49 protein-coding genes and 4 tRNA genes (1 of these 53 running past the window's edge) are annotated in these 56,052 nt (G+C 70.5%); 12 read left to right on the top strand and 41 right to left on the bottom strand.

Annotation, left to right across the window (positions count from 1 at the left end; genetic code table 11):
• Positions 1-74: 74 nt before the first annotated feature.
• Both H4F90_RS02285 and H4F90_RS02280 read left to right on the top strand, forming a co-directional pair.
• The gene (locus H4F90_RS02285) at positions 75-1,124 is read left to right on the top strand and encodes an extracellular solute-binding protein (RefSeq protein WP_182661096.1); all 1,050 of its coding nucleotides are present in this window, start codon (positions 75-77) and stop codon (positions 1,122-1,124) included.
• A gap of 195 nt (positions 1,125-1,319) precedes the next feature.
• Positions 1,320-1,658, top strand: a complete 339-nt coding sequence (locus H4F90_RS02280) for an H-NS histone family protein (RefSeq protein ID WP_182661094.1) — start codon at positions 1,320-1,322, stop codon at positions 1,656-1,658.
• Positions 1,659-1,715: 57 nt separating this feature from the next.
• Here H4F90_RS02280 and H4F90_RS02275 read toward each other — a convergent pair whose 3' ends face one another.
• The 16 genes from H4F90_RS02275 to rpsB all read right to left on the bottom strand — a co-directional run bounded on the left by H4F90_RS02275 (position 1,716) and on the right by rpsB (position 17,280).
• Positions 1,716-2,498: a TrmH family RNA methyltransferase gene (locus tag H4F90_RS02275; protein ID WP_182661092.1), complete on the bottom strand. Its 783-nt coding sequence runs from the start codon at positions 2,496-2,498 to the stop codon at positions 1,716-1,718.
• Positions 2,495-3,172, bottom strand: coding sequence for a ribonuclease HII (rnhB, locus tag H4F90_RS02270; RefSeq protein WP_182661090.1), 678 nt, complete (start codon positions 3,170-3,172; stop codon positions 2,495-2,497). The genes H4F90_RS02275 and rnhB overlap by 4 nt, the downstream gene beginning before the upstream one ends.
• A gap of 16 nt (positions 3,173-3,188) precedes the next feature.
• Positions 3,189-4,319: a lipid-A-disaccharide synthase gene (lpxB, locus tag H4F90_RS02265; RefSeq protein ID WP_182661088.1), complete on the bottom strand. Its 1,131-nt coding sequence runs from the start codon at positions 4,317-4,319 to the stop codon at positions 3,189-3,191.
• Between the two features lie 44 nt (positions 4,320-4,363).
• Entirely contained in the window at positions 4,364-5,152 is a 789-nt protein-coding gene (gene lpxA, locus H4F90_RS02260) for an acyl-ACP--UDP-N-acetylglucosamine O-acyltransferase (protein WP_182661086.1), read from the bottom strand.
• Between the two features lie 23 nt (positions 5,153-5,175).
• Positions 5,176-5,613 carry a 3-hydroxyacyl-ACP dehydratase FabZ gene (fabZ, locus tag H4F90_RS02255; RefSeq protein WP_182661084.1) on the bottom strand — a complete coding sequence of 146 codons (438 nt, stop codon included), beginning with the start codon at positions 5,611-5,613 and terminating at the stop codon, positions 5,176-5,178.
• A gap of 2 nt (positions 5,614-5,615) precedes the next feature.
• The gene (lpxD, locus tag H4F90_RS02250) at positions 5,616-6,785 is read right to left on the bottom strand and encodes a UDP-3-O-(3-hydroxymyristoyl)glucosamine N-acyltransferase (RefSeq protein ID WP_182661082.1); all 1,170 of its coding nucleotides are present in this window, start codon (positions 6,783-6,785) and stop codon (positions 5,616-5,618) included.
• A 31-nt stretch (positions 6,786-6,816) separates the two neighbouring features.
• Complete coding sequence (locus tag H4F90_RS02245; protein ID WP_182661080.1) at positions 6,817-7,332, bottom strand: OmpH family outer membrane protein; 516 nt, start codon at positions 7,330-7,332, stop codon at positions 6,817-6,819.
• Complete coding sequence (bamA, locus tag H4F90_RS02240; protein ID WP_407926151.1) at positions 7,332-9,587, bottom strand: outer membrane protein assembly factor BamA; 2,256 nt, start codon at positions 9,585-9,587, stop codon at positions 7,332-7,334. Before bamA ends, H4F90_RS02245 begins: the two co-directional genes overlap by 1 nt.
• A 101-nt stretch (positions 9,588-9,688) precedes the next feature.
• Positions 9,689-11,071, bottom strand: a complete 1,383-nt coding sequence (rseP, locus tag H4F90_RS02235) for an RIP metalloprotease RseP (RefSeq protein ID WP_182661078.1) — start codon at positions 11,069-11,071, stop codon at positions 9,689-9,691.
• A gap of 16 nt (positions 11,072-11,087) precedes the next feature.
• Positions 11,088-12,272 carry a 1-deoxy-D-xylulose-5-phosphate reductoisomerase gene (locus tag H4F90_RS02230; protein WP_182661076.1) on the bottom strand — a complete coding sequence of 395 codons (1,185 nt, stop codon included), beginning with the start codon at positions 12,270-12,272 and terminating at the stop codon, positions 11,088-11,090.
• Between the two features lie 26 nt (positions 12,273-12,298).
• On the bottom strand, positions 12,299-13,162 hold the full coding sequence (locus H4F90_RS02225) for a phosphatidate cytidylyltransferase (RefSeq protein ID WP_182661074.1): 864 nt from the start codon (positions 13,160-13,162) through the stop codon (positions 12,299-12,301).
• A gap of 13 nt (positions 13,163-13,175) precedes the next feature.
• Positions 13,176-13,946 carry a polyprenyl diphosphate synthase gene (gene uppS, locus H4F90_RS02220; protein ID WP_182661072.1) on the bottom strand — a complete coding sequence of 257 codons (771 nt, stop codon included), beginning with the start codon at positions 13,944-13,946 and terminating at the stop codon, positions 13,176-13,178.
• Between the two features lie 58 nt (positions 13,947-14,004).
• Entirely contained in the window at positions 14,005-14,565 is a 561-nt protein-coding gene (gene frr, locus H4F90_RS02215; protein WP_182661070.1) for a ribosome recycling factor, read from the bottom strand.
• 19 nt (positions 14,566-14,584) lie between these two features.
• A complete protein-coding gene (gene pyrH / locus H4F90_RS02210; protein ID WP_182661068.1) occupies positions 14,585-15,295 on the bottom strand; it encodes a UMP kinase in 711 nt (236 codons plus the stop codon).
• Positions 15,296-15,472: 177 nt separating this feature from the next.
• A complete protein-coding gene (gene tsf, locus H4F90_RS02205; RefSeq protein WP_182661065.1) occupies positions 15,473-16,369 on the bottom strand; it encodes a translation elongation factor Ts in 897 nt (298 codons plus the stop codon).
• 167 nt (positions 16,370-16,536) lie between these two features.
• Positions 16,537-17,280, bottom strand: coding sequence for a 30S ribosomal protein S2 (gene rpsB, locus H4F90_RS02200; RefSeq protein ID WP_182661063.1), 744 nt, complete (start codon positions 17,278-17,280; stop codon positions 16,537-16,539).
• Positions 17,281-17,717: 437 nt separating this feature from the next.
• Between rpsB and H4F90_RS02195 the strand changes: the two genes are divergently transcribed.
• From H4F90_RS02195 to H4F90_RS02185, 3 genes are read left to right on the top strand one after another with little or no spacing between them, the layout of a single operon-like run.
• Positions 17,718-19,133, top strand: coding sequence for an amidase (locus H4F90_RS02195; protein WP_235971912.1), 1,416 nt, complete (start codon positions 17,718-17,720; stop codon positions 19,131-19,133).
• Complete coding sequence (locus tag H4F90_RS02190) at positions 19,130-20,407, top strand: NAD(P)/FAD-dependent oxidoreductase (protein WP_182661061.1); 1,278 nt, start codon at positions 19,130-19,132, stop codon at positions 20,405-20,407. Before H4F90_RS02195 ends, H4F90_RS02190 begins: the two co-directional genes overlap by 4 nt.
• Positions 20,404-21,945: an NAD(P)H-hydrate dehydratase gene (locus H4F90_RS02185; protein ID WP_182661059.1), complete on the top strand. Its 1,542-nt coding sequence runs from the start codon at positions 20,404-20,406 to the stop codon at positions 21,943-21,945. Before H4F90_RS02190 ends, H4F90_RS02185 begins: the two co-directional genes overlap by 4 nt.
• A 33-nt stretch (positions 21,946-21,978) precedes the next feature.
• On the opposite strand, the gene rnr is transcribed toward H4F90_RS02185, so the two are convergent.
• The gene (rnr, locus tag H4F90_RS02180) at positions 21,979-24,525 is read right to left on the bottom strand and encodes a ribonuclease R (protein ID WP_182661056.1); all 2,547 of its coding nucleotides are present in this window, start codon (positions 24,523-24,525) and stop codon (positions 21,979-21,981) included.
• A 26-nt stretch (positions 24,526-24,551) separates the two neighbouring features.
• Between rnr and H4F90_RS02175 the strand changes: the two genes are divergently transcribed.
• Positions 24,552-24,636 (top strand) — tRNA-Leu (locus H4F90_RS02175).
• 256 nt (positions 24,637-24,892) lie between these two features.
• Here H4F90_RS02175 and H4F90_RS02170 read toward each other — a convergent pair.
• From H4F90_RS02170 to parC, 22 genes are all read right to left on the bottom strand, one after another.
• Complete coding sequence (locus H4F90_RS02170; RefSeq protein ID WP_182661054.1) at positions 24,893-25,492, bottom strand: MarC family protein; 600 nt, start codon at positions 25,490-25,492, stop codon at positions 24,893-24,895.
• Between the two features lie 99 nt (positions 25,493-25,591).
• Positions 25,592-25,668: transfer RNA gene (locus tag H4F90_RS02165), tRNA-Asp, on the bottom strand.
• Positions 25,669-25,714: 46 nt separating this feature from the next.
• Positions 25,715-25,790: transfer RNA gene (locus H4F90_RS02160), tRNA-Glu, on the bottom strand.
• A gap of 40 nt (positions 25,791-25,830) precedes the next feature.
• Positions 25,831-25,906, bottom strand: a tRNA-Ala gene (locus tag H4F90_RS02155).
• A gap of 112 nt (positions 25,907-26,018) precedes the next feature.
• A complete protein-coding gene (gltX, locus tag H4F90_RS02150; RefSeq protein ID WP_182661052.1) occupies positions 26,019-27,446 on the bottom strand; it encodes a glutamate--tRNA ligase in 1,428 nt (475 codons plus the stop codon).
• Between the two features lie 94 nt (positions 27,447-27,540).
• Positions 27,541-28,791: an O-succinylhomoserine sulfhydrylase gene (locus tag H4F90_RS02145; protein WP_182661050.1), complete on the bottom strand. Its 1,251-nt coding sequence runs from the start codon at positions 28,789-28,791 to the stop codon at positions 27,541-27,543.
• Between the two features lie 2 nt (positions 28,792-28,793).
• The gene (purF, locus tag H4F90_RS02140; protein ID WP_182661048.1) at positions 28,794-30,326 is read right to left on the bottom strand and encodes an amidophosphoribosyltransferase; all 1,533 of its coding nucleotides are present in this window, start codon (positions 30,324-30,326) and stop codon (positions 28,794-28,796) included.
• A gap of 5 nt (positions 30,327-30,331) precedes the next feature.
• On the bottom strand, positions 30,332-30,871 hold the full coding sequence (locus H4F90_RS02135; RefSeq protein ID WP_182661046.1) for a CvpA family protein: 540 nt from the start codon (positions 30,869-30,871) through the stop codon (positions 30,332-30,334).
• A 13-nt stretch (positions 30,872-30,884) separates the two neighbouring features.
• A complete protein-coding gene (locus H4F90_RS02130) occupies positions 30,885-31,670 on the bottom strand; it encodes an SPOR domain-containing protein (protein ID WP_182661044.1) in 786 nt (261 codons plus the stop codon).
• A 59-nt stretch (positions 31,671-31,729) separates the two neighbouring features.
• Positions 31,730-33,103: a bifunctional tetrahydrofolate synthase/dihydrofolate synthase gene (gene folC, locus H4F90_RS02125; RefSeq protein WP_182661042.1), complete on the bottom strand. Its 1,374-nt coding sequence runs from the start codon at positions 33,101-33,103 to the stop codon at positions 31,730-31,732.
• A gap of 76 nt (positions 33,104-33,179) precedes the next feature.
• Positions 33,180-34,052, bottom strand: coding sequence for an acetyl-CoA carboxylase, carboxyltransferase subunit beta (gene accD / locus H4F90_RS02120; protein ID WP_182661040.1), 873 nt, complete (start codon positions 34,050-34,052; stop codon positions 33,180-33,182).
• 72 nt (positions 34,053-34,124) lie between these two features.
• Positions 34,125-34,943 carry a tryptophan synthase subunit alpha gene (trpA, locus tag H4F90_RS02115; protein WP_182661038.1) on the bottom strand — a complete coding sequence of 273 codons (819 nt, stop codon included), beginning with the start codon at positions 34,941-34,943 and terminating at the stop codon, positions 34,125-34,127.
• Complete coding sequence (trpB, locus tag H4F90_RS02110) at positions 34,940-36,205, bottom strand: tryptophan synthase subunit beta (protein WP_182661036.1); 1,266 nt, start codon at positions 36,203-36,205, stop codon at positions 34,940-34,942. Before trpB ends, trpA begins: the two co-directional genes overlap by 4 nt.
• Before the next feature lie 31 nt (positions 36,206-36,236).
• Complete coding sequence (locus H4F90_RS02105; protein ID WP_182661033.1) at positions 36,237-36,884, bottom strand: phosphoribosylanthranilate isomerase; 648 nt, start codon at positions 36,882-36,884, stop codon at positions 36,237-36,239.
• A 45-nt stretch (positions 36,885-36,929) separates the two neighbouring features.
• Positions 36,930-37,745: a tRNA pseudouridine(38-40) synthase TruA gene (gene truA, locus H4F90_RS02100; protein WP_328700800.1), complete on the bottom strand. Its 816-nt coding sequence runs from the start codon at positions 37,743-37,745 to the stop codon at positions 36,930-36,932.
• A gap of 5 nt (positions 37,746-37,750) precedes the next feature.
• The gene (locus H4F90_RS02095) at positions 37,751-39,856 is read right to left on the bottom strand and encodes a type IV pilus assembly protein FimV (protein ID WP_182661031.1); all 2,106 of its coding nucleotides are present in this window, start codon (positions 39,854-39,856) and stop codon (positions 37,751-37,753) included.
• An 88-nt stretch (positions 39,857-39,944) separates the two neighbouring features.
• Positions 39,945-41,081, bottom strand: a complete 1,137-nt coding sequence (gene asd / locus H4F90_RS02090; RefSeq protein ID WP_182661029.1) for an aspartate-semialdehyde dehydrogenase — start codon at positions 41,079-41,081, stop codon at positions 39,945-39,947.
• A gap of 96 nt (positions 41,082-41,177) precedes the next feature.
• Positions 41,178-42,257 carry a 3-isopropylmalate dehydrogenase gene (leuB, locus tag H4F90_RS02085; protein WP_182661027.1) on the bottom strand — a complete coding sequence of 360 codons (1,080 nt, stop codon included), beginning with the start codon at positions 42,255-42,257 and terminating at the stop codon, positions 41,178-41,180.
• 82 nt (positions 42,258-42,339) lie between these two features.
• Positions 42,340-42,990: a 3-isopropylmalate dehydratase small subunit gene (gene leuD / locus H4F90_RS02080; protein ID WP_182661025.1), complete on the bottom strand. Its 651-nt coding sequence runs from the start codon at positions 42,988-42,990 to the stop codon at positions 42,340-42,342.
• Between the two features lie 52 nt (positions 42,991-43,042).
• A complete protein-coding gene (locus H4F90_RS02075) occupies positions 43,043-43,168 on the bottom strand; it encodes an entericidin A/B family lipoprotein (protein ID WP_182661023.1) in 126 nt (41 codons plus the stop codon).
• Positions 43,169-43,208: 40 nt separating this feature from the next.
• The gene (leuC, locus tag H4F90_RS02070) at positions 43,209-44,621 is read right to left on the bottom strand and encodes a 3-isopropylmalate dehydratase large subunit (protein WP_182661018.1); all 1,413 of its coding nucleotides are present in this window, start codon (positions 44,619-44,621) and stop codon (positions 43,209-43,211) included.
• A 119-nt stretch (positions 44,622-44,740) separates the two neighbouring features.
• Entirely contained in the window at positions 44,741-47,065 is a 2,325-nt protein-coding gene (parC, locus tag H4F90_RS02065; protein WP_182661016.1) for a DNA topoisomerase IV subunit A, read from the bottom strand.
• A gap of 153 nt (positions 47,066-47,218) precedes the next feature.
• Here parC and H4F90_RS02060 point away from each other — a divergent pair, with 153 nt between their 5' ends.
• The 6 genes from H4F90_RS02060 to H4F90_RS02035 all read left to right on the top strand — a co-directional run bounded on the left by H4F90_RS02060 (position 47,219) and on the right by H4F90_RS02035 (position 54,749).
• Positions 47,219-48,418, top strand: coding sequence for a lipase family protein (locus H4F90_RS02060; protein ID WP_182661014.1), 1,200 nt, complete (start codon positions 47,219-47,221; stop codon positions 48,416-48,418).
• 16 nt (positions 48,419-48,434) lie between these two features.
• Entirely contained in the window at positions 48,435-49,790 is a 1,356-nt protein-coding gene (locus H4F90_RS02055) for a cytochrome P450 (protein WP_182661012.1), read from the top strand.
• 91 nt (positions 49,791-49,881) lie between these two features.
• Positions 49,882-51,495: a hypothetical protein gene (locus H4F90_RS02050; RefSeq protein ID WP_182661010.1), complete on the top strand. Its 1,614-nt coding sequence runs from the start codon at positions 49,882-49,884 to the stop codon at positions 51,493-51,495.
• Positions 51,496-51,686: 191 nt separating this feature from the next.
• A complete protein-coding gene (locus H4F90_RS02045; RefSeq protein ID WP_328700799.1) occupies positions 51,687-52,673 on the top strand; it encodes a lysylphosphatidylglycerol synthase transmembrane domain-containing protein in 987 nt (328 codons plus the stop codon).
• 22 nt (positions 52,674-52,695) lie between these two features.
• A complete protein-coding gene (locus H4F90_RS02040; protein ID WP_182661009.1) occupies positions 52,696-54,006 on the top strand; it encodes an FAD-binding oxidoreductase in 1,311 nt (436 codons plus the stop codon).
• Positions 54,003-54,749 (top strand): SDR family oxidoreductase, encoded by a 747-nt coding sequence (locus H4F90_RS02035; RefSeq protein ID WP_182661007.1) that lies wholly within the window; start codon positions 54,003-54,005, stop codon positions 54,747-54,749. Before H4F90_RS02040 ends, H4F90_RS02035 begins: the two co-directional genes overlap by 4 nt.
• A gap of 31 nt (positions 54,750-54,780) precedes the next feature.
• Here H4F90_RS02035 and H4F90_RS02030 read toward each other — a convergent pair whose 3' ends face one another.
• Positions 54,781-55,821, bottom strand: coding sequence for a glycosyltransferase family 4 protein (locus tag H4F90_RS02030; RefSeq protein WP_182661005.1), 1,041 nt, complete (start codon positions 55,819-55,821; stop codon positions 54,781-54,783).
• Positions 55,814-56,052 carry the 3' end of a DNA topoisomerase IV subunit B gene (locus tag H4F90_RS02025; protein ID WP_182661003.1) on the bottom strand. Its footprint extends 1,771 nt past the window's final position, so only the last 239 of its 2,010 coding nucleotides appear in the window; the start codon falls outside the window, past its right edge; the stop codon is at positions 55,814-55,816. Before H4F90_RS02025 ends, H4F90_RS02030 begins: the two co-directional genes overlap by 8 nt.

Genomic DNA, 56,052 nt, shown 5'->3' with positions numbered 1-56,052 from the left:
GCGGCCATACTGGACGCGAATCATTCTTGTTTGGCTCTACAATCGTGATCTCCCTGATCCGAACCGGAGCCTTCATGTCCCTCCTTCCCCGCGCCCTCGTCCGCAGCCTGGCGGCTGCCTTGCTGGCGACGACGGCCGCCACGGCGATCGCGCAGCAAGCCCAGCTGAACCTTTATTCCGCCCGGCATTACCAGACGGACGAAGCGCTCTACACGGACTTCGAGCGCAGCACCGGCATCAAGATCAACCGCATCGATGCCGACGACGCAGGCATCCTGGCGCGACTGAAGAGCGAGGGCGCGGCGAGCCCGGCCGACGTGATCCTGCTGGTCGATGCCGCCCGCCTGGCCCGTGCCGAGGCCGAGGGCCTGTTTCAACCGGTGGTTTCGGCCACGCTGGGCCAGCGCATTCCGGCCAAGCTGCGCGGTGCCGACAGTGGCCAGGGTTCGGCCTGGTTCGGCTTCTCGACCCGCGCCCGGATCGTCGTCTACAACAAGACGACGGTGAACCGCGAGGACGTCGACACCTACGAGGAACTCGGCGAGGCCAAGAACAAGGGCCGGCTCTGCACGCGCTCGGGCTCGCATCCCTACAACCTCTCGCTCTTCGGCGCGATGCTCGACCACCTGGGCCCGGAGAAGACCGAAACGTGGCTGAAAGGCCTGGTGGCCAACATGGCCCGCGACCCGAAGGGCGGCGATACCGACCAGATCAAGGCGGTGGCCAGCGGCGAGTGCAGCGTCGGCCTGACCAACAGCTACTACCTCGCCCGGCTGATGCGGTCGAGCAAGCCGGAGGACCGGGCGGTCGTCGAGAAGATCGGCGTGGTCTTTCCCAACCAGGCCAGCTGGGGCACGCACGTCAACATCGCCGGCGGGGCCGTGGCCAAGCACGCCAAGAATCGTGAGGCCGCAGTCAAGTTCCTGGAGTACCTGGCCAGCGATTCGGCCCAGGTCTATTTCGCCAATGGCAACAACGAGTACCCGGTGGTTGCCGGCGTGAAGGCCAACAACCCGGCGCTGGATGCGCTGGGATCGTTCAAGCAGGAACTGCTGCCGATTGCCGTGATCGGTCGCAATTCGATCACCGTGCAGCAGATGCTGGATCGCGTGGGCTACAAGTGATTGGCTGAGGACGGTTTCTGCCGAATCCATCCCACAACCCGGCTGCGGCCGGGTTGTTTCGTTGGGGGATGGATACGCACTTCATGGGATTTGTCACGGCTTCGCCAGGCCGCTGGGGACAACATGCTTAGAATCGCGCCCAGCCGTGTTGGGCGGCGTATAAAAAGCGACCAGACGAACTTTAGGAGTCAGACGATGAGCAGCGTTCAGGATCTTGTCCGCCAGCGGGATGAACTCGCGCGGCAGCAGCAGGAACTCAACCAGCAGATCGAGGCAGCCCGCCGCAGCGAACGTGCTGGCGTGATTGCCCAGATCAAGGCCCTGATGGCCGAGCATGGCGTGACCGTGGCGGAGCTCGGCAGCAGCAAGCCGGCCCGCGGCAGCGCGAAGGCATCCAACCCGAGCGGTTCGAAAGTCGCCCCGAAGTATCGTCACCCGGACAGTGGTGAAACCTGGAGCGGTCGTGGCCTGAAGCCGAAGTGGCTGCAGGCTGAAATCGCCGGCGGCAAGTCGCTCGACGATTTCAAGATCTGACGGTCGCCAGCCGACGCAAGCACGGGCCCCGCGGGGCCCGTTTTTCATGCCGCGGCCTCAGGCGCGGCTGCGGACCTGGGATTCGTAGAAGCAGATGGCTGCCGCAGCGGCCACATTCAGCGATTCCTCGCCACCGGGCTGCGGAATCCGCAGCGTCAGCGCACAGGCCTGCAGCAGGGCAGGCTGCACGCCCTGGCCCTCGTGGCCCAGGACCCAGGCCAGCGGCCGCGGCAGCGGGTGGCGGCCGAGCACGGCCTCGGCGTGCGGACTGGTGGCCACCAGGGGCAGGCCCATCGCGGCCAGGGCCTCGGGGGCCAGGCCCTCGGCCAGGCGCAGGCCGAAGTGGGCGCCCTGCCCGGCCCGCAGCACCTTGGGCGACCACAGGGCCGCCGTGCCCTTGAGCGCCAGCACCTGGCCGATGCCCAGGGCCGCCGCGCTGCGCAGCATGCTGCCGACGTTGCCGGCATCCTGGACGCGATCCAGCACGAGGGTGTCCCGATCGGACTGGGGGGTCGCTGCAGCTGGCGTCTCGATCAGCATGCCCAGGGCGGCGGGCGATTCCAGGCCACTGAGCTGTGCGAAGAGCTTGTCCTCGACGATCGCGCAGCGCAGCGCGCCCTCGGCCAGCGTCCGCAGCGCCGGCCGCTGCATCCAGGCGCTGCGCGCGATCACGGCCTGCTGCGCCCGGCCGCCACGCGCCAGCAGCGCGCTGCACAGGTGCTCGCCTTCCAGCCAGACCTGGCCCAGCTTGCGGTAGGCCGCCGGATCCTGCGTCAACTTGCGCAGGCGCTGGATCAGCGGGTTGTCGCGGGCGCTGATCTCCACCGGCGGGGCGCTCATGAGCCGGCCCCCGTCTCCGAGGCCGCAGGGGCCGCGGACCGGGCGCTGGCCGCCTCCCGCACCGGGGCGAAGCTGCGCCGGTGCGCCGCGCAGGGGCCGTGGGCCTGCAGGGCGGCCAGGTGGCCGGGGGTGGGGTAGCCCTTGTGCACGGCAAAGCCGTAGGCCGGATGGGCGGCATCCAGGTCCTGGCAGAGCCGGTCGCGGTGGACCTTGGCGAGGATGGAGGCGGCGGAAATCTCGGGGACCTTGGCATCGCCCCGGACGATGGCCTGGGCCGGCATGGTCAGCCGCGGCAGGCGGTTGCCATCGACCTGCACGCGCGCAGGCTTCAGGCGCAGGCCGGCCACCGCGCGCTGCATGGCCAGCAGGGTGGCCTGCAGGATGTTGAGGCGGTCGATCTCCTCGACGCTGGCCTCGGCGATGCAGCAGCTCAGAGCCTGGCCCCGGATTTGGTCGAACAGGGCTTCGCGGCGGGTCGGTGAAAGCAGCTTGGAATCGCCCAGGCCGGCGATCGGCGACTCGGGGTCGAGGATGACCGCGGCGGCCACCACCGGCCCGGCCAGGGGGCCGCGACCGGCCTCGTCCACCCCGGCCAGGAGGCCATGGGTGATCCACGGGAAGTCGAGCTGCGCCGGAGCGGGAGCGGCGGGGGGGCGGGCGCGGCGGGTGGCCATGGTCAGGGCGAGGGCATCAGGCGCCGAGCAGCGCGCCCAGGGCACCGGCGGCAGCCCGGGCGGTGTCGCGGCGCAGGCGGAGATGAAGTTCGGTGAAGCGCTCGACCAGCCGCGCGCAGGCGGCCGGATCGTCCAGCCAGCGCAGGGTCGCGGTGGCCAGGGCCTCGGGCGTCATGGCGTGCTGCAGCAGCTCGGGCACCAGGAACTCGCCGGCCAGGATGTTGGGCAGGCCGACCCAGGGCTGGTAGGCCATGCGCTTCATCAGCGCCCAGTTCAGGCTGGCCATGCGGTAGCCGATGACCATGGGTCGCTTGAACAGCGCGGCCTCCAGCGTGGCGGTGCCGCTGGCGATGATGAGGCTGTCGCTGGCGGCCATCACCTCGTGCGAGCGGCCGTCGAGCAGCTGCACTGCATCCGCTGCACCGGCCGCGGCCAGGGCTTCCTCGACCAGGCCGCGCAGGCCGGGCGCCACCGGCAGCAGCAGCTTCAGGCCCGGGCGGGCCGCCTGCAGGCGCCGGCCCGCAGCGGCGAAGGCCGCGGCATTGAAGCGCACCTCGCTGCGCCGGCTGCCAGGCAACAGGCCGACGACGATCTCGCCTTCGGCCAGGCCCAGCGCGGCGCGGGCGGCGGCCCGGGGCGGATCGAGCGGCAGGGCATCGGCCAGCGGGTGGCCGACATAGCTGGCCGCGATGCCCGACTTCGCGAGCAGCGCGGGCTCGAAGGGAAAGAGGCAGAGCACATGGTCGGCCGCCGCCGCGATGGCCTTGACGCGGCCGCCCCGCCAGGCCCAGATCGAAGGGCAGACGAAGTGCACGGTCGGCAGGCCGGCCTGCTTGAGGCGGGTCTCCAGGCCGAGGTTGAAGTCGGGCGCGTCGATGCCGATGAAGGCCGCGGGGCGCGCGTCGAGCAGGCGATCGCCCAGCTCGCGCCGCAGCTTCACCAGCGGGAGGTAGACCTTCAGCGCGTCGACGAAACCGTGCACGGCCAGGCGTTCGGCCGGCCACCAGCTGTCCAGGCCCTCGGCCTGCAGCCGGGGGCCGCCGATGCCGACGGCCGAGAGCGCCGGCCAGCGGGTGCGCAGGCCCTGCATCAGCAGACCGCCGAGCAGGTCGCCCGAGGCCTCGCCGGCCACCATGCCGAGCTTCATCGGGCGGGGGATCGTCGGAGCGAGGAGGCAGCGCGCGCCGTGGCTCAGCGCACGATGCCGCGGCTGGAGCTGGCGAGGAAGGCCAGCATGGCCTCGACCTCGGCGTCGCCGCCCTCGACGGCGCCACGCAGCCCCGCGATCTCGGCCATCGCATCGGCCAGGCTGAGGCCCTTGCGATACAGGAGGCGATGGATCTGCTTGAGCTGGGCCAGGCGCTCGGGGCTGTAGCCGCGACGGCGCGGACCTTCCAGGTGCGGGCTCTGGGCCTCGGCCGGGTTGCCGGCCGCGACGATGAAGGGGGGCAGGTCCTGCGACAGCCGGGTCTGGAAGCCGACCATCGCGAAATCGCCGATGCGAACGAACTGGTGGATGCCGCTCAGGCCGCCGATCAGGGTGGCGTTGCCGACCTCGACATGGCCGGCGAACTGCACCGAGTTGGCGATGACGTTGTCGTCGCCCAGCCGGCAGTCGTGCGCCAGATGCACATAGGCCATGATCCAGTTGCGGTGGCCGACCTGGGTCAGCCCACCCGCCCCGACCACGCCGAGGTTGAAAGTGCAGAACTCGCGGATGGTGTTGCCGTCGCCGATGCGCAGCTCGGTCGGCTCGCCCGCGTACTTCTTGTCCTGCGGCACCGCGCCGAGCGAGCAGAACTGGAAGATGCGGTTGTCGCGGCCGATGGTGGTGTGGCCCTCGATCACGCAATGGGTGCCGATGGTCGTGCCCTCGCCCACCACCACATGCGGGCCGATGATCGAGTAGGGCCCGACGCTGACCGAAGGATGCAGGGCGGCCGCCGGGTCGACGATTGCGGTGGGATGGATCTGGGCCATGCCGAAGCTCTGCGGTCCGGGGTTCAGGCGATGCTGCGCATCGTGCACATCAGCGCGGCCTCGACGGCGAGTTCGCCGTCGACCAGGCCGCGGGCCTTGAACTTGTGGATACCGGCGCGGATGCGGTCCACCTCGACCTCGAGGATCAGCTGGTCGCCGGGCTCGACCGGGCGCTTGAAGCGCGCGCCGTCGATGCCGACGAAGTAGATGACCTTGTCGTCGCTGGCGCTCTCGCCCTCGCCGGAGAAGCTCAGCAGCGCAGCCGCCTGGGCCAGGGCTTCGAGCATCAGCACGCCCGGCATCACCGGACGGTGCGGGAAGTGGCCGAGGAAGAAGGGTTCGTTGATCGAGACGTTCTTGAGCGCCTTGATGCGCTTGCCCACCTCGACCTCCAGCACGCGGTCCACCAGCAGAATGGGGTAGCGGTGCGGGAGCTTCTTCAGGATGGTGTGGATGTCCATCGTCATGATGCGTCGGGCGCTGCGGATGGCGCCGTGAGGGTCGCGGGGACCGTTGGAGAGGAATCGGAAGCCGGCTCGCCGAGCCGGGCCTCCAGGGCACGCACCCGCTCGCGCAGGCGGTGGAGCTGACGCAGGGTGACGGCGTTCTTCTCCCAGCTTCGATTGTCATCGAGCGGAAAGAAGCCGGTGTACTGGCCCGGGGTGTCGAGCGAGCGGCTGACCGTGCTCTGGGCCGAGACATGCACCTCGTCGGCGATGCGCAGGTGGCCCAGCACGCCGGCACCGCCGCCGATCGTGCAGCGCGCACCGACCACCGTGCTGCCGGCAATCGCGGAGCAGCCGGCCATGGCCGTGTGCTCGCCGAGCTGCACGTTGTGGGCGATCTGGATCAGGTTGTCGAGCTTCACGCCGTGGCCGATCACGGTGTCGCCCAGCGCGCCGCGGTCGATGCAGGTGTTGGCGCCGATCTCGACCGCATCGCCGATGCGGACGGCCCCGAGCTGCTCGATCTTCACGTAGCCCTGCTTCGTCGGTGCGAGGCCGAAACCGTCGGCCCCGATCACCACACCGCTGTGCAGCAGGCCGTCGGCGCCGACCACGCAGTCGAAACCCACCACCACCTGCGGCGCCAGCCGCGTGCGGGCCCCGATGCGGGCATTGCGGCCAATGTGGCACTGCGCCCCGATGACCGCGCCGTCGCCGATCTCGGCACCGGCCTCGACCACGGCCAGCGGACCGATCGACACGCCGGCGCCGAGGCGGGCCGTCGGGTCCAGCACCGCGCTCGGATGCACGCCCGGCACGGCGGCCGGTCGGGTGCGCGCCGCCCACCACTGGGTCAGGCGGGCGAAGGCGTGATACGGGTCGGGGGTGATCAGGCCGGTGCAGCCGGCCGGCAGCGCCTCGCGTGCGGCAGGGGCCAGGAGGACGGCACCCGCGCGGCTGGTGAGCAGCTGGCTGCGGTAGCGGGGGTTGGCCAGGAAGCTGATGGCCTGCGGGCCGGCGCGGTCGAGCGGCTCGATCGCGCACAGCCTGCGCGCCCCGTCGCCTTCGAGCTGCACCGTCTGCGGACCGCCCAGGGCCTGCTGCAGCACCAGCAGCAACTCGGCCGCCGACACCTCGAAGGGCTGCTGCGGATCCGCCCCGGCGGGGCCCGTGGCCGTGGGGCTCATCGTCCGATCGCGCCCGTCTGCCGGGCGCCGGTCACTTGCTCGCGCCGCCGTTGAGCGACTTGATGACCTTGTCGGTGATGTCGATGCGCGGACCGGCGAAGACGGCTTCCTGAAGGATCAGGTCGTACTTCTCGGTCTCGAAGATCTGCTTGATGACCTTGTTCGCACGATCGACGACCTGGGCCAGCTCCTCGTTCTTGCGCTGGTTCAGGTCCTCCTGGAACTCGCGGCGCTTGCGGGCAAAGTCGCGGTCCTGCTCCTGCAGCTCACGCTGGCGACGGGAACGTTCGGTCTCGCTGAGCGTGGGCGCGTCCTTCTCAAGCTTCTCGGACGCGGACTTCAGGCGGCTGGCAGTGTCGGCCAGTTCCTTCTCGCGGCGGCTGAACTCGGTTTCCAGCTTGGACTGCGCAGCCTTGGCCGGCGCGGCCTCACGCAGGACGCGTTCGCTGTTGACGTAGCCGATCTTCAGTTCCTGGGCTGCGCAGACTTGCAGGCTCGCCGCGAAGGCAGCCGCGGCCACGAGCGTGCGGGGGAGATTCATCTTCATCAGAACGCAGTCCCGATCTGGAATTGGAAGCGCTGGATTCTATCTTGGGGGAACTTGCGGATCGGCACGCCCATGCTGACCTTCAGCGGACCGACCGGCGAGATCCAGGACAGGCCGACACCGGCCGCGACGCGCAGCGTGCTGAAGTCGAGCGACTCCTCCGCAGCCCAGACGTTACCGGCATCGACCCAGCTGAAGATCCGCAGCGTGCGGTCGTTGCCGGAACCCGGCACCGGCACGTAGAACTCGCTGTTCAGATTCAGGCGCCGGGTGCCGCCGGTGTAGGCGCCTGTCACGTCGATGGGACCGAGCGAGCCCTGATCGAAGCCGCGCACCGAACCCAGACCCCCACCGAAGAAGTTCTTGAAGACCGGGAAGGGCTTGCCCCCCAGACCCTTGCCGTAACCGAACTCGGCATTCAGGCCCAGCGTGTACTGCTTGCCGAAGGGCACCCACTGCTGGAATTGGTAGTTGCTGCGCAGGTAGTTGGTGTCCAGTGCGACACCCCACTCGGCATTGAAGCGCTGGTATCGGCCGTTGGTCGGCACCAGGGCCGAGTCACGGCCGTCGCGCTGCCAGCCCAGGGTCAGCGGGAGGCTGGCGCTGGTCTGGCCAAACTGCTCGCGGTAAAGCAGGTAGCTGTTGGGCAGCAGCAGGCCGGCCTCGATGGTCGTGCGTTCGGCACCGATGCCGAAGAAGACGGTATCCAGCTCGGTGAAGGGCACGCCAAACCGGACGGCGCCCCCCTGGGTGATGAAGCGGTAGGACTCGCCCTGGCTGTTGATCGGCCGCTGCGTGCGGTGGTAGAGGTCAATGGCCCGCGACACACCATCGACCGTGAAGTAGGGGTCGACCGTGCTCAGCACGATGGTGCGGTTGAACTTGCCGGTGTTGAGCTCCAGCCCCAGGTAGTTGCCGGTGCCGAAGATGTTGTCCTGGCGGATGCCGAAGGTGAAGGTGACCTTCTCCGCACTCGAGAAACCGGCCCCGAGCTGGATGTTGCCGGTGGCCTTTTCGGTGACCTTCGCGGTCAGGTCGACCTGGTCCGGCGAACCCGGCACTTCAGCCGTGTCGACCTCGACCTGGCTGAAATAGCCGAGCCGGTCGATGCGGTCGCGCGAGAGCTTGATCTTGCGGCCGTCGTACCAGGACGATTCGAACTGCCGGAACTCGCGGCGGATCACCTCGTCGCGGGTGCGCTCGTTGCCCGCCACGTTCACGCGGCGCACGTAGACGCGCTGTGAGGGCTGACCGCCGATCACGACGGCGACGCGACCGGCCGCACGATCGATCTCGGTGCGCGGCTCGATGCGGGCGAAGGCGTAGCCGAAGTTGCCGTAGAGCTCGCTGAAGCGGCGACCCGTCTCGGCCACATCCTCGGCGCGATAGGGTGCGCCGGGCTTGATCGTCACGCGCTGCTTGAACTCCTCGTCGCGACCGAGGAAGTCCCCCTCCAGCCGCACGCCGGTCACGGTGTAGGGCTGGCCTTCGCTGACGTTGATGGTGATCGAGATGCGCTGCTTGTCCGGCGTGATCGCGACCTGGGTGGAATCGACGCTGAACTCCAGGTAGCCGCGGTTCAGGTAGTAGGCGCGCAGCGCCTCCAGGTCGGCATTGAGCTTGACGCGCGAATAGCGATCGGACTTGGTGTACCAGGTCAACCAGCCGCTGGTGGTGGACTCGATCTGCTTGAGCAGGTCCTTCTCGGAAAAGGCCTTGCTGCCGAGGATGCGGATCTCGCCGATCTGGGCGACTTCGCCCTCGACCACATTGAAGCTGACGTTGACGCGGTTGCGCTCGACCGGGGTGATGGTCGTGATGACCTCGGCGCCATAGAGGCTGCGGGTCAGGTACTGGCGCTTGAGCTCCTGCTCGGCGCGATCGGCCAGCGCGCGGTCGAAGGGCCGGCCTTCGCCGATGCCGACATCGCGCAGCGACTTCAGCAGCGCGTCCTTGTCGAATTCCTTCAGGCCCGTGAACTCGACCGCGGCAATCAGCGGACGCTCCTCGACGATCACGACGACGACGTCTTTCTCCACCTCGAGCCGGACGTCCTTGAACAGGCCGGTGGCGAAGAGCGCGCGCAGTGCGGCTGCGCCCTTCTCGTCGTTGTAGACGTCGCCGATGCGGAAGGGCAGCGCGCCGAAGACGGTGCCTGCATCGGCCCGCTGCAGGCCCTCGACCCGGATGTCGCGCAGCGCGAAGGGATCGACGGCGAGGGCCGGCGTGGCGACCAGGGCCCAGGCCATCGCCATGGCGGCCAGGAGAGGACGCGGACGGACGGCGGGACGGCTTGCGCGCGGAACCGCAAGCCCGCGCTGCGGCGCGAGGAAGGCTGACATGCGTGAGGAGGAGGTCAGTACTGGCCCAGCAGGCGGGCCAGGTCGTTGTAGAAGGCGAGGGACATCATCAACACCATGATGGCCAGTCCGCCGCGCTGCAGCCGGTCCAGCCACGCCTCGGAAATCGGCCGGCCGGTGAAGCCTTCGACAATGTAATACACGAGGTGTCCGCCATCGAGCATCGGCAGCGGCAGCAGATTCAGCACCCCCAGGCTGACGCTGACCAGGGCCAGGAAGCCGAGAAAGGGAATCAGACCCGAGCGCGCCGTCTGGCCGGCGGCATCGGCAATGGTCAGGGGGCCGCTCAGGTTCTTCAGCGAGGCCTCGCCGATCAGCATGCGGCCGAGCATGCGAAGGCTGAGGACGGCCACTTCCACCGTGCGCTCGACCCCCTTGCGCAGGGCGTCGACCGGGCCCTGGCGCAGCAGCACCTGCTCGGGCACGCCGCCGACCAGGGCCTCGATGCGCGGCACGGGCGGGCCGCCGTCGGCACCCAGCCGCGGCTGCACGCGCACGCTCAGCTCGCGGCCGTCGCGCTCGATCCGGAAGTTCAGCGCACGCGGCATACCGCCCTCGATCCCCGCCGCCCGGATGCGCTCGCGCAGCTGCACCGCATCGGCCACCGGCTGGTCGTCGATGGCCAGCACCCGGTCGCCTTCGCGCAGGCCGGCGCGGGCCGCCGGGCCCTCGGGACGCGGGCTGCCGATGCGGGCCGCGCTGTAGGGGCCCGACAGGCCGATGCGCCGCCCGAGGCCGGCATCGACCTCGGAGGCATCCAGCCGGGACAGGGGCAGCACGAGCTCGCGCGGGCCCGCCGACCCCTCCACCCGCAGGCGCAGGTCGGCGCGATCCAGGGTGGCCTCGGTCAGCTGCCAACGCAGCTCGGCATAGCTGGGGACCGGCTGCCAGGTGCTGTCCTCCGGCCGGGCAGCGGGTGCCTCGGTCCGGTGCAGCGCCAGCACGCGGTCACCGGCCTGCAGGCCGGCGTCGGCCGCCAGACTGCCGGCCTGGGGGCTGCCGAGGATCGGCAGCGCTTCTTCGATGCCGATCAGGTGCATCGCCGCATACAGCAGCACCGCCAGCAAGAGGTTGACGGCCGGGCCGGCCGCGACGACGAAGGCACGCTGCAGCAGGGGCTTGCGGTTGAAGGCCCGGCCGTGCTCGGACGGATCGACCGGACCCTCGCGCTCGTCGAGCATCTTCACATAGCCCCCCAGCGGCAGCAGGGCCAGCACGAACTCGGTCTCGCCCCGCTGCCAGCGCAGCAGCGGCCTGCCGAAGCCGATCGAGAAGCGCAGCACCTTCACACCGCAGGCCCGGGCCGCACGGTAATGGCCCCACTCGTGGACCGTGACGAGCAGGCCGATGGTGAAGAGGAAGGCGAGGACGGTGCTCATGGCCGGGCAGTGTCGCTCAGCCGCGCAGGCGGGCGATGTGCCGGGCGGCGGCGGCGCGCGCCCGGCCATCCAGGGCCAGCAGGCCGTCGAGGCTGTCGGTCTCACCGGCCGCCGGCGCACAGCTATCCAGCGTGCCGGCATTGACGGCATGGATCTGGTCGAAGCGGATGCGTCGGTCGAGGAAGGCCGCCACCGCGACCTCGTTGGCGGCATTCAGCACGGCCGTGCTGCCCTCGGCCCCGGCCAGGGTGTCCCAGGCCAGTTGCAGGCCGGGGAAGCGGGCCGCGTCGACCGGTTCGAAGCTCAGCGCGGCGGCGCGGCTCAAGTCCAGCGCGGGCGCGCCGCAGGCCACGCGCTCCGGCCAGGCCAGGCCGTAGGCGATGGGGCCGCGCATGTCCGGCGTGCCGAGCTGGGCCAGCACCTGGCCGTCGCGGCAGACCACCATCGAATGCACGATGCTCTGCGGGTGGATCAGCACGCGGATGCGCTCCGGCGACAGGCCGAAGAGCCAGCGCGCCTCGATCACCTCCAGCGCCTTGTTCATCATGGTGGCCGAGTCCACCGAGATCTTGCGGCCCATCACCCAGTTGGGATGGGCCACGGCCTGCTCGGGCGTGACCTCGGACAGGGTCGCCGGATCGCGCTGGCGGAAGGGACCGCCCGAGGCGGTGAGCACGATGTGGTCGATGTGTGCGTCCCAGTGCGCGCGATCCTGCGGCAGGCACTGGAAGACGGCGGAATGCTCGCTGTCGATCGGCAGCAGGGTCGCGCCGCCCTCGGCCACCGCCCGCATGAACAGCGCACCGCCCACGACCAGCGCCTCCTTGTTGGCCAGCAGCAGCCGCTTGCCGGCGCGGGCCGCGGCCAGGCAGGGCGCCAGGCCGGCGGCGCCGACGATGGCCGCCATCACGGTGTCGACCTCGGGCAGGGCGGCGATGCGGGCGAGCGCGTCCTCGCCCGACAACACCTCGGTGCCCGGCAGGTCGACCAGCGCGGCACGCAGGGCCTCGGCCTGGACGGCACCCGGCATCACGGCATAGGCCGGCCGCCAGCGGCGGCACTGCGCAGCCAGCGCCTCCACCCGGCTCGCCGCGCTGAGCGCGACCACCTGGAAGCGCTCGGGGTGTCGGGCGATCACGTCGAGCGTGTTCTCGCCGATGGACCCGGTCGAGCCGAGGATGCAGACGCGCTGAAGGCTCATGCCGTGAGACAGAAAGGGACGGCGGCTCAGGCCACCAGGGCCAGGGCCACCGGCAGCACCGGCAGCAGGGCATCGATGCGGTCGAGCACCCCGCCATGACCGGGCAGCAGGCCGCTGGAATCCTTGACCCCGGCGCTGCGCTTGACCAGGGACTCGAAGAGATCACCGCTCACGCTGAGCGCGGTCAGCAGGGCCAGGGCGAGGGCCAGCACCAGCGGACCGTGGCGTTCGAGCAGCACGGTGTAATAGCTCGGGCCGGCGGCGCCGAGCAGGCGGTCGGCCGCGATCCAGGCCGTGGCCAGCAGGGCCACGCCCAGCGCGCCGCTCCAGACGCCCTCCCAGCTCTTGCCCGGACTGATCGTCGGCGCCAGCTTGCGGCGGCCGAAGCGGCGGCCGCCGAAATAGGCGGCGATGTCGGCCACCCAGACCAGGGCCAGCAGCGACACAAGGAAGGCCAGCCCCTGCGCCCTGGCCGTCAGCAGGGCCAGGCCGGCGGCCCACAGCATGGGGGCGCCCAGCAGCAGCCGCAGACCCTGAGGCCAGGCCGGCCAGCGGGCGACGCCGCCCCCCAGCACCCGGACCAGGCCCAGCACCCAGGCACCGCTCAGACACCACCACAGGGCTGCCGGCGCGACCGGCAGCGGGGCCGAGGCCGTGAAATGCGCCGCCTGCCAGCCCAGGCCGACACGGGCCAGCACCGCCCCGAGCAGGACCAGCAACAGGCCCGCCAGCACAGGCTGGCGGCTGCCGTTGAGACGGGCCCATTCCCAGCCCCCGGCGCCGACGATGGCCGCGCCGATCAAGGCCAGCGGCCACAGGCTGCGCGCCGCCATGGCCGGCAGCAGCACGGCCAGCAGCAGCACCGCGGTGATCACGCGCTGGCGCAGCATCGCAGGCTCCGGTTCAGCGTGACAGGAAGGAAGCCGGCTGCGACAGCGGCACGGCCGCGTCGGCATCCGGCGGGGAAGCCGTCACCCGGCCGAAGCGGCGTTCGCGACGGGCATAGGCCTGCAACGCGCGATCGAGTTCGCCGGCATCGAAGTCGGGCCACAGGCAGTCGCTGAAATGCAGCTCGGCATAGGCGCTTTGCCAGAGCAGGAAGTTGGAAAGGCGAAGTTCGCCGCCGGTGCGGATGAAGAGGTCCGGGTCCGGGGCCTCGTGCATGACGAGGTGGCGGGCCAGGCGGGCCTCGTCGAGGGTGGAGGGGTCCACGCCCTCGGCGAGCAGGCGCTTGCAGGCCTGCACGATGTCCCAGCGCCCCCCGTAGTTGAAGGCGACGTAGAGATCGATGCGCTGGTTGTGCGCAGTCGCCGCCTCGATCGTGTCCCAGGAGGCGATGACGCCGGCCGAGATGCCGCTGCGGTCGCCGACGATGCGCACCCGCACACCCTCCTCGCGCAGGGCGGCCATGTGCTTGGCCACGGCATTCATCATCAGCGCCATCAGGCCCGAGACTTCGTCTTCGGGCCGCTTCCAGTTCTCGCTGGAAAACGCGAACACCGTCAGGTGGCGCACCCCGCGGTCGGCGCAGGCGCGCACCGTGCGCACCAGGGCATCGACGCCGGCCTTGTGGCCGAAGACGCGCGGCATCAGCCGCTTGCGGGCCCAGCGCCCGTTGCCATCCATGACGATGGCGACATGCCGGGGGATCGACGGGGAATCGGCTTCGCGCATCAAGGTCTCGTCCAGGCCACCCGGCGCAGGCGCACCGGGCCGATCGGCCAGCAGGGGCTCAGACGGCCAGGATCTCGGCTTCCTTGCCCTGGACCAGCTTGTCGATCTCGGCAATCGTCTTGTCGGTCAGCTTCTGGATGTCCTCACCCGAGCGACGCTCGTCGTCCTCCGGGATCAGCTTGTCCTTGAGCATCTTCTTGGCCTGCTCGTTCGCATCGCGGCGCAGGTTGCGCACGGCCACCTTCGCGTCCTCGCCGGCATTGCGCACGACCTTGGTCAGCTCCTTGCGGCGCTCTTCGGTGAGCGGCGGCATCGGCACGCGGATCAGGTCACCCTGGCTGGCCGGGTTCAGGCCCAGATCGCTCTCGCGGATGGCCTTCTCGATCTTCTGGCCCAGGCCCTTTTCCCAGGGCTGCACGCTGATCGTGCGGGCATCGAGCAGGCTGACGTTGGCCACCTGGCTGATCGGCACCATCGAGCCGTAGTACTCGACCTGCACCTGGTCGAGGATGCCCGGGTGGGCGCGGCCGGTGCGGATCTTGGTCAGCTCGTGCTTGAAGGCCTCGATGGACTTGGCGCTCTTCTGCTCGAAGCTTTTCTTGATGTCGGCAATGCTCATGGCGGAAAACCTCGGGGGGTCAGACGTGGACCAGCGTGCCCTCGTCCTCGCCCTGCACGACACGCATCAGCGCACCGGTCTTCAGGATGGAGAACACGCGGATCGGCAGCTTCTGGTCGCGGCACAGCGCGAAGGCGGTCGCGTCCATCACCTGCAGGTTGCGGGCGATGGCCTCGTCGAAGCTGATCGTGGAATAGCGGGTCGCGCTCGGGTCCTTGGCTGGGTCGGCGGTGTAGACGCCATCGACCTTGGTGGCCTTGAGCACGACTTCGGCACCGATCTCGGCGCCACGCAGCGCAGCGGCGGTGTCGGTGGTGAAGAAGGGGTTGCCCGTGCCCGCGGCGAAAACGACGACCTTGCCTTCTTCCAGGTACTGCAGGGCCTTGGGCCGCACATAGGGCTCGACCACTTGGTCGATCGCGATGGCGGACATCACACGGGCGGTCAGGCCGTCCTGGCGCATCGCGTCGGCCAGGGCCAGCGAGTTCATGACGGTGGCCAGCATGCCCATGTAGTCGGCCGTCGCCCGGTCCATGCCGACCGAGCCTCCCGCGACGCCGCGGAAGATGTTGCCGCCCCCGATGACCACGGCCACTTCGCAACCCAGCTTCGTGACGGCATGGACCTCGGCCACCATGCGGGCGATGGTCGCGCGGTTGATGCCGTAGGCGTCATCGCCCATCAGGGCTTCGCCGGACAGTTTGAGCAGGATGCGTCGGTACGCGGGCATGCAGGAGACTCCTCGGGTCGGTGGGGCGCCCGGGACGAAAACGGGAGGACGGCCCGGCGCAGCGCCGTCCAGTTTAGGGGGAAACCTGGGGTCTCGCCCCGGCCCGGCAGGACCTCGGCAGGCCCGCCGGGCCCTTGAACCGGAACCGCCCCCGCGGGGCGGTTCCAGCCAAGGCGCTCAGGCGCCCTTGGCGGCTGCGACCTGGGCGGCCACTTCGGCCGCGAAGTCGTCCTGCTTCTTCTCGATGCCTTCGCCGACCACGTAGAGCGTGAAGGCCTTCACCGTGGTGCTCGCACCCTTCAGGTAGGCGGCCACGGTCTGCTTGCCGTCGGCGGCCTTCACGAAGACCTGGTCGAGCAGCGAGACTTCCTTCAGGTACTTCTGCACCGAGCCCTCGACCATCTTGGCGACGATCTCGGCCGGCTTGCCCGATTCAGCAGCCTTCTCGGCGGCGATCTTGCGCTCCTTCTCGACCAGCTCGGCCGGGACCTCGGCGCTCGACAGCGCGGCCGGCTTCATCGCGGCCACGTGCATCGCCACGTCCTTGGCGGCGACTTCGCTGCCCTCGAACTCGACGACCACGCCGATGCGGGTGCCGTGCAGGTAGTGGGCCAGCTGGGCGCCCGAGGCGTAGCGCTGGAAGCGGCGGATCGACATGTTCTCGCCGATCTTGCCGATCAGGCCCTTGCGCACGTCCTCGAGCGTCGGACCGAAGCCATCCTGCGCGTAGGCCAGGGCCGACAGCGCGGCCACGTCGGCCGGATTGGCTTCGGCCACCAGGCGGGCGGCGGCGTTGGCAAAGGCCAGGAAGCTGTCGTTCTTCGAGACGAAGTCGGTCTCGCAGTTGATCTCGATCATCGCGCCGGTGCTGCCGCTGATCGCAGCAGCGATGACGCCTTCGGCGGTGATGCGCGAGGCCGCCTTGCCGGCCTTGTTGCCCAGCTTGACGCGCAGGATTTCCTCCGCGCGGGCCAGGTCGCCGTCGGCCTCGGTCAGGGCCTTCTTGCACTCCATCATCGGCGCATCGGTCTTGGCGCGCAGTTCGGCGACCATCGAGGCGGTGATTGCAGGCATGGTGTCACTCCGTGTTGGGATGTCCCGCCGGGGCGGGACGGCGGCGCACAGGGCGCCACAGGGGGCTTCCGACCGGCCGGACGGCGGGCCGCGGACGGCCGGTCGACAAACGGGGGCTCAAGAAAAAGGGGCTGAGACAGCCCCTGATCCTGGCTGGCGCCGAGGCGTCAGACCGCGTCGCTGACCTCGACGAACTCGTCGCCGTCCTGGGCCGCAGCGACCACTTCATTGATCGCGTTGGCCTTGCCGGCCAGCACGGCCTCGGCCACCGACTTGGCGTACAGCGCCACGGCCTTGGCCGAGTCGTCGTTGCCGGGGATCACGTAGTCGATGCCATCCGGGTTGTGGTTGGTGTCGACCACGCCGATGACCGGAATGCCCAGCTTCTTGGCCTCGGCGATCGCGATCTTGTGGTAGCCCACGTCGATCACGAAGATGGCGTCCGGCAGCGCGTTCATGTCGGCGATGCCGCCGATGTCCTTCTGCAGCTTGTCCAGCTCGCGCTGGAACAGCAGGCCTTCCTTCTTGCTCATGGACTCGAGACCGGCTTCCGCCTGGGCCTGCATGTCCTTGAGCTTCTTGATCGAGCCCTTGACCGTCTTGAAGTTGGTCAGCATGCCGCCCAGCCAGCGCTGGTCGACGTAGGGGATGCCGGCGCGCTGGGCTTCCTGCGCGACGACTTCGCGGGCCTGGCGCTTGGTGCCGACCAGCAGGATCGTGCCGCGACGGGCCGACAGCTGGCGGATGAACTTCATCGCTTCCTCGTAGAGCGGCAGCGTCTTCTCGAGGTTGATGATGTGGATCTTGTTGCGATGGCCGAAGATGAACGGGGCCATCTTGGGGTTCCAGAAGCGGGTCTGGTGTCCGAAGTGGACGCCGGCTTCCAGCATTTCGCGCATGCTGAACGACATGGTTTCGATTCCTTCGAAAGGTTGGGTCTGAGGCACGGCACGGATCAAGGCTCCGGGGATGCGGCCGCTGGCCGTCATCGTCCCGGGACCTCGACACCTTTTCGGAGCCGGGCCCGCGAGGGCGGGACATGGGTTCATCCGGCCACGGATCTGGCAGGGCACCCGGGCGGGTCATCGGAACGACCGGCTGAAGCAGGCACACTGCGCATCTTCGCGACCGACAAGCCTTGTTGGCGGGACCAGCAAGGAGGCGTGTTCGGCAGGCAGTCCCTCGGACCTGCCCGAACCCACCGACGCAAATTGCCGCGGAACCGAACCCCAGGAATGCACCTGGGTGCCGGACCGGCCTGCCAATTCGCTGGCCCCGCAAGCGCGCACGGCTTGCAGATCCAGCGCCTTGCGCCTTGTCTTCGGATAAACCCAAAGAGTTTAGCACCTTGACCCGCCCCGACCTCTGCGACCAGCTGACCCGGCTGCAACCGGGCCTGCCCCAGGGCGCGCAGGATGCCCTGGCCAGCTGCCTGCAGGCGGCGCTCGATCCCCAGGTGGCGCCGGCCTTCCTGCAGATCGACGCCGCAGGTGCGCAAGCCGCCGCGCGGGCCATCGACCAGGCCTGCGCCGCCGGCCGGCCGCGGCCGCCGCTGGGGGGCCTGGCCGTCGTGGTGAAGGACCTGTTCGACGTCGCCGGTCAGGTCACGGCCGGCGGCTCCCGCCGTCTGGCCGGGGCGGCGCCCGCCCGTGCCGATGCGCCGGCCGTGGCCCGCCTGCGGGCCGCCGGGGCGGTGCTGATCGGCCGGGCGCACATGAACGAGTTCGCCTACTCCGGCGTCGGCCTGAACCCGCACCATCCGGTGCTGGCCAATCCGGCAAGCGCACGGCTGGAGCCGGGCGGACCCCGGCGTGTACCGGGGGGATCCAGCTCCGGGTCGGCTGCCGCGGTGGCGGGCGGCGCGGCCTGGGCCGGCCTCGGCAGCGACACCGGGGGCTCGCTGCGCATTCCGGCGGCGCTGCAGGGCCTGGTGGGCTTCAAGCCGACGCAGTCCGCCATACCCCGCGAAGGCATGCTGCCGCTTGCACCGACGCTGGACACGGTCGGCGCGATCACCCTCAGCGTGCGCGATGCGGCCCTGCTCGACGCGGTGCTGCGCGGCGCCCCGCTGCCGCGCCGGGACCGGCCGCTGGCCGCCCTGCGCCTGGGTCTGCCTGAAACCCTGATGCTTGAGGCCCTCGACCCGCGGCTTGCCCGCGGCTTCGAGGCCGCGCTGGCCCGGCTGCGCGCGGCCGGCGCCCGCATCGACCCGCTGCCGCTGCCCGAGCTGGGCGAGCTGGCGGCGATGAATGCCCTCGGCGGCTTCCCCGCGGCCGAAGCCTGGGCCTGGCACCGCCAGGCCCTCGAGACCCAGCCGGACGCCTACGACCCACGGGTCGCCGCCCGGATCCGCCGCGGCGCCAGCCAGTCCGCGGCCGACTACCTTGACCTCCAGCGTGCCCGCGCCGCGTGGATCGGCCGCGTCGATGCGGCCATCGCCGGCTTCGACGCCCTTCTCTCACCCACCGTGCCCGACCTTCCCCCCCTGCTCGATCCCCTGCTGCCGGCTGCGCCCGGCGCCCCGGCCACGGAGGCCGAGGCCCGCGACGCGGCCTTCTTCGCGGTCAACGCCCGCCTGCTGCGCAATCCGACCGTGGTCAATGTGCTCGACGGCTGCGCGATCAGCCTGCCGGCGCAGGCCCCGGGCGAGCCGCCCCTGGGCCTGATGCTCTGGGCCGGCCGCGGCCGCGATGCCGGCCTGCTCGACGCGGCCCGCGCCGTCGAAACCGCCCTGGCCGCTGCGCATGCAGGAGCTGCCGCATGAAGCCGCAGCGCATCGCCGTGATCGGCGCCGGCATCGTCGGCGTCGCGAGTGCCCGGGCCCTGGCCGAGGATGGCCATGCCGTCACCGTCTTCGAGCGCCGCGGCAGCCTGGCCGCCGAGGGCAGCTTCGCGCCGGCCGGCCTGCTCGCCCCGGGCGTGCTGGCCCTGGGCGGACCGGTGGCCAGCCTGGTCGATCCGCCGCCACTGCCCGGTCTGGCGGGACGCTGGCAGCGCTGGCGGGCGACGCGCGACGGCCGCACCCAGCGTCGCCGCGAGCAGATGGCCCGGCTGGCCCGGGACAGCCAGCGCGTGCTCGGCCGCTGGTTCGACCGGGAGGCCCTGCCTTACGAGCACAGCCTGGGCGTGGGCCTGCGGATCGCCGACGAGGCCGGCCGGCTTCGGCTCGAAGCGGCCCTGGCCGCGCAGCCCCTGGCGGCGGCCGGCAGCCGCTTCCTCGACCGCGAGGCCTGGCGGGCCAGCGAGCCCGATCTGGCGCCCGATGCGCCCGGCAGCGGCCTGCTGTTCTGGCCGGAGGCCGAGATGGTCAATGTCCGGCAGATCGCGCAGCAACTGCGCGAGCAGGCGGAAGCGCGCGGTGCGCGCTTCCTCTTCGGCGTCGAGGTGCAGCATGTCGAGCCAGGCCGGCCGCTGACCCTGCAGTGGATCGAGCACGACACCTCGAACCGCGGCAGCCTGAGCGGCGCCCGACCCGGCGGCCGTGGCCCGGCACCGCCGGAGCGCACGGCGCCGCCGCCCCGGCAGTTCGACGCCGTCGTGCTGTGCAGCGGTGCGGCCGCGCCGCTGCTGCCCGGCCCGGCCCTGCCGCTGGTGCGCGAGGCCGGCCTGTCCCTGACCCTGCCGCTGCGCGACCCCGACCGGGGCCCGGTGCGCGGTCTGATCGACGCCGACGGCGCGCTGATGATGGCCCGCCTCGGCGACCGCCTGCGCGTGGCCGGCCTCTGGCACCGCCCCAGTGGCGATGGCCAGCCTCCGAAAGCCCTGGTCGAGCGGCTCTACCGTGCCGCGCAGCGCGACTTCCCCAGCATCACCCAGACCGAACGGGGCCAGGTCTGGTGCGGCATGCACCTGGGCTTCGCCGATGGCCTGCCGCGCATCGGCGCCAGCGAGGCCCCGGGCCTGTGGCTCAACCTCGGCCACGGCCGTGCCGGCTGGGCCCTGGCCTGCGGCAGCGCCCAGCGCCTGGCCGACGCCCTGGCGGGCCGCGGCCAGGCCGAGCTGCTTGCTGCCGACGCGCTGGCGGACGTTGCGGCATGAGCTCCGGGCCGGCCTCCGCCCTGCCCGCCGCGCCGCAGCGGCTGCCACGGCGCCAGGGCCCGGCCGAAGGGCTGCCGCTGCACGACAGCGCCCTCCTGCGACGCGGCGAGGCCGAAGCCGCCCGGGCGCTGCCGCCCCATGCGCTGATGGCGCGGGCCGGCCATGCGGTGGCCCGCCTCGGCCGTGCGCTGGCGCCGCATGCCCGCCAGGCCTGGGTGCTGGCCGGCGCCGGCAACAACGGTGGCGATGGCCTGGTCGCGGCCCGTCTGCTGCGGGCCGCGGGCCTGCCGGTGAGCGTGTGGCTGGCCGCCGAGCCGCAAGCCGGCGATGCGTGCTGGGCCCTGGCACAAGCCCGGGCCGCCGGCCTCGCCGTGTCAGCCGGCGGCCCCCCGCAGCCGCCCGAGGGCCTGGGTCCGGACGACCTGGTGATCGATGCCCTCCTGGGCTTGGGCCTGTCGGCCCGGCGCCCCCCCGAGGGGCCGGTGGCCACGGCATTGGCCGCCCTCGAGGGCCTGCCGGCTGGCATCCTGGCGGTGGACCTGCCGAGCGGCCTGGCCGCCGACACCGGCAGCTGCGCAGGCCCGGCCGTGCGCGCCCGCTGGACGCTGAGCCTGCTCGGCCTGAAGCCCGGTCTCTGGACGGCTGCGGGCCGCGACCATGCCGGCACGATCTGGCATGACGACCTGGGGGTGGCGCTTCCGGCGACGGCAAGCACGCCGCGCCTGCTGGACGCGCCGGGCTGCGCGGGCTGCTGGCCGGATCGCCCGCACACCGCGCACAAGGGCAGCCAGGGCGATCTGTGGGCGCTGGGCGGTGCGGCGGGCATGTCAGGCGCCATCGAACTGGCCGCCCGGGCCGGCCTGGCCGCAGGAGCCGGCCGCGTGCATGTCCTGCGGCTGGACCCGACAGCGGCTCCGCCCGGCCATCCGGCGCTGATGACCCGGGCACCGGAGGCCCTGCGCGGCGAGGCCCTGGCCCGTGCGACAGTAGTGGCCGGCTGCGGCGGTGGCGCGGGGGTCGGCGCCTGGCTGCCGGCGCTCATCGCCGGCGCGCCGCGGCTGCTGCTGGATGCTGATGCACTGAACGCCCTGGCCACCGACCCAGCCCTGGCACAGGGACTGCGCACACGGACCGCCCCGGCCATGCTGACCCCGCATCCGCTGGAAGCCGCCCGCCTGCTGGGCTGCACGACCGAAGCGGTCCAGGCCGACCGCCTGGCGGCCGCGCGGCAGCTCGCGCAACGCTACGGCGCGATGGTGGTGCTCAAGGGCTCGGGCAGCGTGCTGGCCGCGCCGGATGGCCGCAGCGCGATCAACGCCAGCGGCAATGCCGCCCTGGCCAGCGGCGGGACCGGCGACGTGCTGGCCGGCTGGATCGGCGGCCTGTGGGCGCAGGGCCTGGACGCATGGGACGCGCTGCGGCTCGGCGTGTGGAGCCATGGCGCCGCGGCCGACGCCTGGCAGGCCGCGCGCGGCCCCGGCCAGCCGCTGGACGCGCTGCGCCTGATCGAGGCCCTTCAGAACCTGCCGCGCGGCTGAGACGCGGGCCCGCCGGAGGCGGGTCCTGCGCGCTCAGCGCTTGCTGCTGCGCCGGCTCTTGCGGGCCGGGCGGGCCTCGGCTGCCGCCGCGGCAGGATCGGCGGCGGCCTTGCGGCGGCCGGATCCCGCCTTCGCGGACGGAGCCGTCTTGGCGGCCTTGGCCGCCTTGCCGCCCTTGGCACGGGGCCGGGGCTCGACGACCGGAGGCCCCACCTCCCAGAGCGTTTCAGGGGCCGACTCCTCGCCGGGCGGCGGCGACAGCAGGGCCGCGCGGCGCGGCTTGCCAGCGCCTGCGGCACGGGCCTTGCGCGCGGCCTGCTTCTCGTCCCGATCCTCGGTCTGGACGGCGGCCAGGGCCTCGACCGCGGACACGGGCTCGGCCGGAGGCTCGGACGCCGGACGGGCACGGCCAGCGGCCTTGCCCCCACGCCCGCCGCCCGCCGGCGGCGGCGCGAGCAGCGGATCGCGCACCAGACGGAAATCGATCTTGCGCCCGTCCAGGTCGACCCGGCTGACCTGCACCCGCAAGCGGCTGCCCACCACATAGCGCACGCCGGTGCGTTCGCCACGCAACTCCTGGCGGGCCTCGTCGAAGCGGTAGTACTCGCCGCCGAGCTCGGTGATGTGGATGAGGCCCTCCACATACAGCTCGTCGAGCGTGACGAAGAGGCCGAAGCTGGTCACCGCGGTGACGGTGCCCCCGAACTCCTCCCCGAGGTGCTCGCGCATGAACTTGCACTTGAGCCAGGCCTCGACGTCGCGCGACGCCTCGTCGGCGCGGCGCTCGTTCGCGCTGCAGTGCGCACCGGCGGCGTCCCACATGGCCTGCTCGGCCGGACTGAGCTTGGGCTGGCGCACCGGCGGCGCGGGCACGGCGGTGGCCATCGCGCCCGCCCCCTTGCCTGCCGGCTTGCCGCGCGGCAACTTGCGGGTGTGGACGGCCGAACTCGCCAGCTCCGGCGCATGCAGGTGATAGCGCTTCTGGCCCAGGATGGCCTTGATCACCCGATGCACCAGCAGGTCCGGGTAGCGTCGGATCGGGCTGGTGAAGTGCGCGTAGGCCCCGTAGGCCAGGCCGAAGTGGCCGCTGTTGACCGGCGTGTAGATCGCTTGCTGCATCGAGCGCAGCAACATGCTGTGGATCTGCTGCGCATCGGGCCGCTCGCGGGTGGCCTGGGCGATGGCCTGGAACTCGCGCGGGTGCGGGTCGTCGCCGATGTTCAGCCCCAGGCCCAGGGCCTTCAGGTAGTTCTGCAGCGTCGTGCGCTTCTCGGGCGTGGGGCCTTCGTGCACGCGATAGAGCACCGGATGCTCGGCCTGGGCAATGAACTCGGCCGCGCAGACATTGGCGGCCAGCATGGCCTCCTCGATCAGGCGGTGGGCGTCGTTGCGGGTGCGCGGGACGATCTTCTCGATGCGACCGTTGTCGTCGCAGACGATGGCCGTCTCGGTGGTGTCGAAGTCCACCGCACCGCGCAGGCTGCGCGCCTTGAGCAGGGCGCGGTAGACCTCGTGCAGGTCGACCAGATGCGGCACCAGGGCCTTGCGCTTCGCGGCCTCGGGCCCGCGGGTGTTGGCCAGGATGGAAGCGACCTCGGTGTAGGTGAAGCGCGCGGCCGAGTGCATGACCGCGGGGAAGAACTGGTAGGCGACGATCTCGCCGCCACCGTCGATCACCATGTCGCAGACCATGCAGAGCCGGTCGACCTCCGGGTTCAGCGAGCACAGGCCGTTGCTGAGCTTCTCCGGCAGCATCGGGATCACGCGGCGCGGGAAGTAGACGCTGGTCGCCCGCTCGTAGGCATCGTCGTCGATGGCCTCGCCCGGCTTCACGTAGTGGCTGACATCGGCGATGGCGACCACCAGACGCCAGCCGTTGGGTTTCTTCGCTCGGCCGATCGCGATCGGCTCGCAGTAGACAGCGTCGTCGAAGTCGCGCGCATCCTCGCCGTCGATGGTGACGAGCGGCACGTCGCTCAGGTCGATGCGGCCCTTCTTGTCGATCGGCCGCACCTTGTCGGGCAGCTTGGCCGCCTGGGCCATGGTCTCGGCCGTGAAGCGGTGCGGCACCTCGTATTTGCGGACCGCGATCTCGATCTCCATGCCGGGATCGTCGACCTCGCCAAGCACCTCGGTGATGCGGCCGACCGGCTGCGCATACATGGAGGGCGTCTCGGTCAACTCGACCGCCACCACCTGGCCCGGCTGGGCCTTGGCCGTGGCCTGCTTGGGGATGAGGATGTCCTGGCCGTAGCGCTTGTCCTCGGGCGCGACCAGCCAGACGCCCCCCTCGAACAGCAGGCGGCCGATGATCGGCGTCTTGCGGCGCTCGAGGATCTCGAGCACCCGGGCTTCGGGGCGCCCCTTGCGATCCAGACGGATGATGCGGGCACGAACCCTGTCGCGATGCAACACCGCACGCATTTCCTGCGGCGACAGATAGAGATCGGCCTCGCCGTCGTCACGCTGCACGAAGCCGTGGCCGTCACGATGGCCCTGCACCAAACCTTCAACTTCAGCCAGCAGTGTTGCACTCGCGCCACTTTTCACATTCGGGCTTGAGCCCTGTTCATTTTTCATCTTAGAATTTCATTCTTCGTTGCCGAGCCCAGGTGGCGGAATTGGTAGACGCACTAGTTTCAGGTACTAGCGGGTAACTCCGTGGAGGTTCGAGTCCTCTCCTGGGCACCAACACTGTCGGTACGGCAGTCAAGGAAACGAAACAGATCGAGGCAGACGCCCTCAAGCTTGCAGCTTGAGGGCGTTTTGCTTTGTGACGTCGCGAAGGGCGATGCCTCTTGCGGGCCATGAACCGCGCCATGACCTTGCGGCATCGAACGCCAAGGGTTTGTGAAGGCGGGCCGAACCGTCGTCAAAGTCATGGGCCGAGTGTGCCCCAGCTTCGCGGCAACATCGCCCTGCCCTGTCTTCCGCGCGCCACCTCGGTTCAGCTCAAACCGCCAAAGTAGCGCCGCAGACCGGAGAGCAGCATCTCGACCGCGATCGCGGTCAGCACCAGGCCCATCAGCTTCTCCAGCGCATGGACCAAGGGCTCGCCCAGCCATCGCTGCAGGCGCGCGGCGGACAGCAGCACGAGCAGGCAGATGCCCATGGCCACTGCCAGCGCCAGCACCCAGTGCAACAAGCGATCCGGCTGGCGCGACGCGAGCAGCAGCACGGTCGCCAGGGCCGACGGCCCAGCCAGCAAGGGAACGGCGAGCGGAAAAATCAGGGGTTCGCGTCGGTCCGCCTCCATGGGCATCACCCCGTCGCGGGCGAAGATCATGCGGATGGCGATGATCATCAGGATCACGCCACCCGCCACTTCGAGCGCCCGCTCGGAAAGGTTCATCAGCCGGAGAAACCCCTGACCGCCGAGCATGAAGGCGAGCAGAAGCAGGAAGGCGATGACGCTTTCGCGCAACGCGAGCCGGGCTCGCCGGGCGGGATCCACCCTGTCCAGCACGGTGATGTAGACCGGCAAGCCGCCCAGCGGATCCAGCACGAGCAGCAGGAGGACAAGCGCCGAAGCGAAGCTGTGGTCCATGACTGCCATTCTCGGCCAGTCCTGGGCGGGGCAGGCGTACGCAGCGCAACCCTCCGAGGACCCATGACAAAAGGGCGCCCGAAGGCGCCCTTTTGCGTTTGGCGGAGTGGACGGGACTCGAACCCGCGACCCCCGGCGTGACAGGCCGGTATTCTAACCGACTGAACTACCACTCCTTGTCGGTAACGATATTTCGCATTGCTGCGCAAGCATCGTCAAACTTGGCGTCCCCTAGGGGATTCGAACCCCTGTTACAACCGTGAAAGGGTCGTGTCCTAGGCCTCTAGACGAAGGGGACTAAAACCGTCGCCTCTTGAACCGCGCGCCACCAGATCATTTGGTGGAGGTAAGCGGGATCGAACCGCTGACCTCTTGCATGCCATGCAAGCGCTCTCCCAGCTGAGCTATACCCCCTTTGAATCACGATGCCAGCGGGTGGGCTGGTTCGTGGCAAGCTGCATCGTTTTGCGTTGCGTCTTGCTTTTGGGCTGCGCCGTTCAAGCGAGAAAGAGATTATGAACCACTTTCAGGCCTCGCGCAAGCGCCTGACCACAATTTCTTGATCAAAGAGCGACAGCACCGCGTCGACCGAAGGCGTCTGGGCCCGGCCGCACACGGCCACCCGCACCGGCATGGCCAACTGCGGCATCTTCAGGCCCTGGGCGGCAAGGACCCCCTTGAAGGCTTGGCCGATCGCAGCCGCCGTCCAGTCCGGCAGGGCAGCCAGCGCGTCGGCCAGCGCCACCAGGGCCGGACGGATGGCCGGGCTCAGATGCTGAGCCTGCTCAGCTTCCGAGGGGCTGACGGGTCCGTGATACATCGACAGCCAGTCGGCGATCTCGGCCGTCGTGCTGCAGCGGTCCTTGAACAGACCGATGCGCGCGGCGCTGCGCGGGTCCTCGGCGAGACCATGCAGCCCACGGCGTGCCAGTTGCTCGGCCACCAGCGGGACGAGGGCCTCGTCGGGGCTCATCTTGAGATGCTGGGCATTCACCCAGCGCAGCTTGGCCTCGTCGAACTGGCCGGCGCTCTTGCCCAGGTGGTCCAGGTCGAACCAGCTGATGAGCTGCTCGCGACTGAAGATCTCATCGTCACCGTGGCTCCAGCCCAGGCGGGCCAGGTAGTTCACGACGGCATCGGCCAGATAGCCCTCGTCGCGGTAGGCCGTGACCGGCTTGGCCCCGTGGCGCTTGCTCATCTTCTCGCCCTGCTCGTTCAGCACGGTCGGCAGGTGGGCGAAGACCGGCGGCTCGGCGCCCAGCGCGCGGAAGATGTGGATCTGCCGCGGGGTGTTGTTGACATGGTCGTCCCCGCGGATGACGTGGGTGATGCCCATGTCGAGGTCGTCGACGACCACGCAGAAGTTGTAGGTCGGCACGCCGATGGCCTCGCCGGGCGCAGCCGGGCGGGCGATGACCAGGTCATCGAGCTCCTCGTTGCTGAACTCGATCAGGCCCTTGACCTTGTCCGTCCACGCCACGCTGCCACCCTGCGGCGTCTTGAAGCGGATGACCGGGGCCACGCCCTCCGGCACCGGCGGCAGGCGCTTGCCGGGCTCGGGCCGCCAGCGGCCGTCGTAGCGCGGCTTCAGCTTGGCGGCGAGCTGTTGTTCGCGCAGCGCATCCAGCTCGGCCGGCGTGGTGTAGCAGCGGTAGGCCAGCCCGGCGTCGAGCAGCTGCTGCACGACCGCACGATAGCGGTCCATGCGCTGCATCTGGAAAAAGGGGCCCTCGTCGTGCGCCAGGCCCAGCCACCGCATGCCCTCGAGGATGACGTCGACCGCCTCCTGCGAGGAGCGCTCGGTGTCCGTGTCCTCGATGCGCAGGATGAACTGCCCGCCCCGGGCCCGGGCGAAGAGCCAGGGGTAGAGGCCGGAGCGGATGTTGCCGAGGTGGATGAAGCCGGTCGGGCTGGGCGCGAAACGCGTGCGGACCGGACGTTGGAGGTCGCTCATGGCTTGGAGATCGAAAGGCCGGTACGGCACAGGCCGCGCGGCCGCCAAAGACATCGGGCCGGTCGCCGACACGGCGACCGGCCCGCCGAGGGATTCAGACCAGGCGGTCCAGGCCGCGGGCCAGGTCGACCTTCAGGTCCTCGACATGCTCCAGGCCGGCCGCGACGCGGATCAGGCCCTGGGTGATGCCGGCGGCCAGGCGCTGGTCTTCGCTAAGCCGGCCGTGCGAGGTGCTGGCCGGATGGGTGATGGTGGTCTTGGTGTCACCGAGGTTGGCGGTGATCGAGCAGATGCGCGTCGCGTCGATGACGGCGAAGGCGCGCTCGCGGGCCTGCACCGCGTCGGCGGACTTGACGATGAAGCTCAACACCGCGCCGCCCACCCCACCCTGCTGGGCCATGGCCAGCGCATGCTGGGGATGCGAGGCCAGGCCGGGGTGGTAGACCCGCTCGACGGCCGGATGCGCTTCCAGCCACTGGGCCAGGGCCAGGCCGTTCGCGCTCTGCGCGGCCATGCGGATCCCCAGCGTCTCCAGGCCCTTGAGCACCACCCAGGCATTGAAGGGTGACAGGCTCATGCCGGCGCTGCGCATCACCGGCACCAGCACGCCTTCGACGATGGACTTGGGGCCGCAGACCATGCCCGCCAACACCCGGCCCTGGCCATCCAGGTACTTGGTGCCGGAATGGATGATCAAGTCGGCGCCCAGCTTCACCGGCTGCTGCAGCGCCGGCGAGCAGAAGCAGTTGTCGACGACCAGCAGCGCGCCGCCCTCGTGGGCGATGTCGGCCAGGGCCTGGATGTCGCAGACCTCGGTCAGGGGGTTGCTGGGCGTCTCGGCGAACAGCAGCCTGGTGTTCGGCCGCATCGCGGCACGCCATTCGGCAGGCTCACTCTGCGAGACATACGTGGTCTCGACGCCGAACTTGCCGAACTCGCTGCTCAGCAGCTTGATGGTCGAGCCGAACACGCTGCGCGAGCAGACCACGTGGTCGCCGGATTTCAGCAGGCCCATGCACAGCAGGAGGATCGCGCTCATGCCGCTGGCGGTGGCCAGGCAGGCCTCGGTGCCTTCCAGCGCCGCGAGGCGGCGCTCCATCATCATCACCGTGGGGTTGGTGAAACGGCTGTAGACGAAGGCCTCCTCCTCCCCGGCGAAACGGCGGGCGGCGGTGGCGGCGTCCGGATGCACGAAGCTGCTGGTCAGGAACAGGGCCTCGGAGTTCTCGCCCCAGGGCGTGGCCGGCAGGCCTTCGCGCACGGCCAGGGTCTCCAGCCGCGCGTCGGGCGGAAGATCCACCCGGGGCAGGCCCGGCTTGCGGGCGGTGTCGTCCTGATCGGCCATGCTCAGACCTCCACGCCACCCTGCAACGCCAGACGCTGGCGGTTGTCCTCTTCCTCCTCGAAGCCCAGGCTGCGCTGCTTGGAGATGGCGTCGAAATCCTCGCTGCTGACGTCGCCGGTGATGTAGACGCCATCGAAGCAGGAGGCCTCGAAGCCCGCCAGCGCTGGCTGCAGCAGGCCCACCGCCTTCTTCATCGCGGCCAGATCCTGGTAGATCAGGGCGTCGCAGCCGATGTAGTCGCGGACTTCATCACTGCTGCGGCCGTGGGCGATCAGCTCGGTCTTGGTCGGCATGTCGATGCCATAGACGTTGGGGTGGCGCACCGGCGGCGCGGCCGAGGCCAGGTAGACCTTGGCCGCACCGGCCTCGCGGGCCATCTGAACGATCTCGCGGCTGGTCGTGCCACGCACGATCGAATCGTCGACCAGCAGCACCCGGCGGCCCTTGAACTCGCTGCCGATGGCATTGAGCTTCTGGCGCACGCTCTTCTTGCGCTGCCCCTGGCCCGGCATGATGAAGGTGCGGCCGACGTAGCGGTTCTTCACGAAGCCCTCGCGATAGGGCTTGCCCAGCCTCTGCGCCAGCTGCATCGCGCTCGGCCGGCTGGACTCGGGGATGGGGATGACCACGTCGATCTCGGTCGGGGGCACGGTGGAGATCACGCGCTGCGCCAGCGTCTCGCCCATGTTCAGGCGAGCCTGGTAAACGGAGATGCCGTCGATCACCGAATCCGGCCGCGCCAGGTAGACGAACTCGAAGATGCAGGGGTTCAGCGTGGGCTTGGCCGCGCACTGGCTCGCATGCAGAGCGCCTTCATAGTCGATGAAGATGGCCTCGCCCGGTTGCACATCGCGCACGAACTGGTGGCCGGTGCCTTCCAGCGCCACGGATTCGCTGGCCACCATCAGTTCCCGGCTGCCATCCGGCAGCATGGCCTCGCCCAGACAGAGCGGACGGATGCCGTAGGGGTCGCGGAAGGCGAGCAGGCCGTGGCCGGCAATCAGGCAGACCACGGCATAGCTGCCCTTGATGCGCTTGTGCACAGCCGCCACGGCATCGAAGATCACCGCGGGCGTCAGCGCCTGGTCGCGCGCCGCGCTCTCCAGCTCGTGCGCGAGCACGTTGATCAGCACCTCGGTGTCGCTCTCGGTGTTCAGGTGGCGGCGGTCGATCGCAAACAGCTCGCCCTTGAGGGCATGGGCATTCGTCAGGTTGCCGTTGTGCACCAGCACCAGGCCGAAGGGCGCGTTCACGTAGAAGGGCTGCGCCTCTTCCTCGCTGTAGGCATTGCCCGCGGTGGGGTAGCGAACCTGGCCCAGGCCGATCTGGCCGGGCAGCGCGCGCATGTTGCGGGTGCGGAACACATCGCGGACCATGCCGCGCGCCTTGTGCATGAAGAACTTGGTGCCGCGATGGTCCGGGCCGGCGGTGACGATGCCGGCCGCGTCCTGACCACGGTGCTGCAGCAGCAGCAGTGCGTCGTAGATGAGCTGGTTGACGGGGGCTTTGGAGATGACGCCGACGATGCCGCACATGGGTTTCAGCCTTTCTGTGCCGAGGACAGGTGGCCCGCGGCGGCAGCGCGCAGATGGCGTGCTACCGCGTCGGGCAACCAGGGTTGGATCTGTTCGAGAACGAGCCCGAGCCCCTGCACGGCCCGCGAGGCCTGCCAGTCGGTCGAGCCCGCGAGGGGCGTGAGCCGGATGCCGCTGACCAGCACCAGGCCGATCACCAGCGCGCGCAGCAGGCCGAAGACGCCGCCGAGGACGCGGTCAACCGGCCGCAGCGGGGAGGCCGAGATCGCCTTCTGCAGCAGCCAGGACAGCAAGGCCCAGACGAAAAGCGCGATCACGAAGAGCAGCACCAGGCTTGCGATCAGGTTCAAGGCGCTGCCGGGCGCCCCGATCGGCAGCCAGCCCGCCATCGACGGGCTGTAGCGCTGGGCCAGCAGGTAGGCCACGATCCAGCCGGCGATCGACATCAGCTCGAAGACGAGCCCGCGCCACAGCCCGATCACGAAGGACACGGCCAGACCGAGCAGCGCCAGGCCGTCGACCCAGCCCAGGGATTCGAGGTTCATGCGGCGGTCCTCCTCACAGCGTCAGCAGGCCGGGCTGGAAGCCGGCCTTCTCCAGGCGGTCCTGCACACGGGCTGCCTCCTCGCGGTCGCTGAAGGGACCGACGCGGACGCGGATGCGCTTGCCGCCTGGCACGTCGATCTCGTGGACATAGGTCTTCAGGCCCAGCCGTTCGACCTTCAGCCGCGCCGCCCGGGCGGTGGCGGGATCGGCGTAGGCGCCGATCTGCACGATGTAGCGGGCACCTGCCGTGGCCTCCGCGGCAGGCTTGGCCGTGGCGGCGGCGGGGGGCTCGGACCCGCCCTTGCCTGCCGTCGGCGGCTCTGGACGCCTGGGCGAGGGCACGGCCGAAGCGGCGGGGGGCCGCGCCAGCGGCGGCGCCGAGGCCGCACGACGGGTGGCCGGCACGGCCGCCTCGACGGTCTCGCGCTCGGCGGCCGGCGGAGCCTCCGGCAAGCGGGCCGCAGCCGGCGCCGACGCCGGAACGGGCGCCGGGCGGGCCGGCCGGACTGGATCGGTCACCGGCTCAACAGGCGCGGAAGCCGTCTCGGCATTCGCCCGCTCGCTCGGCAAGCCCAGCGCGGCAGTCGCTTCGCGGCGGGGAATGTCGATCGGCAGGTCGCTGGGCAGCGGGCGCGGCGGACTGTCAAAGACCCAGGGCAGCAGCAGCACCGCCACCATCACGAGCAGGGCCGCGCCGATCAGGCGTCGGCGGGCCTGGGTGCGCAGCCGCTCCTCCTCGGCCGGACCAGCAGCGGCGGCCGGCGGGCTCAAGCGGGACAGGAAGGAGGCGAGACCCATGCAGGGAAAGGGCGCGGTGGTCGGACGGAGGAAGGACCCGGGTCGACCGCGCCCGGGACTCAGGCCCGCCCCAGGTGCGGCGCCTCGCGCCGCGGCAGGCCGTTCTGGAGCACTCCACCGACGGTGAAGAAAGAGCCGAAGACCACGATTCTATCGGCCGGGTCGGTCTGCCCCAGGGCGGCGAGCAGGGCCTCCCGCGGTGCAGCATGGCGTTCGACACGCGGCTGCTGCGGCCCGGGCACGCGGCCCTGGGCGCGGGTGGCGCGGGCGGTGTCGAGCGCAGCCTGCAGGGTGTCGAGATCGGCCGCACGGGGCGTCGGCAGCGCGCAGAGATGCCAGACGTCGACCAGCGGCAGCAGCGGCGCGATCACCGCCGCCAGGTCCTTGTCCTTCATCGCACCCAAGACAGCATGCGTGCTCGGGTGGTAGGCCATCTGGTCGAGGTTCTGCGCCAGGGTGGCCGCGGCATGCGGGTTGTGGGCGACATCCAGCACCAGGGTCGGCTCACCGGGCACGACCTGGAAGCGACCGGGCAGCTCGACCAGGGCCAGGCCGGTGCGCACCGCCTGGGCCGACACCGGCAGGCGCGAGCGCAGGGCCTCCAGCGCGGCCAGGACCGCCGCGGCGTTGAGCAGCTGGTTGGCCCCGCGCAATGCCGGATAGGCCAGACCGTGGTGGCGCTGGCTGCGGCCGCTCCAGGACCACTGCTGCCAGCGACCGCCCTCGCCCTGCTGGCCGGCGTAGCGGAAGTCGCGGCCATGCAGCCACAGGTCGGCGCCGATCGAGGCGGCATGCGTGAGCACACTGGCCGGCGGCAGGGGATCGCCGACGATCATCGGCTTGCCCGGCCGGGCGATCGGCGCCTTCTCGGCGCCGATGGCCTCGCGGTCCGGGCCGAGGAACTCGCAGTGGTCAAGGTCGATGCTGGTGAGGATCGCGCAGTCGGTGTCCACCACATTCACCGCATCCAGGCGGCCGCCCAGGCCGACTTCGAGGATCAGCGCATCGAGGCCCGCCTGGGCCAGCAGCCGCAGGATGACCAGGGTGGTGAACTCGAAATAAGTCAGCGGGTCGCCCTCGCGCGCCGCCTCGACCGCCGCGAAGTGCGGCAGCAGCGCGGCAGCCTCGACCGGCCGGCCGTCGATGCGGCAGCGCTCCTCGAAGTGCACGAGGTGCGGCGAGCTGTAGACCCCGGTGCGGTAGCCGGCCTGGCCGAGGATGGCCTCCAGCATGGCGCAGGTGGAACCCTTGCCGTTGGTGCCGGCCACGGTGACGACCGGCACGTCCGGGGCCAGGTCCAGGCGAGCGTAGACGCGCCGCACGCGCTCCAGGGTCAGGTCGATGCCGCGCGGATGCAGGCCTTCGGCATGGGCCAGCCAGCGGGCCAGCTCGGCGCGGGCCGTCTCGGTCGCGGTCGGGGAAACGTCGGTCACGGCAGCGGCTTCTCGCGGGACGGATCAAGCAAAAAGGGCGGCCGGAGCCGCCCGTCGGAAAGTTCGGGCAGCGCGCTCAGGCGATCGCGTCGGCGCTCTGGCGCTGCAGCATGGCCAGCATGCGGGCCACCGTGGGCCGCAGCTCGCGGCGGTCGATGATCATGTCGACCGCGCCCTTGTCGCGCAGGAACTCGGCGCGCTGGAAACCCTCGGGCAGCTTCTCGCGCACGGTGTTCTCGATCACGCGCGGCCCGGCGAAGCCGATCAGGGCCTTGGGCTCGGCCACCACCACATCGCCCATGAAGGCGAAGCTGGCGGACACGCCGCCCATGGTCGGGTCGGTCAGCACGCTGATGTAGGGCAGGCCGGCCTTGGCCAGCCAGGTCAGCGAGGCATTGGTCTTGGCCATCTGCATCAGGCTCAGCAGGCCCTCCTGCATGCGCGCGCCCCCGCTGGCGGCGAAGCTGATGAAGGGCACCTTCTGTTCGATCGCGGTCTCGACGCCGCGCACGAAGCGCTCGCCAACCACCGAGCCCATCGAACCGCCCATGAACTCGAACTCGAAGGCCGCGGCCACCACCGGCAGCGTCATCACCGCACCGCCCATCACGACCAGGGCGTCGGTCTCGCCGGTCGCGTCCAGGGCCTGCTTCAGGCGCTCGGGGTACTTCTTGCTGTCCTTGAACTTGAGCGGGTCGACCGGCAGCACCTCCTGTCCGATGTCGTAGCGGCCCTCGGCATCGAGGAAGGCATCGAGCCGTGCCCGCGCGCCGATGCGATGGTGATGGCTGCACTTCGGGCAGACGCCGAGGTTGTGCTCCAGATCGGTCTTGTAGAGCACGGTCTCGCAGGCCGGGCACTTGGTCCACAGGCCCTCCGGCACCGAGCGGCGCTCGGCCGGATCGGTGGGCTGGATCTTGGGCGGCAGGAGTTTTTCAAGCCAGCTCATCGGAGGGTCCTTTCATCGAACATCGGAAACAGGAAGGGCGGGACGGCCGCGTCGCGGCCCCGCCGGCATCGCTCAGCGCCTTGCGGCCGAGGCCGCATCCAGCGGACCGCGGATCGAGGCCATGAAATCACGCGCCACCTCGGCCCAGCGGCCGGCCGGTGCCGCTTCCAGCAACTGGACCAGCTTCGAGCCGATCACGACCGCATCGGACACCGCCGCGACCGCAACCGCACTCTCGGCATCGCGGATGCCGAAGCCCACGCCGACCGGCACCCGCACATGCTGGCGGATGCGGGGAATCATGCGGCCGACCTCGGCCGTGTCGAGGTGGCCGGCGCCCGTCACGCCCTTGAGCGACACGTAGTAGACGTAGCCCCCGGCAATGCGGCCCACCGTGGCCATGCGGGCCTCGGTGGACGTCGGGGCGAGCAGGAAGATCAGGTCCAGGCCGGCTGCCTTCAGCAGCGCGGCGAAGGTCTCGCACTCCTCGGGCGGGTAGTCGACGATCAGCACGCCATCGACGCCGGCCGCCGCCGCATCGCGTGCGAAGGCCTCGACGCCATAGCACTCGACCGGGTTGGCGTAGCCCATCAGCACGACCGGGGTGCGGGCGTCGTCGCGACGGAAGTCGCGCACCATGGCCAGCACCTCGTGCAGGCCCACCCCCTGGGCCAGCGCACGCTCGGAAGCCTTCTGGATCACCGGGCCGTCGGCCATCGGGTCGGAGAAGGGCACGCCCAGTTCGAGGATGTCGGCGCCGCCGGCCACCAGGCCGTGCAGGATGCCGACGGTGGCCGCGGGGGCTGGGTCGCCGGCCGTCACATAGGGAATCAGGGCCTGGCGGCCCTGGGTCTTGAGGGTCTCGAAGACCGCAGCGATGCGCGCGCTCATGCCTTCACCTCCACGACCGAGACGCCGCCCTTGACCGACTGGCCGCGGCAGGACGGACGGCAGTAGAAATCGGCGTTCGACAGGTCGGCCACGGTGCCGATGTCCTTGTCGCCCCGACCCGAGAGGTTGACGAGGATGTGCTGATCGGGCCGCATCGTCGGCGCCATCTTCATCGCATGGGCGACGGCATGGCTGGATTCGAGCGCCGGGATGATGCCCTCGGTGCGGCACAGGCGGTGGAAGGCGGCCAGGGCCTCGGCGTCGGTGATGCCGACGTACTCGGCGCGGCCGATGTCCTTCAGGTAGGCATGCTCGGGACCGACGCCGGGGTAGTCCAGGCCGGCCGAGATGCTGTGCGTCTCGGTGATCTGGCCGTTGCGGTCCTGCAGCAGGTAGGTGCGGTTGCCGTGAAGCACGCCGGGCGTACCGCGCGTGAGCGAGGCCGAGTGCTTGCCGCTGTCCAGGCCCTCGCCCGCGGCCTCGACGCCGATCAGGCGGGTCCCCTCATGCGGGATGTAGGGGTAGAAGATGCCCATGGCATTGCTGCCGCCGCCGACGCAGGCGACGACGGCGTCGGGCTGGCGGCCGATCTGCGCCGGCATCTGCGTCAGGCACTCCTCGCCGATCACGCTCTGGAAGTCGCGCACCATGGCCGGATAAGGCGCCGGGCCGGCCACCGTGCCGATGATGTAGAAGGTGTTTTCGACGTTCGTCACCCAGTCGCGCAGGGCCTCGTTCAGCGCGTCCTTCAGGGTCTTGCTGCCGCTGTCGACCGGCACCACGGTGGCCCCCAGCAGCTTCATGCGGTAGACGTTAGGCGACTGGCGCTTCACGTCCTCGCTGCCCATGTAGACCACGCACTCCAGGCCGTAGCGCGCGCAGATGGTGGCCGTGGCCACGCCATGCTGACCGGCGCCGGTCTCCGCGATGATCCGCGGCTTGCCCATGCGCTTGGCCAGCAGGGCCTGGCCGATGGTGTTGTTCACCTTGTGCGCGCCGGTGTGGTTCAGGTCCTCGCGCTTGAGGTGGATCTGCGCGCCACCCAGCTCGCGGCTCAGGCGCGCAGCGTGGTAGACCGGGCTGGGCCGGCCGACGAAGTGCGCCAGCTCGTGGCGGAATTCGCGCTGGAACTCGGCGTCGTGCTGGTAGCGGGCATAGACCGCCTTCAGCTCGTCGAGCGCATGGATGAGGGTCTCGGCGACGAAGGTGCCGCCGTAGGGCCCGAAGTGCCCGCGGGCATCGGGTTGCTGGTAGTCCAACATGGGAATGCTTTCGATCCGGGAGACCGGGGCTTCAGCCGGCGGCCTCATGGGGGCGGGCATCGGCCTGCCGAACGGCATCGCAGAAGGCTTGCATCAGGACGGCGTCCTTGACGCCCTTGCCCACCTCGACGCCGGAGCTCACGTCAACGGCCCAGGGCCGCACGCGCTCCACCCCATCGATCACATTGGCAGGATTCAACCCACCAGACAAAACGAGCGGACAGGGCGCGCTTGCTGGAATGAGTGACCAATCGAAGACCTTTCCGCCGCCGCCATAGCCCTCGACATGGGCGTCGAGCAGCAGGGCCTGGGCGCTGGGAAACTGCTGGGCGAAGTCTAGCAAAGCGAAACCCGGCCCCATCCGGGCCGCCCGCAGATAGGGTCGGCCGGGGGCCTCGCAGGCCGCGCGGTCCTCGTCGCCGTGGAACTGCAGCAGCAAGGTGGGGATGGCGGCGCAGGCCGCGGCAATCTCCGCCGGCTCGGCGTTCACGAACAGCCCGACCGGCGTGACGAAGGGCGGCAGACGCCGGGCCAGCGCGGCCGCGCGGGCCACGCTGACCGCGCGGGGACTCTTCGCGTAGAAGACGAAACCGAGCGCGTCGGCGCCGGCGGCCACGGCGGCGTCGACATCGGCCTCGCGGGTCAGGCCGCAGATCTTGATGCGGGTGCGGTGAGACATGAAAAAGGGGCCAACGGGCGGCAGGATCGGCACGCTGCACAGCCCTCAGGGCAGCCAGTCGATCGACGCATTGTGTTCGGGCAGACCGAGCCCGGCATCGTAGACCGGGCCGAGGAAGTAGAGGCCGTCCGGGGCAAAGGTCGGCGCGGCGCGTTCGCGCGAGCGGCTGGCCAGCACCTCGGCCATCCAGTCGGGCGGCCGGCTGCCCTGCCCCACCGCCACCAGGCAGCCCATGAGGTTGCGGACCATGTGGTGCAGGAAGGCGCTGGCCTCGACCTCGAAGCGCCACAGCGCACCGCGCCGCGTGATGGCGATGCGGCGCATCTCCTTGACCGGCGAGAGGGCCTGGCAGCCCGCGGCGCGGAAGGCGCTGAAGTCATGCGTGCCGATCAGATGGGCCGCCGCGGCCTCCATCGCGGCCTGGTCCAGCGGCCGGAACACCCAGCCGACCAGGCCGGCCTCCAGCGCGGGCCGGGCCACGGATTCCCGCAGCAGGTAGACATAGCGGCGGCCGCGCGCATGGCGGCGCGCGTCGAAATCGGCCGGCACCGGCTGGCACCACTGCACGGCGATGTCGGGCGGCAGGTAGCGGTTGGTCCCGCGCACCCAGGAAAAGGGCTCGCGGGCCACCGGCGCATCGAAATGCACGACCTGGTTCAGGCCGTGCACGCCGGCGTCGGTCCGACCGGCGCAGGCCGTGCGCACCGGCTGGGCGGCAAAGGCAGCGAGGGCCGCTTCCAGCTGGTCCTGAACCGTCTGGCCGCTGGGCTGGCTCTGCCAGCCGAGGTAGGCGCTGCCGCGGTAGCTGAGGCCGAGCGCCAGGCGTGCGGGGGGATGCAGCGTGTCCTGCGGCACCGGCACGACGCTCAGCGGGCTCCTCCGAGGCGGGCCAGGAGCTCGCGGGCACGGGTCTGCTGGCCGGGATCGCCCTCACGGAGCACTTCCTCGGCGAGCTCGGTGGCGCCTTCGCGGTCGCCGATCGCGAGGAACTCGTCCGCCAGCTCCAGCTTGCGGTCCAGGCCCCCGGCCTGCGGCGCGGCCAGGGCGGGGGCCGGCTCGTCGCCGAGGTCCAGATCCAGGCCGAGGGCCTGCGGCGCGTCGGACAGCACCTGGCCCGGCCGGGCCGAGGGCTCGGCCGCCGGGCGGCCGCCCGGCTGGTAGAGCGGATGGTCGGGCTCCAGCTCGGCCCCCAGGCGCTGGGTCTGCCACCAGGCCTCGTGATCCTCGCCGGTGGTCTCGAAGATGTCGCGCGCCAGACTTTCGTAGGCCGCGAGATCGCGTCGCAGCGCGTGAATCTCGAGCAGCTTCAGCCGCAGCGGCAGGCTGTCCGGATCGTGACGCAAGGCCTCCTTGAGGATCTCCTCGGCCTGCAGGTCGCGGCCATAGCCGAGGTAGACCTCGGCCTCGGCCACGGGATCGACATCCTCCTGGGCGTCCAGATCCTGCAAGGAGAACTGCATGGGGAGCTCGGCGAGCTCATCGCGCAGGGGACGCCGACTGGCCGCCACCAGCTCAAAGGGCGAGACGGTCTCGAAAGCGTCCTGCCCGGCAGGCGCGGCAGGGCGATCCGCCAGGACGGGCTCGGGCTGCACGGCCGGCTCCGGCTCCGGCTCCGGCTCCGGCTCCGGCTCGCGGACCGGCACCGGCTCAGGCTCCGGCTCGCGGACCGGTGCCGGCTCGTCGGCCGGTTCGAGGTTCGCCAGGGGCGCCGCCTGCTCAGGTTCCGGCTCGGGCGCGGGGGCCTCGGTCGACGGTGCGGCAAGGTCCTCGGGCGACTGGGCTTCAGGCGAAACCGCCGGAGGCGGCGAATCCACGGGCGGCTGGGCGGGCTGCGTCGCCCCTGGCGTCGGGCTGCGGCGGCGCAAGGCCCAGAACGCGAGCGCGAGACCCAGCAGCAGCGGCAGACCCCATCGCAAGGCCTGAGGCAGCGCCGTGGGGCCGGCGGCGGATGCCGCCTCGGGCGCGGGCACCGCCCCCGTGTCGGTCGCTGAGGCCTGGGATGCCGGCAGCTCGGGCACCGGCGCAGGCTCACTCGCCGAGGCGGGTTCAGGGGGGGGCGCGGGCGGCGCCGGGGTCGGGACGACGGGCTCTGCCGGTGCCGGTGCCGGTGCCGGTGCCGGTGCCGGTGCCGAGGCGGCAGGCTCTGCATCGGCGGCGCGGGGCGGCGCGACCGCCACGGGCGGGGCCACCGGAGGGGCCGGCTCGACCGGCTCCGTGGGCAGGGGCAGAGGCTGGGCCGGCGCCTGGTCGATGCTGTGAGCGAGCAGCAGCCGGCGGGCCTCGGCACGGTCGAGGGCCAGCACCTGGTCGGGTGTCGGCACCCCCAGCACCGCACCCTCACGGAGCTTGTTGATGTTGCCGTTGATGAAGGCCTCGGGATTGGCACGCAGCAGCGCGGCCATCATCTGGTCGAGGCTGGCTCCGCGCGGCAGGCGCTTCAGCGCCAGCACCGACAGGCTGGAGGCCGGGTCGACGCGCAGCGAAGCCGCGTGGTCCGGCGGCGCAGGCGCGACCCCTTCCGCCTCCGTCTTGGTCTCCGGCGCCGGAGCCGGTGCGGGGACCGGCGGCTCGGCCTTCGGCGGCTTGCGCGCGCCCTCGAGTCGCAGCGAATAGTCGCGAATCACGCGGCCCTTGGCCCACTCGACCTCGATGATGAGGTCGACCGCCTCCTCGTTGAGCGGCTGGGCCCCGCTGATCAGCAGGTAGGGACGCCCGTCCTCGCGACGACGCAGGCTGAACTGCAGCTCGCGCAAGGGCGCCGCGAGCCTGGCGCCGGCCTCGCGGTAGGCGGCCGGATCGGCCAGGCGGGCGGCGAGGGAGTCTTCCTCGTCGGCGCGAAGCCGGACCAGGTCGACCTCGGCGCGCAGCGGCTCGCCGAGACCGGACTTCAGCGCGAGGCGCCCGAGGGCGAGCGCCTGGGCTTCGGTCGGCACCACCAGGGCCGCCACGGCAAGGGTCGGGGCCCAGGCCATCCAAGGGGCGTGGCGGAGCTTCGGACGACGATCGGACATCAGGCTCGACTCCCAGGAAGGCGGCCGCGGAGGACCGCCGAAGGCGGACTCAGGCTTCCACCAGCAGGCGCAGCATACGGCGCAGCGGCTCGGCTGCACCCCACAGCAGCTGGTCGCCGATGGTGAAGGCGCCCAGGTACTCGGGGCCCATGGCCATCTTGCGCAGGCGGCCGACCGGGATGGTCAGCGTGCCGGTGGTCGCCACGGGGGTCAGGTCCCTGATCGTCGCTTCGCGGGTGTTGGGCACGACCTTCACCCAGGCGTTGTCGGCCGCGATCATGGCCTCGATGTCGGCCAGCGGCACATCCTTCTTGAGCTTGAAGGTCAGGGCCTGGCTGTGGCAGCGCATGGCACCGATGCGCACGCAGAAACCGTCCACCGGCACGGCCGGCGTGCCGAAGCCTTCGCCCTGGCCGAGGATCTTGTTGGTCTCGGCGCCGCCCTTCCACTCTTCCTTCGACATCCCGTTGCCCAGATCCTTGTCGATCCAGGGGATGAGCGAACCGCCCAGCGGCACGCCGAAGTTGGCGGTCTCGGCAGCGCTCAGGGCGCGCTGCTTGGCGATGATCTTGCGGTCGATCTCCAGGATGGCGCTCTTCGGGTCGTCCAGCAGGCTCCGCACCTCGGCATTGAGCGTGCCGTACTGGGTCAGCAGCTCGCGCATGTGCTGCGCGCCGCCGCCGCTGGCTGCCTGGTAGGTCTGGGTGCTCATCCACTCGACCAGGCCGGCCTTGTAGAGGGCGCCCACGCCCATCAGCATGCAGCTGACGGTGCAGTTGCCGCCGATCCAGTTCTTGCCGCCCCGGGCCAGCGCGTTCTTGATGACCGGCAGGTTGACCGGGTCGAGCACGATGACCGCGTCGTCCTTCATCCGCAGCGTCGAGGCCGCGTCGATCCAGTGGCCGTTCCAGCCGGCGGCACGCAGCTTGGGGAAGACCTCGCTCGTGTAGTCGCCGCCCTGGCAGGTCAGCACGATGTCGCAGCGCTTGAGGGCCTCGAGGTCGAAGGCGTCGAAGAGCTGGGTCTCGTTCTTGGCCAGCGCGGCCGGGGCGGCGCCGCCGGCATTGCTGGTGCTGAAGAACAGCGGCTCGATGTGGGCGAAATCGCCCTCGGCCTGCATGCGGTCCATCAGGACCGAACCCACCATGCCCCGCCATCCGACGAGGCCGACCCGTGCTTGTGCCATGTTTGCGTCCTTCTGCTTGAGCCGCGTGCCGCGGTCTTCTGTCTGGTGTTGTTGGTCGAGAGGCGGTCGGGAAACCCGGGCGGATCCGTCTTCGGATCAGCCCTGGGCGCTCAGCGCGGCGACCACCGCATCGCCCATGGCGACGGTGCCGACGCGGGTGTCGCCTTCGCGCCAGATGTCGCCGGTGCGCAGGCCCTGGCTCAGGACGGTGTCGACGGCCCGCTCGATGCGGGCGGCCGCCTCGGCCTGGTTCAGGCTGTAGCGCAGCATCATGGCCGCGCTCAGGATGGTGGCCAGCGGATTGGCCACGCCCTTGCCGGCGATGTCGGGCGCGCTGCCGTGGCTGGGCTCGTAGAGGCCCTGGTTCTTCGCGTTCAGCGAGGCGCTGGGCAGCATGCCGATCGAGCCGGTCAGCATCGCGGCCTCGTCGCTGAGGATGTCGCCGAACATGTTACCGGTCACGATCACGTCGAAGGCCTTGGGCGCCTTGACGAGCTGCATCGCGGCGTTGTCGACGTAGAGGTGGTCGAGCTTCACGTCCGGGTACTGGGCATGGACCTCGGTGACGGTGTCCTTCCAGAACTGGAAGGTCTCCAGCACATTGGCCTTGTCGACGCTGGTCAGCTTGCCGCCACGCTTGCGGGCGGCCTGGAAGGCGACATGGGCGATGCGCTCGATCTCGGGCTTCGAATAACGCATCGTGTCGAAGGCTTCCTCGGCGCCGGGGAAGTGACCGTCGACCGCGGTGCGGCGGCCGCGCGGCTGGCCGAAGTAGATGTCGCCGGTCAGCTCGCGCACGATCAGGATGTCCAGGCCCGCCACCAGCTCGGGCTTCAGGCTGGAGGCATGCGTGAGCTGCGGATAGCAGATGGCCGGGCGGAAGTTGGCGAACAGGCCCAGGTGCTTGCGCAGGCCGAGGATGGCCTGCTCGGGACGCAGCGGACGGTCCAGGGTGTCGTACTTCCAGTCGCCCACGGCGCCGAAGAGGATGGCGTCGGCGCCGGTCGCCAGCTTCAGCGTGGCCTCGGGCAGGGGATGGCCGGCCACGTCATAGGCGGCGCCGCCGACCGGCGCGCTCTCCAGCTCGAAGCGCAGGTCGAGGGCCTTCAGGACCTTGACCGCCTCGGCGACGATTTCGGTGCCGATGCCGTCACCCGGCAGGACTGCGATCTTCATCAGGACTACTCGTTGTTAGGGTCGGGGCCGGCCGGGGGCCGGCGAGGTCGGGCCCGAGGCCCGGCGCCCGCGGGGGCGGGTCTCAGCCCGGCAGGCGGTGGGCCAGCCAGGGCTTGGTGGCCAGGCGCTCGGCCTCATAGGCCTTGATCTTCTCGGCATGGCGCAAGGTCAGGCCGATGTCGTCGAAGCCGTTGAGCAGGCAGAACTTGCGGAAGGGCTGCACCTCGAAGGGCAGCTCCACGCCGTCGGGCTTGACGACCACCTGACGCTCCAGGTCGACCGTCAGGCTGTAGCCGGGGAAGGCGGCCACTTCGTCGAACAGCCGGGCCACCTGGGCTTCGGGCAGCACGATGGGCAGCAGGCCGTTCTTGAAGCAGTTGTTGAAGAAGATGTCGGCGAAGCTCGGCGCGATCAGGGCGCGGAAGCCGAACTGCTCGATGGCCCAGGGCGCGTGCTCGCGGCTGGAGCCGCAACCGAAGTTCTGCCGCGCCAGCAGCACCGAGGCGCCCTGGTAGCGCGGCTGGTTGAGCACGAAGTCCGGATTCGGACGGCGCGTGGTCTGGTCCTGGCCTTCACGCCAGGGCTCGGCATAGCGCCATTCGTCGAACAGGTTGATGCCGAAGCCGCTGCGCTGGATCGACTTCAGGAACTGCTTGGGGATGATGGCGTCGGTGTCGACGTTTTCGCGGTCGATGGGCGCCACCACGCCCTGATGCACACGGAAGGCTTGCACGGCTTGCTCGCTGGAGGGGGGTGGGCGGGACCGCAGCGGTCCCGCCCGGGCTTCACTTCTTCTTGGCGGCGTCTTCGACGACTTCGCCGGCGCGCTGCACGTCCTTGCCGACGCCGGCAATGGTGTTGCAGGCGGACAGCGCGAAGGCGGCAAGCAGCATCAGGACGATCTTCTTCATGGTCAGGTCCTCCAGGATCGAAAGGGAGAGAAAACAGGCCTCAGGCCACGCGGCGCACGTCGACGAAATGCCCCGCCAGCGCCGCAGCGGCGGCCATGGCCGGGCTGACGAGGTGGGTGCGGCCGCCCGCGCCTTGGCGACCTTCGAAATTGCGGTTGCTGGTCGAGGCGCAGCGCTCGCCCGGCTCCAGCCGGTCGGCGTTCATCGCCAGGCACATCGAGCAGCCGGGCTCGCGCCAGTCGAAGCCGGCGGCCTTGAAGACGGCATCCAGCCCTTCGGCCTCGGCCTGGGCCTTGACCAGGCCCGAGCCCGGCACGACCAGGGCCTGCTTGACGTTGGACGCGATGCGGCCGCCGACACGGCGGACGACCGAGGCCGCCTCACGCAGGTCCTCGATGCGGCTGTTGGTGCAGGATCCGATGAAGACCCGGTCGATGCGGATGTCCGCCAGCGGCTTGTTGGGCTCCAGCGCCATGTACTGCAGCGCGCGCTCCATGGCACCGCGCTTGACGGCGTCCTTCTCCTTGTCGGGATCGGGCACGCGGTCTTCGATGGACAGCACCATCTCGGGCGAGGTGCCCCAGGTCACCTGCGGGCGGATCTGCGCGGCATCGAGCTCGACGACATGGTCGAAGTGCGCACCCGGGTCGCTGTGCAGGGTGCGCCAATAGGCCACGGCCTGCTCCCATTCGACGCCGGTCGGCGTGAAGGGCCGGCCCTTCACGTAGGCGATCGTGGTCTCGTCCACCGCCACCAGGCCGGCGCGGGCGCCGCCCTCGATGGCCATGTTGCAGACGGTCATCCGGCCTTCCATGCTCAGGGCACGGATGGCCGAGCCGGCGAATTCGATGGTGTAGCCCGTGCCGCCGGCGGTGCCGATCCGGCCGATGATGGCCAGCACGATGTCCTTGGCGCCGCAGCCCTTGGGCAGCGTGCCCTCCACCTTGACTAGCATGTTCTTGGCCTTCTTGGCCAGCAGGGTCTGGGTGGCCAGCACATGCTCGACCTCGGAGGTGCCGATGCCATGGGCCAGGGCCCCGAAGGCGCCGTGGGTGCTGGTGTGGCTGTCACCGCAGACGACCGTCATGCCGGGCAGGGTCGCGCCCTGCTCGGGGCCGATGACGTGCACGATGCCCTGGCGGCGGTCGCTCATCTTGAACTGGGTGATGCCGTGGGCATCGCAGTTCTTGTCGAGCGTTTCGACCTGCAGGCGCGAGACCGGGTCGGCAATGCCTTCGCGGCGGTCGGTGGTCGGCACGTTGTGGTCGCTCACCGCCAGGTTGGCGGAGATGCGCCAGACCTTGCGGCCGGCCAGATCCAGCCCCTCGAAGGCCTGCGGGCTGGTCACCTCGTGGACGAGATGGCGGTCGATGTAGAGGACGGCGGTGCCGTCGTCCTCGGTGTGGACGACATGCTCATCCCAGAGCTTGTCGTAAAGGGTGCGTGCACTCATGGGCAGGGCTTCTCGGGCGGGGCGGTACGCATCGGAACCCCCTATTGTGCCGCCGCGCCTTCCGGGGTGTCGGGCCGTTGCGGCGCCGCAGCGTCAGCAAGTTTCCGGTCGCGCCCCGATCAGCCTCGCCAGGCGGCCAGGCTCTGGGCCTGGATCTGCGCCTCGATGGGCCGGGCCTTGCGGCCGCGCTTGCCCAGGTGGGGGGCCAGCGCCACGCCGCGCAGCTCCAGCACGCGCGGCTTGCCACCGCGGCCCAGGCCCTGCACGAGCACGCCGGCCCCGCAGGGCACGGCGGCGATGAGCGGATCCCCGGCCGCCCCCTCGATCAGGCTCAGGCCGCGGCCGCCCTTGGGCTGCAGCTTGAGCTCGGCGAGCGGGAAGACCAGCAGGCGGCCGGCCCGGCTCAGGACCGCCAGCTGGTCCTGCCCGGCCTCGACCGGCTGCGGCGGCAGCGGCTGCTCGCCGTCCTCCAGCGTCAGGAAGGCCTTGCCGCTGCGGTTGCGGCCGGCCAGGTCGGCCACGGTGGCCAGCAGGCCATAGCCCCCGGTGCCGGCCAGCATCAGGGTCTGGGCGGCCGGGCCGGCATGGAAATGCAGGGCCTGGGTGCCGGATTCCAGCTCGATCATGGCCGTGACCGGCTGGCCATCGCCGCGTGCCCCCGGCAGACCGGCCACCGGCAGGCTGTAGACGCGGCCGCTGCCGCCGGCTGCGCTGCCGAAGACGAGCACGGTGTCGACGCTGCGGCAGGCGAAGACGCCATAGAGCCCGTCGCCGGCCTTGAAGCTGAAGCTGGCCGGATCGTGGCCCTGCCCCTGGCGCACGCGCAACCAGCCCTTGCGGCTGACGATGACGGTGACCGGCTCGTCGACCACCTTCAGCTCCGCCACGCTGCGCTTCTCGGCCTGGATGAGGGTGCGGCGGGCGTCGCCGTGGGCCTTGGCATCGGCCTCGATCTCCTTGATCACCGTGCGCCGCAGCACGGCCGGGCTGCCGAGGCTCTCCTCGAGCCGGGCCCGCTCGGCGCGCAGGCTGGCCAGCTCCTGCTCGATCTTGATCGCCTCCAGCCGGGCCAGCTGGCGCAGGCGGATCTCCAGGATGTCCTCGGCCTGGCGCTCGCTCAGCGCGAAGGCCTCGATCAGCGCGGCCTTGGGCTCCTCGCTCTCGCGGATGATGCGGATGACTTCGTCGAGATTCAGCAGCACCAGCTGCCGGCCTTCGAGGATGTGGATGCGGTCCAGCGCCTTGCCCAGGCGGTGGCGGCTGCGCCGGGTCACGGTCTGCAGGCGGAAGCCAGTCCACTCCAGCAGCATCTGCCGCAGGCTCTTGGGCGTGGGCCGGCCGTCGGCCCCGACCATGGTCAGGTTCAGCGGCGCATTGCCCTCCAGGCTGGTGTGGGCGAGCAACAGGCGGGCCAGGGCCTGCGGGTCCACCGTGCGGCTCTTGGGCTCGAAGACCAGGCGCACCGGCGCGTCCTTGCCCGATTCGTCGCGCACCGTGTCGAGCAGGCCGAGCACCGTGGTCTTGAGCTGGAGCTGCTCGGGGCTGAGGGCCTTCTTTCCGGCTTTGATCTTGGGGTTGCTCAGCTCCTCGATTTCTTCGAGCACCTTCTGCGCGCTGGCGCCCGGCGGCAGCTCGGTGACGACCATCTGCCACTGGCCGCGCGCCAGGTCCTCGATCACCCAGCGGGCGCGCACCTTGAGCGAACCGCGGCCGCTGCGGTAGGCCTCGCGGATCTCGGCCTCGGTCGAGATGATCTGACCGCCGCCCGGGAAGTCCGGCCCGGGCAGCAGGGCGAACAGCGCCTCGTCGTCGAGCGCCTCGTCCTTGATCAGGGCCACGGCGGCGGCGGCCACCTCGCGCAGGTTGTGGCTGGGAATCTCGGTGGCCAGGCCGACCGCGATGCCGCTGGCGCCATTGAGCAGCACGAAGGGCAGGCGGGCCGGCAGCTGGCGCGGCTCCTCGGTCGAGCCGTCGTAGTTCGGCAGGAAATCCACCGTGCCTTCGTCGATCTCGTCGAGCAGCAGGCGGGTGATGGGCGCCAGCCGCGCCTCGGTGTAGCGCATGGCCGCGGCGCCGTCGCCGTCGCGGCTGCCGAAATTGCCCTGGCCGTCGACCAGCGGGTAGCGCTGGCTGAAATCCTGGGCCATGCGCACCATCGCGTCGTAGGCCGCCTGGTCGCCATGCGGGTGGAAGCGGCCGAGCACATCGCCGACGACCCGGGCGCTCTTGACCGGCCGTGGCGCGCCCGACGCGCCGAAGCCCAGACCCATGCGCTGCATCGCGTAGAGGATGCGTCGCTGCACCGGCTTCTGGCCGTCGCACACATCGGGCAGGGCCCGACCCTTGACCACGCTGAGCGCGTACTCCAGGTAGGCCCGCTCGGCGTAGTCGGCCAGGCCCAGGGCGTCGGGCGCGGGAGGGAGGGGGGTGAACAGATCGTCCATGGACGCAGGGGCAGGCAGGTCGAACGGGAAAGGGTCGGGGCCGGGAGGCCGGCCGCGCTCGGCGCGCATTGTCCCCAGGACGCGCCACAGCCCGGCGGCGGCCGACCCGGACCGGCTGCGCCTTACCATGCCCGCGGCCCCCGCCCCGCCCCGATGCCCTCCGACGCCCCGCCCTGCCCCGCCCCGCCCGTGCGCCGCCGCCGGGTCTACTACTTCGCGGGCTTCGACACCCGCGGCGCGCGCAGCTACCACGCGCTCTACCGCGACGAAGCGGCTCGGCAGCAGGCTTGCGGAGACCGTCGCTACGCGGTCGGTCCGGCCGAAGTGGCCGGCGAGGCCCTGACGGACTGGCAGATCGAGGCCCTGCACGGGGGCCAGGCCACCCGCACGCACTACCGCTTCATGGCCTGGAACGACCTGCTGCGCGCCTACTGGCCCGAGCGCCTGGGCCCGGTGCTGGCATCGATGCCGGCCTTCTACCTGCGCTTCGCCGCCTGCGGCGCGCTGGGCCGCACCCGGCGTCTGGCCGCGCCCTTCTTCTGGATGATCCTGCTGCCCCTGCTGCACAGCCTGGCGGCCCTGCTGCTGGGCGGCCTGGCTGCCGTGGCCCTGGGGCTGGCCTGGCCGGCCGGCTGGGGACCGCCCGGCCTGGGCCTGATCCTGTCCGTTTTGCTGGGCCTCGCCGTGCTCGCCGGGCTGCTGCACCTGGGCGAGCGCGGGCGGGTGTTCTGGCTGATGCGGGCCTGGCGCTTCCTCTGGGACTGGTCAGGGCGCCGCATCCCGGCGCTGGAGCAGCGGCTCGACGCCTTCGCCGCGCGCATCGAGCAGGACCTCCAGCAGCCCGTGGCGGGCGAAGCCCCCGCCGACGAGGTGCTGCTGGTCGGCCACAGCGCGGGCGCGCTGGCGGCGGTCTCGGTGGCGGCACGCTGGCTGGCCGGCCGGACGTCAGGGCCCGCTCCGCAGGTCAAGCTGCTGACGCTCGGGCCGGTGCATCCCTTCCTCGGCCTGATCCCGCAGGCCGGCTGGTACCGCGAGCAACTCGCCCAGGTGGCTGCTTCGGGCATGAGCTGGCTGGACCTCTCGGCCCCGGGCGACCCGCTGTGCTACGCGCTGGTCGACCCGCTGGCCGCCTGCGGCCTGCCGCCCGCCCCGCCGAACCTGCGCCTCAAGTCCGCCCGCTTCGACCGCATGCTCGCGCCCGAGCGCTACGCCCGGCTGCGCCGTGACATCTTCCGCATCCACTTCCAGTACCTGATGGCCAGCGAGCGCCCGGTGGAGCACGACTACTTCCAGCTCAGTGCCGGCCCGCAGCGGCTCGAGCAGCTGCTGGCCCGCAACGTCCGTCCGGCCTGAGGCGACGATGGGCTTCATGCCGCCCCGCCCCGGCCCGCGCAGCCTGGCCGCGCTGCTCGGTGGCCTGTTCCGGCGCGACGGCCGCTCGATGCTGAACCTGCTGCCGCCCCGCGCCTACCGGGTGCAGATGGGCAGCGCGCGGCTGGCCGGCCAGCGCCTGCACCTGGTCAATGCGCCCGAGACCGTGCGCGAGCTGCTGGTCGAGCGGGCCGAGGCCTTCCCCAAGCATCCCTACCTGGCCGACATCCTGCAGCCGCTGATCGGCATCAGCCTGTTCAACGCGACCGGCGCCGCCTGGGCCAGGCAGCGCCGCCTGGTCGACCAGGCCTTTGCGCTGGCCGGCCTGCGGCTGGCCTTCCCGCGCATGCTCGACAGCATCGACGCCCTGCTGGCACGGACCGACGCGCTGGCCGACGGCCGGCAGACCTGGGACGCCGATGCGGCCATGAGCCATGTGACCGCCGACATCATCTTCCGCACCCTGCTGTCGCAGCCGCTGTCGGCCGAGGCCGCGCAGCGGGTCCACGACGCCTTCCGCCGCTACCAGGCCGACGCCCAGCGGGTGATGGGCCTGAGCGCGCTGCGGCTGCCGACCTGGCTGCACCGCAGGCGCTGCCGGCAGCAGGGCGCGGCGATCCGGGCGACCTTCGCCGGCCCGATCCACGCCCGCCACCAGGCCCTGCAGCGCGGCGAAGCGGGCGGGCCGGACGACATGCTGGCCGCCCTCTTCCGGGCCGAGGATCCGCTGGACGGCAGCCGCCTGGGCGTCGAGGAAGTCGTCGACCAGGTCGGCACCCTCTTCCTGGCCGGTCATGAGACCTCAGCCTCGACCCTGGCCTGGGCGCTCTACCTGCTGGCCTGCCAGCCGGCCCTGCAGGACGCGGTGCATGCAAGCGTGCAGCAGCTCTGGACCGACCGGCCGCCAGCCTTCGGCGACACACGGCAGCTCGAACAGGTGCAGGCGGTCTTCCGCGAAACCCTGCGGCTCTATCCGCCGATTGCCTTCTACCTGCGCGAGGCTGCGGGCGCCGACTGCCTGCGGGGCAAGGCGGTGCAGGCGGGCGACATGGTCGTGGTCTCGCCGTGGATCGTCCACCGCCACCACGCGCACTGGCCGCAGCCCGACACCTTCGACCCGGATCGCTTCGGTCCGCAGGCCGCGAGCGCCCCCCGGGGGGCCTACCTGCCCTTCGGACTCGGCCCGCGCGCCTGTCCAGGCGCCGCCTTCGCCACCCAGGAAAGCGTGCTGATCTTGGCCCGGCTCGTGCAGCGCTACCGTCTGCAGCCCCTGCCCGGCCACACCCCGCAGCCGACGGCGCGGCTCACGCTGCGCTCGGCCAACGGGGTGAAGCTGCGGCTGCTGCGGCGCTGAGTCTGCGGTGGAACAACGTCACCAACCCGGCACAAGGCTTGCGATACAGTCTTCAAGCTTCCAGCGACCGCCTCGCGCCTTTTGACACACCATGAATTCAGCCTCCCCCCCAGCGACATCCCGCGTTCTGAGCGGCGCAGCTGTTTTGCTTTTCATTGTCGGGGGATTGACTCGTCTTTTTCCACTGGCTGATTGGCCCAATCGTGTCTATTGGCAGTTTCTTTCGGAAGACGGTTATCTGATGCAGACGGTTGCGCGGAATTTCGCGCTGGGCTTGGGGCTTTCCACCGCTGACGGAACAATGCCAACGAATGGCGTACAGCCTTTGGCCACGTTTGTTTTCGCCGCGCTGCATGGCTTGGTCAACGGTAACAAACTGCTCGCGATTGCCGCCGTAGCTGTGTTGTCGACAGCCCAGGCCCTACTCGCTGCTTGGGCCATGGCTCACTTCATTCGTCAACTTGCCGGAGATCCGCCCCAGGCGCGGAGCTTGGGGGCTCTGGGGGCTGGCTTGTGGCTGTGCGGCTATGTGCTTATCGCTCACAGCGGCAACGGACTGGAGACGGGTCTCTATCATCTCGCCGTACTGGCCGCTTGGCTGGTTTATCTGCGTCAACTGACGGCCCAGGCTCTGCGCCCCGCCACGACGAGCGAGAGCATGAGGCTGGGAGTCGCATTGGGCATGGTCTTTCTGGCCCGTAACGATGCCGTCTTCTTCATCGGTGGCCTTCTGGCGGCGCACGTATGGATCGGGGGAGAAGCTGGGGGAGGTATTCTGCGTCGCCTACGGGATGCCACGATTGCCGGTCTTACCTCGCTCGCAACCGCCTCCCCTTGGCTAGTTCACAACAAACTCCTGTTTGGCTCGATCGTGCCCATCAGTGGTAGCGCCCAATCGCACGACAGCGTGCTTGGGCAGAACATGACGGTCGTACCCGCCAACCTGCTGGAGGCCATGCTTGTCCTGCTGCCGATCCCGGGAGCGGTGGAGCGCAGTGGTCCGGTGCTTGTGGCGGGGCCCTTCCTTGTGATCGTGCTGTTGCTGGGATTTGGATACTGGTCTCGCGGTCGCGGAGTAGGTGTCCGTCGGATGGTGGTGGCAAGCACCCTGTTCTTGGGTGGGCTGGTGGGTTACTACGGTCTTTTTTTTGGTGCAGCCCACTTCATCCCACGCTATCTGTCAGTGCTGAGCGTGCTCCTGTGGCCCATGCTCGTGCTGCTCACTGGTGCGCTCGCCGACCGAGTGCAGACTCGATGGCAAGGCTTGAGACCGCTGGGCGTGGCGGGCTTGGTGGTGCTTTGCGCGGTGTCGGTGAATAACGCGCGGCTGCACTGGAATCACGGCGAACAGCACATGCATCGTCAGGTGGCGGAATGGGTCACTGAGCATGTTGCGCCAGAAGTCTGGGTAGGCGCTGTGCAGACTGGCACGCTTGGTTATTTTCACGACCGAACGATTAACTTGGATGGCAAGGTCAACCCCGAGGCCCTGAAGGTGATCCTGCGAACCGGCGACGTTCGTGATGCGTACATCATGGACTCGCCCATCCAACACATCATCGACTGGGTGGCCATAACCGATTGGGCAACAAAACCTGGAGCCCCGACCTTCAAAGCCGCGTTTGATGTGGCCGTTCGAGACACGTCTCTCAACCTCGGGGTGCTCACACGCCGGCAACCCCCAGCCAACATCGATGCCCACTGAGCGGGTCAGGCACCATCGCAAGTATGGCCAGTCGGGATGAGGAACTCGTTCGTGAGCGGTCCCGTCCGAGAGCGCAGACCGTCGATTGATGCGAGCGGAAGAACCATGAACCAAAAGGTAAATGGCGGCATGAGCTACCACCGGCAAAATGCCCGATATCTGCAGAAGCCACTCCGAGCAACGCTCCTGCTGTGCTGGAGGACACCGTGCTGAGTGCCCTCCCGAGCCATGGCGCACGCCGGGCACTGGTGCTATCCATCGTATTGTCGGTACTAGGCTACGCAGGTTTCTCGGTATGGGCCGGCTGGCGTGAGGTCACAGCACTGATCTTTGAACTCGGACTCGCCGGCATCGGATTGATGCTAATCCTGTCGGGTGTGAACTATGGTCTACGTTTCCTGCGCTGGCAGATATTGCTCGCGCGCCTCGGCCATCGCGTGCCAGCCGCGCCGGGTGCGCTGATTTACGTGGCGGGCTTTGCCCTTACGACCACCCCCGGGAAGGCTGGTGAAGCCATCCGCAGCATCTTCTTGAAGGCCCATGGCGTGGGCTACCACGCCAGCCTGGCTGCGCTGTTCAGCGAACGTCTGTCGGACCTGATCGCCGTCGTGCTGCTTGCTTGCCTGGGCGCGACCAGCCACCCCAGTAGCCGGCCAGTGGTGGGCGGCGTACTGCTGCTCATCGTCTTGCTGCTGCTGACCCTGGCCCTGTCCGAGCGACTGCGCCCGCTGCATGCCCGGCTGCAGGCTTCGGGCGGCAAGCTGGGCGCACTCGGCGCGCGGCTGTGCGAGCTGATGTTCTCCGCCGCAAGCTGCCACCGCCCCGGCATCCTGCTCGCGACCACCGCGGTCAGCGTGCTGGCCTGGGGCGCCGAGGCCTGGGCCTTCCACCTCATGCTCGAAGGCATGGGGCTCTCGCTGCAAGCCATCTGGGCCTTCTTCGTCTACGCCCTGTCGATGCTGGTCGGCGCGATCAGCTTCCTGCCCGGCGGCCTGGGCTCGGCCGAGGCGACCATGGTCGGCCTGCTGATCGGTGCCGGCCAGACCGAGGCCTCGGCCGTGGCCGCCACCCTGCTGATCCGCCTGACCACGCTGTGGTTTGCGGTGGCCCTGGGCGCCTGGGCGCTTGCGGTGGTCAGCCGCGCCCGGCCGGCGACGGCCCTCGGTCCCCAGCCCTGAGCCGGCACGGGAAGCCCGAGCGATGAAGTACGCCAAGGCCTGGGGCCGGCTGCCCGGAATCGGCGAGGCGCGCCAGCGGCCCTGGGGCGACCGACACGCCGCCCTGCCCGCCGAGGCCGGCCCGCGCATCGCCCACGGCCTGGGCCGCAGCTACGGCGATGTCGCGCTCAACCCGGGCGGCGAGCTGCTGATGACCCGCGGCCTGGACCGCTTCATCCACTTCGACCGCGCCCAGGGCGTGTTGCGGGCCGAGGCCGGCGTCAGCCTCGACGAGGTGCTGGCCCTGGTCATGCCCGCCGGCTGGTTCGTCGCAGTCACGCCGGGCAGCCGCTACGTCAGCCTGGGCGGCTGCGTGGCCAATGATGTGCACGGCAAGAACCACGCGCGGGCGGGCAGCTTCGGCCACCATGTGCGGGCCTTCGAGCTGCTCCGCTCGGACGGCAGCCGCCAGGTCTGCCGCCCGGGCGATGCCGACGGGCGCTTCGAGGCCACCGTCGGCGGCCTGGGCCTGACCGGGCTGATCACCTGGGTCGAGATCCAGCTCATCCCCATCCGTCGACCCTGGATGGCCGTGGTGCAGCGCCGCTTCGCCTCGCTGGACGCCTACTGGGACCTGGACGAAAGCCTGGCCGCGCACCACGACTACACCGTCGCCTGGGTCGACTGCCTGCGCGGCGGCCGCGGCATTTACAGCGCAGCCGATTTCGCCGGCCACGACGCACCGCAGGCCGAGCCCGGCCCCGGCCGCCGCCGCGTGCCACTGGAGCCGCCGATCTCGCTGGTCAACGGCCTTTCGGTCTCGGCCTTCAACCTGGCTTATTACCACCTGCCGCGGCCGGCCTTCTCGCTGCAGCCGGCGCTGAAGTACTTCTACCCGCTCGACGGCCTGGCCGACTGGAACCGCATCTACGGCCGCCGCGGCTTCTACCAGTACCAGTGCGTGCTGCCGCGGCCGGCCATGAAGGAAGCCTCGCGCGCGCTCTTCGACCGCATCGGCCGGGCCGGCAGCGGCTCCTTCCTCGCCGTCTTCAAGACCTTTGGCGAGCGTCCGCCGGCCGGCCTGCTGTCCTTCCCGCGCGCCGGGGCCACGCTGGCGCTGGACTTCCCCAACCAGGGCGCGGCCTCGCACCGCCTCTTCGCCGAGCTCGACGCCGTCGTGCGCGAGGCCGGCGGCGCGCTCTACCCGGCCAAGGACGCGCGCATGTCGGCCGACATGTTCCGCGCCGGCCACCCGGCCCTGGACGCCTTCCGGGCGCATGTCGACCCGGCCTTCAGCTCGGGCTTCTGGCGGCGCGTCGCCGGAGAGCCCCCTTCCCTCCCGCAGCCCGCATGAACCGCATCCTGATCTTCGGTGCCACCTCGGCCATCGCCGCGGCCGCCGCCCGCCTGTGGGTGGCGCGCGGCGCGCGCGTGCACCTCGTCGGCCGCAGCCCGGCCAAGCTCGAAGCCCTGCAGCAGGACCTGCAGGTCCGCGCCGGGGGCGGGGCCGCCGCCATCAGCGCGCGCAGCGCCGACCTGGACCGTCTGGCCGAGCTGCCGGCCCTGCTCGACGAAGCCTGGGCTGCACTCGGCGGCGGGGTGGACGTGGTGCTGATCGCCCAGGGCACGCTGCCGGACCAGGCCGCCTGCGAAGCCTCGCTGGACGAGACCCTGGCCCAGCTCCACACCAACGGCGTGGCCGTGGTCGCGCTCTGCACCCTGCTCGCGCAGCGCATGGCGCCGGGCAGCGCGCTGGCGGTGATCACCTCGGTGGCCGGCGACCGCGGCCGCCAGTCCAACTACGTCTACGGGGCGGCCAAGGGCCTGGTCAGCCGCTTCCTGCAGGGCCTGCGCAACCGGCTGGCATCGCGCGACATCGCGGTGGTCGACATCCGCCCGGGCTTCGTTGATACCCCGATGACCGCGTCCATTGCCAAGAAGGGCGCGCTTTGGGCTCAACCCAAGGCCATAGCCCGCGGCATCGTGGCCGCAGTGGACCGCCGCGCTGACATCGTTTACCTGCCGGCGATCTGGCAGCTCATCATGCTGATCATCACCGGCATTCCCGAAAAGATCTTCAAAAAACTCAAGCTCTGAGCCAGACAACCCGAGCCGGATCAAGGAGCGCTCAGGGCGACGGTAGCTCATCCAGAAAGCGACTGAAGCAGGTTGCGACATGATCAACCGTGCAGTGTCGACGAGCGAAATCTTGACCCGCGCGAGCCAGGCGCTCTCGCTCGTCCGGATCATGCAACAACCTCTCGATGGCTTCGGCCAACTCGGACGGATGGCGGGGCCGGCACAGGATGGCGGTCTTCTCGTGCTGAAGATAGTCGCGGAGGCCGTGAGCGTCGGTGGCTACGACGGCCTTGCCGGCATGCATGGCCGAGACGAGAGTCACATGCCCGCAGGGCACCTCTTGTGCCTGGAGCGGCAGTACGGTGAGGCTGGCATGGTGCAGGATGTTGGCCACGTCCTCGATCGGCAGGTCGGAGCGGGCGATGACGTTGGAGGGCGCCTTGAGGCCGACCAGGCTAGCCGAGGAGCCGACGATCACCAGACGCCGGTGCGGAAGCCGGCGCATGGCCTCCACCAAACTCGCATAGTCGCGGCCTTGGCTGCCGATGGCGCACAGGTAGTCACCCTGCACCAGGGCGGGCCCGACTGGCCGAGGCAGAGGCGGTGCAGCCCACAGCATCATCTGCAAGCGGTCCGGAGCCAAACCGAAGACCTCCTTGTAGAGATCCAGCTCGTAGCTTGAGAAGGTGATCAGCCGGTCAGCACGCCGATACACGCGCCCCATCAAGGCACGCTGGGCGCCACGGGGCAGTTCGGTGAAATTGAACGCGTAGATGAAATGATGGGCCTGCGGGCACAGACTCGGCATCAGCAAGCCGTTGTAGAAGGCTGGCCTGGGCCCATGACTGACAAGCACCCCGCCCTGAACGGCTGCCTCGCGGCAGGCTTGCCACGCCAGGACTGTTCGGGCGATGCTGTCTCGACGCGGCAACCAGCCCGGCAGGCCCAGGCTGCGGACCGAGCGGTGAACCCAGGGCGCGTCCAGGGGCGTCCCCAGGTAGTCGGGCGCCAGCCAGTTCCAGTCCGGATCGAGCTCGCTGACGTTAAGCACAGCAGGCCGGGCCCGGGCAATCGTCGCGCCATCAGACATCGAGCTCAACCGCATCGCCGCGCAACTCCATCAGCTCGCGGCGGGCCGCCGCCTCGCCCTTGCCCATCAGGCGATGCATGGCCTGCTCGGTGACGGCAAAACCCTGCGCGGCCCAGGCCACCGGCAGCAGGCGGCGGGTGTCGGGGTTGAGGGTGGTGTCCCAGAGCTGCTCGGCGTTCATCTCGCCCAGGCCCTTGAAGCGGCTGATCGACCAGGCGCCCTCGCGCAGGC

It is taken from the genome of Aquariibacter albus, assembly GCF_014145335.1.
GTDB classification, from domain to species: Bacteria; Pseudomonadota; Gammaproteobacteria; order Burkholderiales; family Burkholderiaceae_C; genus Aquariibacter; species Aquariibacter albus.
This window is presented reverse-complemented; position numbering and strand designations above follow the sequence as displayed.

What these genes read in the sequence shown, in the direction of transcription:
- H4F90_RS02135 (WP_182661046.1), bottom strand. Translation starts at nt 30,871, where the DNA reads ATGAACCTCGAATCCCTGGGCTGGGTCGACGGCCTGGCGCTGCTCGGT.
- H4F90_RS02030 (WP_182661005.1), bottom strand. Translation starts at nt 55,821, where the DNA reads ATGTCTGATGGCGCGACGATTGCCCGGGCCCGGCCTGCTGTGCTTAAC.
- H4F90_RS02185 (WP_182661059.1), top strand. Translation starts at nt 20,404, where the DNA reads ATGAGCTCCGGGCCGGCCTCCGCCCTGCCCGCCGCGCCGCAGCGGCTG.
- H4F90_RS02190 (WP_182661061.1), top strand. Translation starts at nt 19,130, where the DNA reads ATGAAGCCGCAGCGCATCGCCGTGATCGGCGCCGGCATCGTCGGCGTC.
- H4F90_RS02095 (WP_182661031.1), bottom strand. Translation starts at nt 39,856, where the DNA reads ATGGCCTGGGCCCCGACCCTTGCCGTGGCGGCCCTGGTGGTGCCGACC.
- H4F90_RS02230 (WP_182661076.1), bottom strand. Translation starts at nt 12,272, where the DNA reads ATGAGCCTTCAGCGCGTCTGCATCCTCGGCTCGACCGGGTCCATCGGC.
- lpxB (WP_182661088.1), bottom strand. Translation starts at nt 4,319, where the DNA reads ATGAAGCTCGGCATGGTGGCCGGCGAGGCCTCGGGCGACCTGCTCGGC.
- leuC (WP_182661018.1), bottom strand. Translation starts at nt 44,621, where the DNA reads ATGAGTGCACGCACCCTTTACGACAAGCTCTGGGATGAGCATGTCGTC.
- H4F90_RS02040 (WP_182661009.1), top strand. Translation starts at nt 52,696, where the DNA reads ATGAAGTACGCCAAGGCCTGGGGCCGGCTGCCCGGAATCGGCGAGGCG.
- rnr (WP_182661056.1), bottom strand. Translation starts at nt 24,525, where the DNA reads ATGAAAAATGAACAGGGCTCAAGCCCGAATGTGAAAAGTGGCGCGAGT.
- purF (WP_182661048.1), bottom strand. Translation starts at nt 30,326, where the DNA reads ATGTGCGGCATCGTCGGCGTCATCTCCAAAGCCCCCGTCAACCAGCTC.
- H4F90_RS02055 (WP_182661012.1), top strand. Translation starts at nt 48,435, where the DNA reads ATGCCGCCCCGCCCCGGCCCGCGCAGCCTGGCCGCGCTGCTCGGTGGC.
- H4F90_RS02130 (WP_182661044.1), bottom strand. Translation starts at nt 31,670, where the DNA reads ATGGGTCTCGCCTCCTTCCTGTCCCGCTTGAGCCCGCCGGCCGCCGCT.
- parC (WP_182661016.1), bottom strand. Translation starts at nt 47,065, where the DNA reads ATGGACGATCTGTTCACCCCCCTCCCTCCCGCGCCCGACGCCCTGGGC.
- bamA (WP_407926151.1), bottom strand. Translation starts at nt 9,587, where the DNA reads ATGGCGATGGCCTGGGCCCTGGTCGCCACGCCGGCCCTCGCCGTCGAT.
- gltX (WP_182661052.1), bottom strand. Translation starts at nt 27,446, where the DNA reads ATGAGCGACCTCCAACGTCCGGTCCGCACGCGTTTCGCGCCCAGCCCG.
- rseP (WP_182661078.1), bottom strand. Translation starts at nt 11,071, where the DNA reads ATGAGCACCGTCCTCGCCTTCCTCTTCACCATCGGCCTGCTCGTCACG.
- H4F90_RS02145 (WP_182661050.1), bottom strand. Translation starts at nt 28,791, where the DNA reads ATGGCCGATCAGGACGACACCGCCCGCAAGCCGGGCCTGCCCCGGGTG.
- trpB (WP_182661036.1), bottom strand. Translation starts at nt 36,205, where the DNA reads ATGTTGGACTACCAGCAACCCGATGCCCGCGGGCACTTCGGGCCCTAC.
- asd (WP_182661029.1), bottom strand. Translation starts at nt 41,081, where the DNA reads ATGGCACAAGCACGGGTCGGCCTCGTCGGATGGCGGGGCATGGTGGGT.
- rpsB (WP_182661063.1), bottom strand. Translation starts at nt 17,280, where the DNA reads ATGTCGTTCAGCATGCGCGAAATGCTGGAAGCCGGCGTCCACTTCGGA.
- H4F90_RS02050 (WP_182661010.1), top strand. Translation starts at nt 49,882, where the DNA reads ATGAATTCAGCCTCCCCCCCAGCGACATCCCGCGTTCTGAGCGGCGCA.
- lpxA (WP_182661086.1), bottom strand. Translation starts at nt 5,152, where the DNA reads ATGGCCCAGATCCATCCCACCGCAATCGTCGACCCGGCGGCCGCCCTG.
- H4F90_RS02075 (WP_182661023.1), bottom strand. Translation starts at nt 43,168, where the DNA reads ATGAAGAAGATCGTCCTGATGCTGCTTGCCGCCTTCGCGCTGTCCGCC.
- tsf (WP_182661065.1), bottom strand. Translation starts at nt 16,369, where the DNA reads ATGCCTGCAATCACCGCCTCGATGGTCGCCGAACTGCGCGCCAAGACC.
- H4F90_RS02285 (WP_182661096.1), top strand. Translation starts at nt 75, where the DNA reads ATGTCCCTCCTTCCCCGCGCCCTCGTCCGCAGCCTGGCGGCTGCCTTG.
- H4F90_RS02060 (WP_182661014.1), top strand. Translation starts at nt 47,219, where the DNA reads ATGCCCTCCGACGCCCCGCCCTGCCCCGCCCCGCCCGTGCGCCGCCGC.
- H4F90_RS02105 (WP_182661033.1), bottom strand. Translation starts at nt 36,884, where the DNA reads ATGTCTCACCGCACCCGCATCAAGATCTGCGGCCTGACCCGCGAGGCC.
- accD (WP_182661040.1), bottom strand. Translation starts at nt 34,052, where the DNA reads ATGAGCTGGCTTGAAAAACTCCTGCCGCCCAAGATCCAGCCCACCGAT.
- lpxD (WP_182661082.1), bottom strand. Translation starts at nt 6,785, where the DNA reads ATGAGCCCCACGGCCACGGGCCCCGCCGGGGCGGATCCGCAGCAGCCC.
- H4F90_RS02225 (WP_182661074.1), bottom strand. Translation starts at nt 13,162, where the DNA reads ATGCTGCGCCAGCGCGTGATCACCGCGGTGCTGCTGCTGGCCGTGCTG.
- trpA (WP_182661038.1), bottom strand. Translation starts at nt 34,943, where the DNA reads ATGAGCGCGCGCATCGCTGCGGTCTTCGAGACCCTCAAGACCCAGGGC.
- pyrH (WP_182661068.1), bottom strand. Translation starts at nt 15,295, where the DNA reads ATGCCCGCGTACCGACGCATCCTGCTCAAACTGTCCGGCGAAGCCCTG.
- H4F90_RS02280 (WP_182661094.1), top strand. Translation starts at nt 1,320, where the DNA reads ATGAGCAGCGTTCAGGATCTTGTCCGCCAGCGGGATGAACTCGCGCGG.
- frr (WP_182661070.1), bottom strand. Translation starts at nt 14,565, where the DNA reads ATGAGCATTGCCGACATCAAGAAAAGCTTCGAGCAGAAGAGCGCCAAG.
- uppS (WP_182661072.1), bottom strand. Translation starts at nt 13,946, where the DNA reads ATGCGCGAAGCCGATTCCCCGTCGATCCCCCGGCATGTCGCCATCGTC.
- H4F90_RS02035 (WP_182661007.1), top strand. Translation starts at nt 54,003, where the DNA reads ATGAACCGCATCCTGATCTTCGGTGCCACCTCGGCCATCGCCGCGGCC.
- fabZ (WP_182661084.1), bottom strand. Translation starts at nt 5,613, where the DNA reads ATGGACATCCACACCATCCTGAAGAAGCTCCCGCACCGCTACCCCATT.
- H4F90_RS02170 (WP_182661054.1), bottom strand. Translation starts at nt 25,492, where the DNA reads ATGGACCACAGCTTCGCTTCGGCGCTTGTCCTCCTGCTGCTCGTGCTG.
- H4F90_RS02275 (WP_182661092.1), bottom strand. Translation starts at nt 2,498, where the DNA reads ATGAGCGCCCCGCCGGTGGAGATCAGCGCCCGCGACAACCCGCTGATC.
- H4F90_RS02245 (WP_182661080.1), bottom strand. Translation starts at nt 7,332, where the DNA reads ATGAAGATGAATCTCCCCCGCACGCTCGTGGCCGCGGCTGCCTTCGCG.
- leuB (WP_182661027.1), bottom strand. Translation starts at nt 42,257, where the DNA reads ATGAAGATCGCAGTCCTGCCGGGTGACGGCATCGGCACCGAAATCGTC.
- rnhB (WP_182661090.1), bottom strand. Translation starts at nt 3,172, where the DNA reads ATGGCCACCCGCCGCGCCCGCCCCCCCGCCGCTCCCGCTCCGGCGCAG.